55 protein-coding genes and 4 tRNA genes (2 of these 59 running past the window's edge) are annotated in these 56,146 nt (G+C 60.8%); 29 read left to right on the top strand and 30 right to left on the bottom strand.

From position 1 onward, the window contains the following. Positions 1-661: the 3' portion of a PQQ-like beta-propeller repeat protein gene (locus PQU92_RS01950; protein WP_272746527.1), read on the top strand. It extends 737 nt beyond the left edge of the window; 661 of the gene's 1,398 nt are visible here — the last part of the coding sequence; its start codon lies off the left edge, out of view; its stop codon occupies positions 659-661. 94 nt (positions 662-755) lie between these two features. Then, complete coding sequence (gene der / locus PQU92_RS01945; RefSeq protein WP_272746526.1) at positions 756-2,348, top strand: ribosome biogenesis GTPase Der; 1,593 nt, start codon at positions 756-758, stop codon at positions 2,346-2,348. 32 nt (positions 2,349-2,380) lie between these two features. Here der and PQU92_RS01940 read toward each other — a convergent pair whose 3' ends face one another. From PQU92_RS01940 to alr, 7 genes are all read right to left on the bottom strand, one after another. Next, entirely contained in the window at positions 2,381-3,214 is an 834-nt protein-coding gene (locus PQU92_RS01940; protein WP_272746525.1) for a PhzF family phenazine biosynthesis protein, read from the bottom strand. Continuing rightward, positions 3,214-4,542: an aminotransferase class III-fold pyridoxal phosphate-dependent enzyme gene (locus PQU92_RS01935; protein WP_272746524.1), complete on the bottom strand. Its 1,329-nt coding sequence runs from the start codon at positions 4,540-4,542 to the stop codon at positions 3,214-3,216. Before PQU92_RS01935 ends, PQU92_RS01940 begins: the two co-directional genes overlap by 1 nt. Positions 4,543-4,604: 62 nt before the next feature. Beyond that, positions 4,605-5,342 carry an SDR family NAD(P)-dependent oxidoreductase gene (locus tag PQU92_RS01930; RefSeq protein WP_272746523.1) on the bottom strand — a complete coding sequence of 246 codons (738 nt, stop codon included), beginning with the start codon at positions 5,340-5,342 and terminating at the stop codon, positions 4,605-4,607. A gap of 3 nt (positions 5,343-5,345) precedes the next feature. Then, a complete protein-coding gene (gene purF / locus PQU92_RS01925) occupies positions 5,346-6,836 on the bottom strand; it encodes an amidophosphoribosyltransferase (RefSeq protein ID WP_272746522.1) in 1,491 nt (496 codons plus the stop codon). Between the two features lie 126 nt (positions 6,837-6,962). Then, positions 6,963-7,457: a CvpA family protein gene (locus PQU92_RS01920; protein ID WP_023461007.1), complete on the bottom strand. Its 495-nt coding sequence runs from the start codon at positions 7,455-7,457 to the stop codon at positions 6,963-6,965. A 90-nt stretch (positions 7,458-7,547) separates the two neighbouring features. Next, positions 7,548-8,915 carry a DNA repair protein RadA gene (radA, locus tag PQU92_RS01915; protein WP_272746521.1) on the bottom strand — a complete coding sequence of 456 codons (1,368 nt, stop codon included), beginning with the start codon at positions 8,913-8,915 and terminating at the stop codon, positions 7,548-7,550. Between the two features lie 76 nt (positions 8,916-8,991). After that, complete coding sequence (alr, locus tag PQU92_RS01910) at positions 8,992-10,062, bottom strand: alanine racemase (RefSeq protein ID WP_272746520.1); 1,071 nt, start codon at positions 10,060-10,062, stop codon at positions 8,992-8,994. A 160-nt stretch (positions 10,063-10,222) separates the two neighbouring features. On the opposite strand from alr, the gene PQU92_RS01905 reads away from it, so the two are divergent. Next, on the top strand, positions 10,223-10,615 hold the full coding sequence (locus tag PQU92_RS01905; protein WP_272746519.1) for a PEGA domain-containing protein: 393 nt from the start codon (positions 10,223-10,225) through the stop codon (positions 10,613-10,615). A gap of 51 nt (positions 10,616-10,666) precedes the next feature. On the opposite strand, the gene PQU92_RS01900 is transcribed toward PQU92_RS01905, so the two are convergent. The 12 genes from PQU92_RS01900 to PQU92_RS01845 form a co-directional block, all read right to left on the bottom strand. Beyond that, the gene (locus tag PQU92_RS01900; protein ID WP_272746518.1) at positions 10,667-12,133 is read right to left on the bottom strand and encodes a replicative DNA helicase; all 1,467 of its coding nucleotides are present in this window, start codon (positions 12,131-12,133) and stop codon (positions 10,667-10,669) included. Between the two features lie 101 nt (positions 12,134-12,234). Beyond that, the gene (locus PQU92_RS01895) at positions 12,235-12,573 is read right to left on the bottom strand and encodes a hypothetical protein (protein ID WP_272746517.1); all 339 of its coding nucleotides are present in this window, start codon (positions 12,571-12,573) and stop codon (positions 12,235-12,237) included. Then, positions 12,573-14,195 (bottom strand): S41 family peptidase, encoded by a 1,623-nt coding sequence (locus PQU92_RS01890; RefSeq protein WP_272746516.1) that lies wholly within the window; start codon positions 14,193-14,195, stop codon positions 12,573-12,575. Before PQU92_RS01890 ends, PQU92_RS01895 begins: the two co-directional genes overlap by 1 nt. Positions 14,196-14,319: 124 nt before the next feature. Beyond that, complete coding sequence (locus PQU92_RS01885; protein WP_272746515.1) at positions 14,320-16,698, bottom strand: TonB-dependent receptor plug domain-containing protein; 2,379 nt, start codon at positions 16,696-16,698, stop codon at positions 14,320-14,322. 337 nt (positions 16,699-17,035) lie between these two features. After that, positions 17,036-19,477 (bottom strand): TonB-dependent receptor plug domain-containing protein, encoded by a 2,442-nt coding sequence (locus tag PQU92_RS01880; RefSeq protein WP_272746514.1) that lies wholly within the window; start codon positions 19,475-19,477, stop codon positions 17,036-17,038. 337 nt (positions 19,478-19,814) lie between these two features. After that, positions 19,815-20,468, bottom strand: a complete 654-nt coding sequence (locus PQU92_RS01875; protein ID WP_272746513.1) for a TIGR02466 family protein — start codon at positions 20,466-20,468, stop codon at positions 19,815-19,817. Positions 20,469-20,722: 254 nt separating this feature from the next. Further along, entirely contained in the window at positions 20,723-21,307 is a 585-nt protein-coding gene (gene rplI / locus PQU92_RS01870; RefSeq protein WP_272746512.1) for a 50S ribosomal protein L9, read from the bottom strand. 12 nt (positions 21,308-21,319) lie between these two features. Next, positions 21,320-21,595 carry a 30S ribosomal protein S18 gene (gene rpsR / locus PQU92_RS01865; RefSeq protein WP_023460996.1) on the bottom strand — a complete coding sequence of 92 codons (276 nt, stop codon included), beginning with the start codon at positions 21,593-21,595 and terminating at the stop codon, positions 21,320-21,322. 12 nt (positions 21,596-21,607) lie between these two features. Beyond that, the gene (gene rpsF / locus PQU92_RS01860; RefSeq protein ID WP_272746511.1) at positions 21,608-21,982 is read right to left on the bottom strand and encodes a 30S ribosomal protein S6; all 375 of its coding nucleotides are present in this window, start codon (positions 21,980-21,982) and stop codon (positions 21,608-21,610) included. A 150-nt stretch (positions 21,983-22,132) separates the two neighbouring features. Next, entirely contained in the window at positions 22,133-22,651 is a 519-nt protein-coding gene (locus tag PQU92_RS01855) for a peroxiredoxin (RefSeq protein WP_272746510.1), read from the bottom strand. Between the two features lie 61 nt (positions 22,652-22,712). Continuing rightward, positions 22,713-24,689 carry an alpha/beta hydrolase family protein gene (locus tag PQU92_RS01850; protein WP_272746509.1) on the bottom strand — a complete coding sequence of 659 codons (1,977 nt, stop codon included), beginning with the start codon at positions 24,687-24,689 and terminating at the stop codon, positions 22,713-22,715. 138 nt (positions 24,690-24,827) lie between these two features. After that, positions 24,828-26,774 carry an alpha/beta hydrolase family protein gene (locus PQU92_RS01845; protein ID WP_272746508.1) on the bottom strand — a complete coding sequence of 649 codons (1,947 nt, stop codon included), beginning with the start codon at positions 26,772-26,774 and terminating at the stop codon, positions 24,828-24,830. Positions 26,775-27,028: 254 nt separating this feature from the next. Between PQU92_RS01845 and fabD the strand changes: the two genes are divergently transcribed. The 7 genes from fabD to gmk all read left to right on the top strand — a co-directional run bounded on the left by fabD (position 27,029) and on the right by gmk (position 33,141). Further along, a complete protein-coding gene (gene fabD / locus PQU92_RS01840) occupies positions 27,029-27,973 on the top strand; it encodes an ACP S-malonyltransferase (RefSeq protein ID WP_272746507.1) in 945 nt (314 codons plus the stop codon). A gap of 13 nt (positions 27,974-27,986) precedes the next feature. After that, positions 27,987-28,727 carry a 3-oxoacyl-[acyl-carrier-protein] reductase gene (gene fabG, locus PQU92_RS01835; RefSeq protein ID WP_272746506.1) on the top strand — a complete coding sequence of 247 codons (741 nt, stop codon included), beginning with the start codon at positions 27,987-27,989 and terminating at the stop codon, positions 28,725-28,727. Between the two features lie 171 nt (positions 28,728-28,898). Next, positions 28,899-29,138 (top strand): acyl carrier protein, encoded by a 240-nt coding sequence (locus PQU92_RS01830; protein WP_023460990.1) that lies wholly within the window; start codon positions 28,899-28,901, stop codon positions 29,136-29,138. 127 nt (positions 29,139-29,265) lie between these two features. Then, entirely contained in the window at positions 29,266-30,549 is a 1,284-nt protein-coding gene (gene fabF, locus PQU92_RS01825; protein WP_272746505.1) for a beta-ketoacyl-ACP synthase II, read from the top strand. Positions 30,550-30,551: 2 nt separating this feature from the next. Continuing rightward, positions 30,552-31,619, top strand: a complete 1,068-nt coding sequence (gene mltG / locus PQU92_RS01820; RefSeq protein ID WP_272746504.1) for an endolytic transglycosylase MltG — start codon at positions 30,552-30,554, stop codon at positions 31,617-31,619. Then, positions 31,616-32,497, top strand: coding sequence for a YicC/YloC family endoribonuclease (locus PQU92_RS01815; RefSeq protein WP_272746503.1), 882 nt, complete (start codon positions 31,616-31,618; stop codon positions 32,495-32,497). Before mltG ends, PQU92_RS01815 begins: the two co-directional genes overlap by 4 nt. 2 nt (positions 32,498-32,499) lie before the next feature. Then, the gene (gene gmk / locus PQU92_RS01810; RefSeq protein ID WP_272746502.1) at positions 32,500-33,141 is read left to right on the top strand and encodes a guanylate kinase; all 642 of its coding nucleotides are present in this window, start codon (positions 32,500-32,502) and stop codon (positions 33,139-33,141) included. Between the two features lie 192 nt (positions 33,142-33,333). Here the strand turns inward: gmk and PQU92_RS01805 are convergent, their stop codons facing one another. From PQU92_RS01805 to PQU92_RS01795, 3 genes are read right to left on the bottom strand one after another with little or no spacing between them, the layout of a single operon-like run. Continuing rightward, positions 33,334-33,819, bottom strand: coding sequence for a c-type cytochrome (locus PQU92_RS01805; protein ID WP_272746501.1), 486 nt, complete (start codon positions 33,817-33,819; stop codon positions 33,334-33,336). A 36-nt stretch (positions 33,820-33,855) separates the two neighbouring features. After that, positions 33,856-34,890 (bottom strand): hypothetical protein, encoded by a 1,035-nt coding sequence (locus tag PQU92_RS01800; RefSeq protein ID WP_272746500.1) that lies wholly within the window; start codon positions 34,888-34,890, stop codon positions 33,856-33,858. A gap of 9 nt (positions 34,891-34,899) precedes the next feature. Continuing rightward, on the bottom strand, positions 34,900-35,574 hold the full coding sequence (locus PQU92_RS01795) for a hypothetical protein (RefSeq protein WP_272746499.1): 675 nt from the start codon (positions 35,572-35,574) through the stop codon (positions 34,900-34,902). A 109-nt stretch (positions 35,575-35,683) separates the two neighbouring features. On the opposite strand from PQU92_RS01795, the gene PQU92_RS01790 reads away from it, so the two are divergent. Together PQU92_RS01790 and PQU92_RS01785 are read left to right on the top strand one after the other, a co-directional pair. After that, a complete protein-coding gene (locus tag PQU92_RS01790; RefSeq protein WP_272746498.1) occupies positions 35,684-36,247 on the top strand; it encodes a hypothetical protein in 564 nt (187 codons plus the stop codon). A 119-nt stretch (positions 36,248-36,366) separates the two neighbouring features. Then, the gene (locus PQU92_RS01785) at positions 36,367-37,467 is read left to right on the top strand and encodes a VOC family protein (protein WP_272746497.1); all 1,101 of its coding nucleotides are present in this window, start codon (positions 36,367-36,369) and stop codon (positions 37,465-37,467) included. Between the two features lie 4 nt (positions 37,468-37,471). Here the strand turns inward: PQU92_RS01785 and PQU92_RS01780 are convergent, their stop codons facing one another. Further along, positions 37,472-37,741: a hypothetical protein gene (locus PQU92_RS01780; RefSeq protein ID WP_272746496.1), complete on the bottom strand. Its 270-nt coding sequence runs from the start codon at positions 37,739-37,741 to the stop codon at positions 37,472-37,474. Positions 37,742-37,817: 76 nt separating this feature from the next. Then, positions 37,818-37,893, bottom strand: a tRNA-Thr gene (locus PQU92_RS01775). A gap of 160 nt (positions 37,894-38,053) precedes the next feature. Here PQU92_RS01775 and metG point away from each other — a divergent pair. Together metG and PQU92_RS01765 are read left to right on the top strand one after the other, a co-directional pair. Then, positions 38,054-39,769 carry a methionine--tRNA ligase gene (gene metG, locus PQU92_RS01770; RefSeq protein ID WP_272746495.1) on the top strand — a complete coding sequence of 572 codons (1,716 nt, stop codon included), beginning with the start codon at positions 38,054-38,056 and terminating at the stop codon, positions 39,767-39,769. Between the two features lie 20 nt (positions 39,770-39,789). Then, positions 39,790-40,299: a DUF805 domain-containing protein gene (locus PQU92_RS01765; protein ID WP_272746494.1), complete on the top strand. Its 510-nt coding sequence runs from the start codon at positions 39,790-39,792 to the stop codon at positions 40,297-40,299. On the opposite strand, the gene PQU92_RS01760 is transcribed toward PQU92_RS01765, so the two are convergent. After that, positions 40,296-41,423 carry a GNAT family N-acetyltransferase gene (locus PQU92_RS01760; protein WP_272746493.1) on the bottom strand — a complete coding sequence of 376 codons (1,128 nt, stop codon included), beginning with the start codon at positions 41,421-41,423 and terminating at the stop codon, positions 40,296-40,298. The genes PQU92_RS01765 and PQU92_RS01760 overlap by 4 nt on opposite strands. A 217-nt stretch (positions 41,424-41,640) precedes the next feature. On the opposite strand from PQU92_RS01760, the gene PQU92_RS01755 reads away from it, so the two are divergent. After that, a complete protein-coding gene (locus PQU92_RS01755; RefSeq protein WP_272746492.1) occupies positions 41,641-42,570 on the top strand; it encodes a CAP domain-containing protein in 930 nt (309 codons plus the stop codon). 182 nt (positions 42,571-42,752) lie between these two features. Here the strand turns inward: PQU92_RS01755 and tuf are convergent, their stop codons facing one another. The 3 genes from tuf to PQU92_RS01740 form a co-directional block, all read right to left on the bottom strand. Then, positions 42,753-43,943 carry an elongation factor Tu gene (tuf, locus tag PQU92_RS01750; RefSeq protein WP_272746491.1) on the bottom strand — a complete coding sequence of 397 codons (1,191 nt, stop codon included), beginning with the start codon at positions 43,941-43,943 and terminating at the stop codon, positions 42,753-42,755. 50 nt (positions 43,944-43,993) lie between these two features. Then, a tRNA-Gly gene (locus PQU92_RS01745) sits at positions 43,994-44,067 on the bottom strand. Between the two features lie 79 nt (positions 44,068-44,146). Then, a tRNA-Tyr gene (locus tag PQU92_RS01740) sits at positions 44,147-44,230 on the bottom strand. A gap of 163 nt (positions 44,231-44,393) precedes the next feature. Here PQU92_RS01740 and rlmB point away from each other — a divergent pair. Next, positions 44,394-45,329, top strand: a complete 936-nt coding sequence (gene rlmB, locus PQU92_RS01735) for a 23S rRNA (guanosine(2251)-2'-O)-methyltransferase RlmB (protein ID WP_272746490.1) — start codon at positions 44,394-44,396, stop codon at positions 45,327-45,329. Between the two features lie 131 nt (positions 45,330-45,460). Beyond that, the gene (locus tag PQU92_RS01730) at positions 45,461-46,228 is read left to right on the top strand and encodes a YjbE family putative metal transport protein (protein WP_272746489.1); all 768 of its coding nucleotides are present in this window, start codon (positions 45,461-45,463) and stop codon (positions 46,226-46,228) included. A 35-nt stretch (positions 46,229-46,263) separates the two neighbouring features. Here PQU92_RS01730 and PQU92_RS01725 read toward each other — a convergent pair whose 3' ends face one another. Then, positions 46,264-46,692, bottom strand: a complete 429-nt coding sequence (locus PQU92_RS01725; RefSeq protein ID WP_272746488.1) for a DUF805 domain-containing protein — start codon at positions 46,690-46,692, stop codon at positions 46,264-46,266. 160 nt (positions 46,693-46,852) lie between these two features. Between PQU92_RS01725 and PQU92_RS01720 the strand changes: the two genes are divergently transcribed. From PQU92_RS01720 to PQU92_RS01665, 12 genes are all read left to right on the top strand, one after another. Beyond that, positions 46,853-47,203, top strand: a complete 351-nt coding sequence (locus tag PQU92_RS01720; protein ID WP_272746487.1) for a YbaN family protein — start codon at positions 46,853-46,855, stop codon at positions 47,201-47,203. Positions 47,204-47,327: 124 nt separating this feature from the next. Further along, positions 47,328-49,559: a S9 family peptidase gene (locus PQU92_RS01715; protein ID WP_272746486.1), complete on the top strand. Its 2,232-nt coding sequence runs from the start codon at positions 47,328-47,330 to the stop codon at positions 49,557-49,559. 112 nt (positions 49,560-49,671) lie between these two features. Next, positions 49,672-50,496 (top strand): GIN domain-containing protein, encoded by an 825-nt coding sequence (locus PQU92_RS01710; protein WP_272746485.1) that lies wholly within the window; start codon positions 49,672-49,674, stop codon positions 50,494-50,496. Between the two features lie 294 nt (positions 50,497-50,790). Continuing rightward, a tRNA-Trp gene (locus PQU92_RS01705) sits at positions 50,791-50,866 on the top strand. Positions 50,867-50,984: 118 nt separating this feature from the next. Beyond that, positions 50,985-51,287, top strand: a complete 303-nt coding sequence (gene secE, locus PQU92_RS01700) for a preprotein translocase subunit SecE (RefSeq protein ID WP_272746484.1) — start codon at positions 50,985-50,987, stop codon at positions 51,285-51,287. Between the two features lie 4 nt (positions 51,288-51,291). Then, positions 51,292-51,864, top strand: coding sequence for a transcription termination/antitermination protein NusG (nusG, locus tag PQU92_RS01695; RefSeq protein WP_272746483.1), 573 nt, complete (start codon positions 51,292-51,294; stop codon positions 51,862-51,864). Positions 51,865-51,963: 99 nt separating this feature from the next. Next, the gene (locus PQU92_RS01690) at positions 51,964-52,320 is read left to right on the top strand and encodes a DUF6559 family protein (RefSeq protein ID WP_272746482.1); all 357 of its coding nucleotides are present in this window, start codon (positions 51,964-51,966) and stop codon (positions 52,318-52,320) included. Between the two features lie 79 nt (positions 52,321-52,399). After that, positions 52,400-53,380, top strand: a complete 981-nt coding sequence (locus PQU92_RS01685) for an NAD-dependent epimerase/dehydratase family protein (RefSeq protein WP_272746481.1) — start codon at positions 52,400-52,402, stop codon at positions 53,378-53,380. A 355-nt stretch (positions 53,381-53,735) separates the two neighbouring features. Beyond that, positions 53,736-54,164: a 50S ribosomal protein L11 gene (rplK, locus tag PQU92_RS01680; protein ID WP_023463393.1), complete on the top strand. Its 429-nt coding sequence runs from the start codon at positions 53,736-53,738 to the stop codon at positions 54,162-54,164. Between the two features lie 11 nt (positions 54,165-54,175). Beyond that, positions 54,176-54,862 carry a 50S ribosomal protein L1 gene (gene rplA / locus PQU92_RS01675; protein WP_272746480.1) on the top strand — a complete coding sequence of 229 codons (687 nt, stop codon included), beginning with the start codon at positions 54,176-54,178 and terminating at the stop codon, positions 54,860-54,862. A 99-nt stretch (positions 54,863-54,961) separates the two neighbouring features. Next, on the top strand, positions 54,962-55,210 hold the full coding sequence (locus PQU92_RS01670) for a type II toxin-antitoxin system ParD family antitoxin (protein WP_272746479.1): 249 nt from the start codon (positions 54,962-54,964) through the stop codon (positions 55,208-55,210). Beyond that, on the top strand, positions 55,207-55,506 hold the full coding sequence (locus PQU92_RS01665; RefSeq protein WP_272746478.1) for a type II toxin-antitoxin system RelE/ParE family toxin: 300 nt from the start codon (positions 55,207-55,209) through the stop codon (positions 55,504-55,506). Before PQU92_RS01670 ends, PQU92_RS01665 begins: the two co-directional genes overlap by 4 nt. On the opposite strand, the gene PQU92_RS01660 is transcribed toward PQU92_RS01665, so the two are convergent. Next, positions 55,507-56,146, bottom strand: partial view of a ThuA domain-containing protein gene (locus PQU92_RS01660; RefSeq protein WP_272746477.1) — the 3' portion only. It continues 167 nt past the right edge of the window; only the last 640 of its 807 coding nucleotides appear in the window; the start codon falls outside the window, past its right edge; its stop codon occupies positions 55,507-55,509. It abuts the gene before it with no gap.

Below are 56,146 nucleotides of genomic sequence, written 5' to 3'. Positions count from 1 at the left end.
CGCGCGTATCCTGCGTACCGCCGCGCCGGTGCCGTATGAAAACCTGATCATTGCGCCGTTTTCGTCCGGCGAGCTGATCGGGCTCGATGCCGCCTCGGGGCAGCCGGTATGGACTCAGGTGCTGGCGCAATCGACGCGCACCAACGCCCTGTCGGAAATCCGCGACATTTCGGGTCGTCCGCTGATTGCCAACAACATGGTTTTCGCCGCCAGCCATTCGGGCGTCTTCGCCGCGATGGATGCCAAGTCGGGTCAGCGCCGCTGGAGCGTCCCGGCCGATTCGACCAATGCGCCGTGGGTCGCGGGCGACGTCATCTATCTTTCGACGGTGCAAAGCGAACTGATGGCCGCCAACGCCACGTCGGGTCAGGTCTATTGGATCGCCGACCTGAACAAGGGTCGCAAGAAGACCACCTCCAGCTTCTTCGCCATGGGCGAGGGCAAGAAACCCGCCAAGCTGCCGACCTGGACCGGTCCGGTTCTGGCCTCGGGCCGCCTGATCATGGTCAATTCCGAAGGCGACATGGTGGCCTTCGATCCGAAGACCGGCGAGCGCAAGGAAAGCCTCAAGCTGGGCGATCCGGCCTATGTCGCGCCGATCGTGGTGGGCGACCAACTGTTCGTGGTGACTGACAAAGGTCGTCTGGTCGCCATTCAGTAAGTCGTGCTGCCGCTCTGAAGTTTTGGGGTGCAGGGGACAAGGTCCCCTGCATCTTTTCTTTTTTTTATCCCCTTTCTCCTGTACACACCCGTTCATGACCTTGAAAATAGCCATTGTCGGACGTCCGAACGTCGGCAAATCCACCCTGTTCAACCGCCTGGCGGGCAAGAAACTGGCCATCGTCGATGACCAGCCGGGCGTCACGCGCGACCGCCGCTACGCCACGGGCAATATCGGCGACATCGATCTCGACCTGATCGACACCGCCGGTTTCGAAGACGTCGCCGACACCTCGCTGGAATCGCGGATGCGTATCCAGACCGAAAAGGCCATCGAAGAAGCCGATGTCGCCCTGTTCGTTGTCGATGCCCGCGAAGGCGTCGTGCCGCTGGACCGCATCTTCGCCGATATCCTGCGCCATAAGGAAAAGCCGGTCCTGCTGATTGCCAACAAGGCTGAGGGCCATGCCGGTTTTGCCGGGGCCGAAGAAGCCCACGTGCTGGGTTTCGGCGCGCCGCTGCACCTGTCGGCGGAACATGGCGAGGGCATTTCCGACCTTTACGAAGCGCTGGAAAAGTACCGTCAACTGTTCGAAGGCGACTATATCGTCGACGAGGAAGAAGATGAGGACGAGGACACCAAGCCGATCCGTATTGCGATCATCGGTCGCCCGAACGCCGGTAAATCGACCCTGATCAACCGTCTGCTGGGCGAAGACCGCCTGCTGACCGGGCCGGAAGCCGGTATTACCCGTGACTCGATCTCGGTCGACTGGGAATATGAAGGCCGCAAGATCCGTCTGGTGGATACCGCCGGTCTGCGGCGCAAGGCGCGCGTTCAGGAAAAGCTGGAGAAGCTGTCGACCGCCGACACCATCCGCGCCATCACCTTCGCCGAGGTGGTGGTGCTGGTCATGGATCAGGAAAACGCCTTCGAAACGCAGGATCTGCAAATCGCCGATCTGGTCGAACGCGAAGGTCGCGCCCTGATCTACGTCATCTCGAAGTGGGATACGACCGATGAGCCGCAATCGCGCCTGTCGGAACTGTCCGAGGTCGCCGAGCGCATGTTGCCGCAATTGCGCGGCGCGCCGTTCGTCGCCCTGTCGGCGCTGAACGGGCGGGGGCTGGACCGGTTGATGCCGGCGATCCTCAAGGCCTACCGCAACTGGTCGGCCAAGGTGAAGACGCGCGACCTCAATGACTGGCTGAAACTGGCCATCCAGAGACACCCGCCGCCCGCCGTCGACGGCAAGCGCATCAAGCCGAAATACATGGCCCAGACCAAGGGGCGTCCGCCGACGTTTGTGCTGTTCGCCAGCCGCGCCTATGCCATGCCCGCGCACTATCAACGCTATATGATCAATAGCTTGCGTGAATCTTTTGACATGCCGGGCGTACCGATCCGCCTGACGGTCAAGGCCAATGCCGGGATCAATCCGTTTGACGAAAATGCGGGCGGCAAGGACACCTCCGGCCCGCCGCGCGTGCGGTCCAAGCCCAAGGTCAAGCCGGGTGAGAAGCCCGCGCACCCCAACCGCGTCAAGCAGAAGCCCAAGGGGACACCCACCGCGCCCAAGGTCACCGTCAAGGCGCGCACCACGCGCAGCAAGGCCGTGCCGTCGACCAAGCCCGGTGCCGCAGGTCCCGGTGGCCGCGCCAAACCGGCGGGCAAGGGCAAGCGATAGGCAACAACCTCCCCGATGCGCCGGGGAGGTTGTTAAAATTCGCCCGTGCCGCTGAACAGAGTCCGGGTTTCGCCGCCGATCCAAATGTCACCATCGGCTTGCGTGACGTAAACCCGACCGGCGCGACCCAGCTTCGTGCCCTGCCCGGCGACGTAAGGCGCGGTGGCGCGACCGTCGGCCAACAGGCATTGCGCGACGGCGGCGTTGAGCGAGCCTGTCACCGGGTCTTCCATAATCCCGCCGAACGCGTCGCTGAACAGGGCGCGCACTTCAAAGGCGGTCTCATGGCCTACGGGATGGGCCCCGACAAGACCGATTTCGATGCGGTTGTCCCAGTATTTCACGGCATCGACGGCCAGAACGGCGTCGGCCGACGCGAGTTGCACCAGCACCCAGCCGGGGCCGTTATCGGCCCATTCGATCTTGATGATGTCCTCACGGGCGATGCGCAGAACCGATACGATTTCGGCGATTTTCGCCTCATCGACCGGGCCGGATTTTAGCAAAGGCGGGGCGGCAAAGGCCGGACGATCACCGTCGAACGCCACGGGTACCAGACCGACGGCGCATTGCTGCACGATATCGGTTTTGTCCGAGCCGGTCGCCAGTTTCCACGCGTGCGCCGAGCCGAGCGTCGGGTGCCCAGCGAAGGGCAATTCGCGATCCAGCGTGAAGATACGGACGCGGTAATCGGCTTCGGGCGTCTCCGGTGGCAGCAGGAAGGTCGTTTCCGACAGGTTGAACCACCGCGTGATGCACTGCATGTCCTCGGTCGTCAGGCCTTGTGAGTCCAGCACGACGGCGACCGGATTGCCGGTAAAATTACCGCTATGGAACACATCCACCATCTGAAAACGACGTTGCATCAGAGCTTTCCCAGTAAACGCGCCAGCTTGCGCAGAAGTTCATCGATATCGGCTTCGCTGACGTCGAGCGGTGGACGGAAGCGGATCGAATCTGTGCCCGCCCCCAGCAGAAGCAGGTTTTCCTCTTCCAGCGCCATGTCGATCAGGCGGCTTTTATTGGCCGCATAGAGCAGGCTGAACCCAAGATAGAGCCCCAGACCCCGCACATTGCCGATCTTGTCCGGGAACTTTTCAACCAGTGCATTCAACCCGCCGAACAGGCGGTTGCCCTTGGCTTCGACCTTGCTCAACAAGTCTTCGTCCTCGACGATTTTCCATTCTTCGCAGAAGCGGACCATGTCGGCCAGCGACCCGCCCCAGGTCGAATCGAGCACTCCGATATCGTCCATCGAATGCAGCATATAGACGACGCCGTTACCGAATTTCTTGGCGGTGGCGACGGCCTGCGGCGGGTGTGGCACATCGAACAGGTCGATGGAAAAGACCTCGCCGGTCTGACCGCCGGAGGTCTGCACCTCGTCCAGCCCCCACGCGACGCCGTGATGGTGGCACAGCCGCGACAGTTCCTGATAGAAGCGCGGCAGGGCCAGCCGATGGCCGCCCGCACCCTGCAACGGCTCAAGGATCACACCGGCGATTTCGTCGCGATAGGTCGACATCAGATAGTCGAGCGTCGCCAGACATTTGTCGACTTCGCGCTGGTTGTCGGCCTCACGGCGGCGGCTGTCATATTCGGGGAAGGGCACCTGAAGATTGCCCTGTATCAGGCCCTGATAGTCGCGCGTGGCGATCGGGTCGTTCGACAGGCGTGTGATGTTGAGTGCGAAGACCGTGCGACCGTGGAAGGCCTGCTCGAAATAGATGAAGCGCGGATTAGCGACGGGTTTGCCCGCGGCCTGCATGCGGCGGCTGTGGAGATTGATGAGATATTTCATCATATTCTCAACGGCTTCGGCGCCGGAGTTCACAGCGTACACCTCGACGCGTTCGCCGCGCATACATTTGGGGCGAAGTGCGTGCAACAGGCGGTAGTACTCAAGACAGTCGCGCGTCAGGAAGTCCGGATTGGCCATCTTGGTATTAGCCGCGGTCACCAGCCGGCGCATATAGTCGGGCTCATACAGGCGCGGGTGGTTGTAGCCGATCAGGCGCGATCCGTAGAGCCCACACCAGTCGGTGATCCGGTCGCCATCTACCGTCGCCAGCTCCATGCCGCTGGAATTTTCCAGATCGACGACGAAGGGATAAGGCTCGGCGATGACATATTGGCCCAGCTCATCGAGCAGGGCGGCACTATGGCTTTTGGGGAAAACGGGCGTCTGAGTCATGCCGCTAGATAGAACGTTTCGAGCGCGAAAGTGAACTCAAAACCCTCGATATCCAGCAAAAACTATGCGTTCTGCGCGGCGCTCCACGCCCGGCGGTCGATGACGTCGAGCGGTGGTACCTTGTCGGCGCGGGCCAGATCGACGATCAGCGGAATGATCTCTTCGGGGAGGGGCAGGGTCTCCGGATCTTCGCCGGGGAAGGCCTCATAACGCATCCGGGTGCGCATGGCGCCGGGATTGACCAGCGCGGTGCGGATGGGGGTGACTTCCATCTCGTCGGCCCAGGTCTTGACCAGCGCTTCCATCCCGGCCTTCGAGGCGGCATAGGCCCCCCAGAAGGCGCGCGGATGATTGGCCACGCCCGACGAAATGAAGATGGCACGGGCGGCGTCGGAGAATTTCAGCAGGGGTTCAAGCTGACGGATCAGGCGATAGGTCGCGTTGAGGTTCAGCGTGATGACGCGGTTGAAATCCTTGGGCTCGTAATGCGACACCGGCGTCAGCGACCCAAGCGTGGCGGCGGCGTGGACGAAGATGTCGAGCTTCTGAAAACGGTCGAACACCGCCTGACCGATGCGTTCCAGCGCCGCGCCGTCGGCGAGGTCGAACGGCATGAGCGTGGCGTGACGGCCCGTCTCGGCGAAAATCTGGTCGTCCAGTTCTTCGAGCGCGCCCTGCGTCCGGGCACAGGCGATGACGTGCGCCCCGGCACGGGCCAGACCGAGCGCCGAGGCGCGACCGATACCGCGCGACGCGCCGGTGACGAGGGCGATGCGGCCCGTGAGAAGCGGCTCGCTCATCAGCTATTGCGCCAGCAGGGACAGTTGCTGCCCGGCGCTCTCAGCCTCGGCGGCCATTTCCTTGTCGGTCAGGCGCGTCGGGTAATCGCCGGTGAAGTAGTGGTCGGTATATTGCGGCTGATCGTTGTTGCGGCCGTCGTGGCCCATGGCCTTGTACAGGCCATCGACCGACAGGAAGCCCAGACTGTCGCATTCCAGCATCTGACGCATCTCTTCGATCGAATGCTGGGCGGCCAGCAGCTTGGCGCGGTCCGGCATGTCGATGCCGTAATAGTCGGGCCACAGGATCGGCGGCGAGGCCGAGCGCAGATGGACCTCCTTGGCCCCGGCGGCGCGGACCATGCGCACGATCTTGACCGAGGTGGTGCCGCGCACGATTGAATCGTCGATCAGGATGACGCGCTTGCCTTCCAGCACGACGCGATTGGGCGAGTGCTTCTTACGCACACCGAGGTCGCGAATGTTCTGGGTCGGCTGGATAAAGGTGCGGCCGACATAGTGGTTGCGGATGATGCCCAGCTCGAACGGCAGGCCCGATTGTTCGGAAAAACCGAGCGAGGCGGGGACGCCGGAATCGGGGACGGGTACGACGATGTCGGCGTCGGCGGGGTGTTCCAGCGCCAGCTGACGGCCCATGGCCTTGCGCACTTCGTAGATCGACTTGCCGTTGACCACCGAATCCGGGCGCGAAAAATAGACGTATTCGAACAGGCAGGGGCGGGCGGCCTTGCGCTCGAACGGCTTGATCGATTTGAGGCCGTCCTCGTCGATCTGAACGACTTCGCCGTGTTCGACGTCGCGCACAAACACCGCGCCGATCATGTCGAGCGCGCAGGTTTCAGACGCCAGCACATAGGCATCGCCCAGCTTGCCGATGACCAGCGGACGGATGCCGAGCGGGTCGCGCGCGCCGATGAGCGCTTTACGGGTCTGCGCCACCAGAGCGAAGCCGCCTTCGATGTCGCGCAGGGCATCGACGAAGCGATCCATGATCTTCATTCCGCGCGAACGGGCGATCAGATGCAAAATGACCTCCGAATCGGAGGTCGACTGGAAGATGGCGCCTTCGGCGACCAGCTTGGTGCGAAGGTACATGAAATTGGTCAGGTTGCCGTTGTGGGCGATGGCGATGCCGCCGGTATCGAGGTCGGCGAACATCGGCTGCACGTTGCGCAGATGCGAGCCGCCGGCGGTGGCGTAGCGCGTGTGGCCGATGGCCGAATGCCCGGGCAGGCGCTTTATCAGGTCGGAACCGGTGAAGACATCGCTGACCAGGCCGTGCGAGCGTTCGGTGTAGAAGCGGCGGCCGTCGCACGAGGCGATGCCGCAGGCTTCCTGACCGCGATGCTGGAGGGCGTGCAGCCCCAGAACGGTGACGGCGGCGGCGTCATCCATGCCATAGATGCCGAAGACCCCGCATTCCAGACGCAGGGTGTCGTCGTCGGGATCGCGCGAAACGAAGTTTTCCGACAATTCCGTGGGCGAATTCAGCATGGAGAATACCTTTCGGCCTCACGGCCGGACGCAAAACGCAGGAGCAGAGCAGGTTCGCGCCTCATATAGTCGGTATAAGGAAAAAGGAAAGCCCTAAGCTTTCCTTTTTGGTCCGGCTAATGGGTTCTAGGTCTTGGGGGCCACATTGTCGGCGTAGCGCGCCCACGACGGGGCGACCGAAACTATGGCTTTGGCGCATTGCACGCTGAGTGGATAGACCTTGGCCTGAGTGAACCAGTCCGGTTTGCTTTTCGGCAGGATAACCGAGAAGAGCAGGTGAATAAAACCAAGGATGGCCAGCGCCCGCAAAACCCCGAAGGCGACGCCCAGCGTCCGGTCGGCATAGCCCATCATCTGCTGCTTGTTGACCTTCTCGGACAGGTTGTTGCCCAGCGCCCGAATACCGAAATAGGCACCGATGAAGACGCAGACGACCACGGCGATGGTCAGGAGGTCATCGAGATTGAAGGTGGTTTGCAGCCACGGTGCCAGCCAGATGGCGATCAGAACCGCCAGAATGAAGGATGCTGTGCCGACGATTTCGCGGGTCGCGCCGCGTGTAAAACCCGAAAGGCAGGAAAACAGGAAGATCGCCAGAAAAATAAGGTCGTAGGCCTGCATGTGTGTCCCCGTGCGCGGCTGATTGACGTACCGCCGTTACGGCGTTCATTAACCATTGTGGCCTTTCGTATAAAAAAACGATAGGCCGCTTCACCCGTTCATGTCGAACGCCCCCATGGCGTTAACCAAGTGCGAATAGGCTTTTACCTCAAACGGGGCGTTTTCCAAAGCGGTCGATGGGGCAATGGCGTTGGAAAAGCCGAGCTTGAGCGCCTCCTTCATTCTGGCTTCCATGCGCGACACGCCGCGCACCTCGCCCGACAGGCTGATTTCGCCAAAGATAACAGAGGCTTTGGGCAGAGGCTGATCGAGGAGCGCCGAGACCAGCGCCATGGCGGCGGCAAGGTCCGCCGCGGGTTCATTGATTTTCAGTCCGCCCGCGACATTGAGATAGACGTCCTTGCCGCCGAAGCCCAGCCCGCAACGCGATTCCAGCACCGCCAGAATCATGGCCAGCCGCCCGGAATCCCAACCGACCACGGCGCGGCGCGGGGTGCCGAGCGCCGACGGTGCGACCAGCGCCTGAATTTCGACCAGCACGGGGCGCGAGCCCTCGATCCCGGCAAATACCGCCGATCCGGATGAGCGCTCATCATTGTCCCCCAAAAACAGGGCCGAGGGGTTCGGCACTTCGCGCAGGCCGCCATCGCCCATTTCAAACACGCCGATTTCGTCCGTTGCCCCGAAGCGGTTTTTCGAGCCGCGCAGGATACGGAACGGATAGCCGCGCTCGCCTTCGAAAGAGAGGACTGCATCGACCATGTGTTCGACGACGCGCGGCCCGGCGATCTGACCTTCCTTGGTGACGTGACCGACCAGAATCATCGCCGTGCGCGTTTTCTTGGCCAGTCGCACCAGTTCCCCGGCGCAGGCCCGGACCTGAGACACCGAGCCTTGCGCGGCGTCGATGGCGTCGGACCATAAGGTCTGGATCGAATCGACGACGACGAGGTCGTATTTATCGCGTTTCAAGGCATCGAGGATCGTACGTAAGCTCGTTTCCGCCGCGAGATCGACCGGGGCCTTGGTGACCCCCATGCGCAGGGCGCGGCCACGGATCTGCTCGACGGCCTCTTCGCCGGAAATATAGGCGACGCGCAGCCCGTTCATCGCCGCTCGCGCCGTTACTTGCAGCAAGAGGGTAGATTTGCCGACACCGGGATCGCCGGCCAGCAGGATGGCCGAGCCCGGCACCACGCCGCCGCCGCAGACACGGTCGAACTCCTCGATCCCGGTGACCATGCGGGCAGGCGCTTCGTCCTGCGTGTCCAGCGTCTCGAAGTTCAACTTGGTCAGGCGCGAAATCTTCGAGGTTTCGGGCTTCAACCCGCCCGGTGGCGTCGAAAAGGTCTCCTGCACCAGCGTGTTCCACGTCAGGCAGCCTGAACATTGACCCGCCCATTTGGTGTGGGTCATGCCGCAGGACTGACAGACGAAGACGGCTTGGGCTTTGGACATGCGATTCGCGCTCTCGATATTCAGATCGCGTTTTTGATATCCGGTTCTGGGCACAAAATCCAGAACAAAATGGGAACTAAATTCGTCTGTAGGTCCGTTCGAACCGCGATCCCAACCGCGACAGAAGTTCATAGGATATGGTCTGAGCGGCCGTCGCCTGTTCGTCGAGCGTGGGCGTATCGCCGAAAACCGAGGCGGTATCCCCTGCCTGAACGGCCAGCCCGGTGACGTCGATGCTGGTCACGTCCATCGAGATGCGCCCAAGGATAGGGCAGCGTCGCCCCTTGACGACGACGTGCCCCCGCCCGCCAAGCGCGCGTAAAAACCCATCGGCATAGCCTAGTCCGATCGTGGCGATGGTCATGTCGCGGGGGGCGACGAAGTGCGCGCCGTAGCCGACGCTTTCGCCCGCCCTGAGGTCGCGGACCTGAAGCAGCCGCGCCGACAGGTGAGCCACGGGCCTGAGGTCGGGATGGGGCTCACCGAACGGGCCGCCGCCGTACAGGCTGATTCCGGGGCGCACGAGGTCGAAATGATAGTCGCGCCCCATGAAAGTCCCGGCGCTGTTGGCCAGACTTTTCGGGGTGCCGATGAAGCCGTCGGCATGATGGCGAAACAACCGCAACTGATCGGCGTTCATCGGGTGATCGGGCTGATCGCCGCAGGCCAGATGGCTCATGATCAGGCTGAGCCTGTGCGTATTGGGTTTTGATTTTATTTGGGAAACCTCATCGGGTCTCAGGCCCAGACGATTCATGCCGGTATCGAACTGCACCGCCGCCACAACGTCGGACGGGCCGTTGATCCAGCGCGCATAGTCGTCGAGGCTGTTGAGGACGGGCCGCAGATCGTGCGCGGCGAACAGCGCATTCTGGCCTTTACGCAAACCGTCGAAGACATAGATATCGGCGGGCGCGTCACGGAGCACGCGGCGCAGGCTGATCCCTTCGTCCAGTCGCGCCACAAAGAAGGTGCGCGCGCCGTGACTGTGCAGAAACGGCGCGATGTCGGCCATGCCGAGACCATAGGCGTCGGCCTTGACCACCGGGGCGACCTCGGCGCGTCCGGCAATGCCCTTGAGCACACGGAAATTGTGCAGCAGGGCGGCAAGGTCGATTTCCAGCGTGGCGGTCGAGAGGTCGGACATGCGGCGGGGTTAAATCGCGTCTCGTCAAAAGGCAAGCCTTTCTCTGCTTTACGGGTTCTGTGTTGCCGGGCTGAAAGAATTGGCTTTGACAAACGACTGAAATCAATGTTGTTTATGCGCGGCGGCTGTTCGCCTGTGACATTTCCTTTGGGGGGAAATCATGAAAATCGTACTCAAGGCCGCGGCACTTGCCGCGCTGGCCCTTCCGCTCGTCTCGTGCGCAACGATCACGCGCGGCACCAACGACGTGTTCGTCGTGGAAACCGACCCGATCGGCGCCAAGGTGGTCACCACCAACGGCTTCACCTGCGACGCCACGCCGTGTTCGTTCAAGATGCCGCGCAAGTCGGAATTTCAGGTCACCATCACCAAGGCGGGCTACAAGACCTGGACCGGCAATGTGACCAACAAGGTCTCGGGCGGCGGCGGTGCGGCCATGGCGGGCAATGTGCTGGTCGGCGGCATCATCGGTGCGGCGGTCGACGGCTCCAACGGGGCGATGCTCGATCTGGTGCCTAATCCGCTGGTCGTGAAGCTGGAAAAAGAAGAATAGGCATTTGGGCCATTCATCAAAGGAAAGGCGGCTCGTTTGAGCCGCCTTTTTTTATTCATTGCTGTAGCTTGAGTAACGGTCCGAATGGGCGAGGTTGCCGAAGCGGGTGACGTTTTCGTCGAACGACAGGCGGACCGTGCCGATAGGACCGTGACGCTGCTTGCCGATAATGACCTCGGCGGTACCGCGCAGCTTGTCCATATCTTCCTGCCATTGCAGGTGTTCGGGCGTGCCTTCCTTGGGCTCGGCGCGGCCGAGATAGTAGCTTTCGCGATACACGAACATCACGATATCGGCGTCCTGCTCGATCGAGCCGGATTCGCGCAGGTCGGACAGCTGCGGGCGCTTGTCGTCGCGCGACTCGACCTGACGCGAGAGCTGCGACAGGGCGATGACCGGCACCTGAAGCTCCTTGGCCAGCGATTTCAGGCCCATGGTGATGGTCGAAACCTCCTGCACGCGGTTCATGTTGGAATCGCCCAGCGTCACCAGCTGAAGGTAGTCGACCACGATACAGTCGAGCCCGGCGGTGCGTTTGAGGCGGCGGGCGCGGGCGGTCAGCTTGGCGAGGCTCAGGCCGCCGGTGTCGTCGATATAGAGCGGGTAGGACGCGATCTCCATCGCCGCGTCTTTCAGCCGTCCGAACTCCACGGCGTCGATTTCACCCTTACGCAGCCGGTCGGACGAGACGCCCGAGGCATCGGCCAGCAGACGCGTGGCCAGCTGATCGGCAGACATTTCGAGCGAGTAGAAGGCGACGACGCCGCCGTCGGCGGTCTTGCGCGAGCCGTCGGGCTGAATTTCGAAGCGGTACTTTTTCGCTACGTTCATGGCGATGTTGGTCGCCAGCGCGGTCTTACCCATCGAGGGGCGTCCGGCAAGGATAATCAGGTCGGACTTGTGCAGACCGCCGATTTGCCGGTCGAGGTCGTCCAGTCGCGTGGCAAGGCCCGACAGGCCGCCGTCCCTGTGGAAAGCTTCTTCGGCGTGGCTGATCGCGCCGGTCACGGCCTCGGAAAAGGTCTTGAAGCCGGTCGAGGAGGTGCCCTTTTCGGCCATCTCGTAAAGCTGGGCTTCGGCGCGCTCGATCTGGTCGCGGCCATTGCCTTCCTGCGTCGCCGAACGGGCAATCTCGCCGCCCAGACGGATCAGATCGCGGCGCAGCGCCAGATCGTAGATGACGCGGGCATAGTCTGAGGCATTGGCCGCCGGGGGCGCGCGGTCGACCAGATCGGCCAGATAGCGGATGCCGCCGAGGTCGTTAAACGCCTGATCGTGTTTGAATTTGTCCAGCAGAACAATGGGCTCCGCCAGATGCCCGATACGGATCTGTTCTTCGATCGTGCCGAACAGCTTCTGATGGAACGGCTCATAGAAATGGCGCGCGGTCAGGCCGTCATACATGCGCTCATAGGCGCCGTTGTCGAACATCAGGCAGCCGAGCAGCGCCTGTTCGGCTTCGAGATTGTGCGGCAGGGCCGAGGGGGCGTCGGTCTGGGGGAGAGGGGTGTCAAGCATGGCGATAGTCATAGAGAACGCGGAAGGCCGTGTCGCGCCGCGTTTGGCCTTATGCACGACTGTCCACTTAACTCCGATTCACAGCCTGTGGATAGCGGGGATTAATTGGCCGTACAGGTCACCTTCGGGAGGCTGACCCGCGTTTTGGTATCCTGACGCACGGCGTAGCAGGTGCCGCCTTCGCGGACGATATCGAAGCGGATTGGCACGGCCGTCGCATGGGTTTCCAACGGCCCCGGCGGGGGCGGCAGGACGGTGATCACACGACCGTCCGGATCGACGGGACCGAGTTCGATGCGGGCGCGTCCGACCGCCTTGGCCAGAGCCGTCGTGACGCTGATCTGGGTTGCCGGATCGCTCAGGTCTATACGGGCGGGCACGGCGGCGGCCGTCTGACAACCTGACAGAAGACAGGCGGCAAGGATCCATAAACCGCGCATCACATTCGCCCCGGCAGGGTCATGTCGCGATTGACGTCCATGATGTGGTTGAGCGGCGCCAGCTCGATACCCGACGCCCCGGTGGCGGACGCGCTGGACGACTGCACGGCCAGGGTGACTTTCTGGATTTCCGACGTCGCCACGACCGGACACGACAGGGTGTCGCGATAGGACAGGGCCGTGCTCAGCAGGCGTTCGCTGGAATTGCCGAGGTCGCGGCTCAGATCGTCGGCGGCCTGACAGCCGGGCAACTTGACGCCGGTCGTCTCGGTCGTATTGAGCGGCACGAAGCCGTCGGCATAGTCACCGAAGCCGACATCGTTCACGCCCTGAAACTGGATGGTGTAGAAGGTCTCGCCGCAATTGTCCTGCGGATAGAAGCCGTAGGGCTTACCGCAGGTCTTGCTGCCGATGAGGACGACCTCGACGCCGACACCGCGCAGCCCGTTGATGACGGCCTCTGAGGCGCTGCACGTGCTGTCGGTCGCAAGGATATAGACGCGGCTGAGGTTGAGCGTCGGCAGGGTCGTCCCGGCGGTCAGGCTGAACCCCAGCGCGGTCGTGTAGAACGGCACGGGGTTGTTGGCCTCACCCGTGACCGGGTTGCGGGTCCCGGCGGCGGCGTTGAATTGCAGCTTCTCGAAGGTGCGACCCGTGGTGCGTGTATTGCCTGCGATCATGTAGCTCAGTTCCGACGCAACGGCGAGGAGCCCGCCGCCATTATAGCGCAGATCGAGGACCAGGTCGCTGACGCCCGCGGTCTGCATGTCGCGCATCGCCGTGACGATCTCGGTCTCGCTGGCATAGGGGCTGAAGGTGTTGAACAGGATGTAGCCGACCTTGCTGCTGCCGCGGGTAATGACCGAGGTCGTGTTGACCGCCTTGGGGCTGACATTGGCCGAGGTCAGGTTGACCGTTTTCGTGGTGCCGTCGACCAGCAGGAACTCGAATTTCGTCACCGTCCCGGCGCTGGCCGGAAACAGACCCGCGTTCAGCACATTGACCCCGGCCTGAGTGCCGTCGCTGACCAGACTGACGTCGTTGACCTTCATGATGCGGGCCCCGCGCGGCACGATGCCGGCCGAGGGCGAGCCCGGCTCGGTATAGACGATGCGGTAATCGCGCGGCACGGTCGTCGAATAGGCGACCAGTTTCAGGCCGTAGCTGGCGCTGGCGGTCGAGTTGCGCGCCTTGAGGTATTCCTCGGTCGACTGGCTGAAATGGAAATTGTCCTTGTCCTTGCCCGATGAGGTTTTGGCCGTGGTCCGCAGTGTCGCGAAATAGGCCGTGCGCGTACCGCCCAGCGCCGGGTCGGTGTCGGCGACCTCGGTGTTCCACAGATAGGTTTCGCGGGTCCACGACCGCAGCCAGTTCTTTTCGTCGGTGGCGGTGCCCGCCGTATCGGTGAAGCGGTTGCCTTCGATATCGACACCGGTGCGCACGGTTTCGCACTTGCTCTTGAAGCTGCTGGCGGCCTGAAACACGCCCGACACCCAGCCGGTGACCGTGGTGCCGCCGCCCGTAGAGGGTGTGCTGGTCGTTCCGCCGCCGCCGCCACCCCCGCAGGACGCCAGAAGCAGGTGGGCCCCGATCAGGGACACGGCGATGAGAAGTTTACGCATAACGATACCCATATGATTTCATGAGATATCATCACGAAAAACGAGGTTCGGCAAGACGGCATCATGGACGCAAAAAAGCCCCGCAGGTGGTCCTGCGGGGCTTTCGATTTTGGCGCGGTCCGGCTTACCAGTTATGCGTCAGGCGCGCATAGACGAAGCGGCCGTTGAAGCCGAACGGCGAGAAGCGCGTAAAGGACAGCGCCCCTTGCGAGCCTTGCAGCGAGGCCAGAGTCTGGTCTGGATAGACGTCGAAGACGTTATCCGCCCCCAGGCTTACCGAGGTCTTAGGGGTCAGCTTGTAGCTGGCCGACAGGTCCACCAGCGTCTTTTCGCCGGTGTGGATGTCGGTGACATAGGTCGAGGCCGCATCGATTACATCGCCGTAATAGGTGGCGCGGGCATTGGCCGACCACTTGCCGCCGGTCCAGTCCACCGTCGCCGAACCCTTGTTCTCAGGCGTCGAGTTGGTGATGATGTACTGACGGACACGCGCGAACAGCACCGGCGGATTCTTCAGGCTCGATACCGTATTGGCGCCGGGCAGGCGGGTGATCTCGGTATTGCCCGAATTCCAGGCGACATTGAAGTTGAAGCGGCCATAGCTATCCGTCGGCAGACGGTAGTTGGCAACCAGATCGATGCCGGTCGTTTCCGTATCGACGCCATTGGTGAAGAAGCGTGCCGCCGTGACGCCATAGGGCTGGAGCAGGGTCGTGATCTCCGTCGTGCCGGACAGGTTTTCCGTCAGGACGATGCGATTATCAATGTTGATTTTATACGCGTCGAGCGTCAGGTCGAACGGTCCCTTGCGGAAGACGAAGCCCGCCGCATAGTTGGTCGATTCCTCGGCTTCGAGCGCCGGAGCCCCCAGAGCCTTTGCCACGGCGGACGAGGCCGGGAAGGTGCCGGTTTCGACGATATTGCCACCGCTGACGACGGAAGCCGTCGAGGTGAAATACTGCTGCGCCAGCGACGGGGCGCGGAAGCCCGACGACACCGAGGCGCGGAACGCCAGCGAGTCGGTCAAACGATAACGGCCCGACACCTTGCCGGACAGATTGTCGCCGAAGTCCGAATAGTTTTCGACGCGCGCCGCACCGTTGAGCGTCAGGCGCTCGGTGACGTCGGCTTCAAGTTCGATATAGGCGCCGATATTGTCGCGGTTGACGTCGATGGCGTTCGACGGCTGGAAGCCGGGGAAGCCCTGCGCACCGGCGGTTTTGCCGGAGATGCCGCCGAAGACGTAGGATTGAAGCTCGCCCGCTTCGATCTGATAGGTCTCGTGGCGGGCTTCGAGGCCGAGCGCCAGCGTCAGCGGGCCGTGCAGGCCGATGTCGTACTGGCGGCTGATGTCGCCATTGAAGACCAGTTGGTCATAGGTGACGTCGCCCGCATAGAAGTTGGTCTTCGAGGTCGCGCCGATCGAGGCGTTGATCGAGTTCAGAACATTGAACTCCAGTTCATTGCGGCCCCAGGTCAGGGAGTAGTCCGAGGTCCATTCGCCCCATTCGCCGCGCGTGCCGATCGTCGTCGAATAGTCCTTCGACTTGATATTGATCAGCGGCAGGAAGCCGTTCGGATAGACGGAGGCCACATTGCCCGAATTGGCTGGGTCGCGGAAGAAGGCGGCGCTTTCGGACTCCAGCGTCTGGAACCCGGCGAAACCATAGACTTCCCAGCCATTGGCCAGCGGCTTGCCCGCATTGGCGAACAGGGCAAGGCTTTCCTGCTCCGGATCGCCGTAACGGCTGGTGACGCGGTTCGGCGTGACGCGCGGATCGGTATCGGCGCGGTTGGTCGCTTCGCGGTTACGGTATTCGCCCGACACGGTCAGGAAACCGTCGGTGCCGAGCGGCAGACCGACCCAGCCGCCGAGATTATAGGTGCGGCCATCATTTTCCTTACGCGACGAACGGGCGGCATCGACTTCGGTATTATACTGCCCGTAGGTGGCCGTCAGGCCGCCGCCGGAACGGGCTTCGCGCAGTTTCAGGTTCACGACCCCGGCGATGGCGTCCGAACCGTACTGGGCCGAAGCGCCGTCGCGCAGGATTTCGACATTGCTCAGGCTAGCGGTCGGGATGGCGTTCAGATCGACCGCCGACGAACCGCGGCCGGTCGAGCCGTTGGTGTTGACATTGGCCGAGGTGTGGCGACGCTTGCCATTGACCAGCACCAGCGTCTGATCCGGCGACAGGCCGCGCAAGCTTGCCGGACGGATCGAGTCGGTGCCGTCGACGGCGGACGGGCGCGGGAAGGTCAGGGACGGGGCGACGCGCGACAGGGCTTGCGCCAGTTCGGTCGAACCCTGCGCATCGAGGGCGTCCTTGCGGATGACATCGACGGGGGCGAGCGTATCGAGACGCGAGCGCGGCTGGGCGCGCGACCCGGTGACGACGACTTCGGTGACCTCATCACCGGCGCTGTCCTGTGCGTATGCGGGGACAAAGGTGAGGGCGGTGGAGGCCGTCAGAGCGGCGACGAAAAGGGAAGTTCTGGACATTTGGAAGGCTCCAAGGAAAACGTTTATGGCTGAAACTGGGCCATATCTCGCCCTCGCTTAGAGCGTTTTAAAGGGGCGCGCGAAGGCAAATGTTTTGCTATTGCGCGTTAGAAAATCTAATCATGGCCGTGGCTTGAAAAATTGAAATGACATTTAGTTGAGTAAAATCATTTACTTGAATTATAATTGCTTATTGCAATTAAAACGAATGAAGTCCTTGCGTTCATTAATATAAAACTATTTAGATAGGAAATAGTGGCAATTCGGCGACACGATAAGCTCATAAAAAACCCCGCAGGCGGACCTGCGGGGCGAAACCATTTTTATGGGTAAATAATTACCAGCTCTTGGTGATGCGCGTATAGATGAAGCGCCCGTTGAAGCCGAACGGCGAACGGGGGCTGAAGCCCGCGCCTCCGTTATAGGCGGTGGTCGAGGTCGGCGTCAGCGTACCGGACAGGGTCGTGATGGGCGTAGGTTCCGGATAGACGTCGCCGATATTGTCGATGCCGACGGACCAGACGACCTTGCTGGCGAAACGGTAGTTGGCCGAGATATTGACCACCGTCTTGTCGCCCGTTTCGAAGTCGAAGGCCGCGTTGGTTTGCGCCGAGAGGATCGACGCATAGTACACGGCGTTGATCGACGCGCCCCAGCCACCGGCTTTCCAGTCCACCGAGGCGTTGAACTTGTCTTCGGGGGTCGAGGTCGACAGCAGGTTCTGATTGACGCGCGCGAACAGGGCCGGCGGCACCGGAAGCGACGACAGCGTATTGTTGGCGGGGAAGCGGTCGATTTCGGTTTCGCCATGATTGGCGGCGAGGCTGAAGAGGTAATCGCCAAAGCTGTCGGTGCTCAGACGGTAATTGGCGACGACGTCGATGCCCTTGGTGGTCGTATCGACGCCGTTCATGAAGAAGCGCGCGGCATCGACGCCGAAGGGGGCCAGAAGGTTGTAGATGCCCTGATTGGTGATGGTCGGGCCACTTTTGCCGATCAGGTTTTCGGTCAGGACGATGCGGTCTTCGATCTTGATCGTATAGGCATCGACCGTGACGTCGAACGGCCCCTTATGGAAGACGAAGCCGAGCGCCAGGTTTTCCGAGGTTTCCGCTTCGAGCGGGGCAGCCCCCAGCGCCTTGGCGACATTGCTGGTCGCCGGGAAGGTGGTGATCAGCAGAGGCACGCCGCTGACGAAGTTGGTCGCCGTCGATGAGAAGTACTGCTGTTGCAGCGACGGCGCGCGGAAGCCGTTCGAGGCCGAACCGCGGATGGCGAACGCGTCGGTAAAGTCGTAACGCGCCGACAGCTTGGCCGAGACATTGTCGCCGAAGTCGGAATAGTCCTCGTAGCGGATGGCGACACCGGCGCTCAGTTTTTCGGTCAGCTTGCTTTCGAAGTCGAGATAGGCACCGAAATTGTTGCGATCGACATCGGCCTCGTTCTGCGGGAACAGGCCGGGGAAACCCTGCGCGCCTTGCTGGGCGGCGATGGGGCCCAGAGCCCAGGACTGCAACTCACCCTGACCGATCTTGTAGGTCTCTTTGCGGGCTTCGAAGCCGAAGGCGACATCCAGCGGCGCGGCCAGCCAGCTGACATCGTAGGGTTTGCTGAAGCTGGCATTGAGCAGGGTCTGGCCGTATTGCAGATAGCCGGAATAGAACCAGGTCTTCGACGCCGTGCCGTAGGAGGCGTTGACGCTGTTGGCGGTGGCGTAGCTGAGCTTGTTATTGCCGTAGGACAGGCTGAAATCCGACGTCCAGCCTAAGATGTCGCCGGTCACGCCGCCGGTCAGCGAATAGTCCTCGGTATGGGCCTGAATGATCGGCAGGAAGCCATTGGGATAGATGGCCAACACATTGCCGGCATTGGCCGGTTGGCGGTAGTTGGCGGCGCTGTCGTCGCGGCGATTCTGGTAGCTGGCCCAGCCATAGGCCGACCAGACGTCGTTGATCGGTGTGCCGGCATTGGCAAACAGCGTCACGGCGCGTTCCTGCGGATCGCCGTAACGCGATTTGACTGCCGCCGGGGTGATGCGGGTGTCGAGACCGCCGCGCGAGGTCGGCTTGCGGTCCTTGATTTCGCCGGACAGGGTCAGGAAACCGTCCGAAAGCAGCGGCAGGCCGACCCAGCCGCTGAGCGTCAGGGTTTCGCCGTCCATGATATCGTACATGGTGTTAGCCGTCTTGACCCGGGTATCGTAGTAACCGAGCGTCAGGCCGAGGCTGCCGCCCTGACGGGCTTCGCGCAGACGCAGGTTCATCACCCCGGCGATGGCATCGGAACCGTATTGGGCCGAAGCCCCGTCGCGCAGGACTTCGACCGAACCGAGCGCCGGTTCGGGGATGGTGTTGAGATCGACCGCCGCCGAACCGCGGCCGACCGAGCCGTTGATATTGACCAGCGACGAGGCGTGGCGGCGCTTGCCGTTGAGCAGCACCAGAGTCTGGTCCGGCGACAGGCCGCGCAAGGACGCCGGACGCACGCTGTCGGTGCCGTCGGTGACGGCCGGGCGCTGGAAGGTGATCGACGGTGCCAGTCGCGACAGGCCTTCGGCCAGTTCGGTCGAGCCCTGCGCCTGAAGCGTGTCGGCCTTGATGACATCGACGGGGGCCAGGGTTTCGAGCTTGGAACGGCGGGCCGTGCGCGTCCCGGTGACCACGACCTCGGTCAGTTCGTCTGCGGCAGCCTCCTGAGCCGATGCAAAGGTGGCGGGGAGAGACATGGACAGGGTGAGCGCGGTGCCCAGCATCAGAAGGCGGAAGTTCGAACGAGTCATAAGGGTGCACTTTCGTTGTTTTGAACCGACGAACGAAAGGTTGTCACAACTGTATCAATTTGGAAGTGGGTGCGGCGCAGCGAAAATTTACAGACGGTTGCTGTAAAACGTTTTAAAATTCACCCGGAATGCGAAGGGTTGAGCTTCAGTTTCCCTATTATTGTATGGAATCCGCAGCTTCTCATTGTCTTCTGATGTTCGGCAAGCGGATCATTGTGCGATGCAATCTGTTTTTATATTGCAATTGCGAAGCAATAACGAGGCGGTCAGGGTTTGAAAATTGAAATATGTATCAAATTTATGACATGTCTTTGCCGTAATGCCGAATTTTGGCGGCTCAGGACGTGCGCAGATCGACGTCGTAGTTGAAGCTGATCGAGATGCGCGGGGTTTTGGCGCGGTTGGTGGGGACTTCGTGACGCAACCAGCTTTCCCACAGCAGCAACGTACCGCGCGCGGGTGCCATGGGCACCATGACCTGACGGTACGGGCGGGCATTGGGCAGGCGTTGCGGCGCGTGCATCATGAAGCCCAGTCGCGGGTCTTCGAACTGCAGGGCGCTGGCCCCTTCGGGGACGCTGATGTAGATCGTGCCGGAAAAGACGCTGTGGGGGTGCGTATGGCCGCCGTGCGAGCCGTTGGGATCGAGAATATTGATCCACAGGGCCCCCAGCGTCGGTACCTTGCCGCGCAGGTCGAATTCCATCAGCCGGGCGAAGATCAGGGCCTGCACGTCCAGCAGCGCCTTCAATTCGGCGAAGTCCGGATCGATTTTGGTCGGATCGACGATGCTCTCATACGACGTATAGCCCAGATAGCCCTGAGCGGCGGACCATTCCCACCCCTTTTTGTCTTCGGCAGCGATCCGACGGCAGGCGGCTTCCAGCCGGGTGATGAGCGGATCAGCGGAGGTCCCGGCCAGATCGGTGCGGTAGACCTCGGTGACGAACAACGGCGTGAGCGAACCCGCGGCGGGAATATTGGGTTGCATGTGTCCCCCTGATGGACTTTTAGACTGTTTGGAAAGTCTTCGGGTCGCTCTCGCGGGTCTTTATTTCCGCCCGCTATGTTGGAAACTTGCCCCGATGTTACATCGAGGCTTCGTTTCCGCCTTGCGGATCGAAAAAAATCCTTCGCGAGCGCTCAACCGCTGACTTCCCAAACAGTCTCTTATCAAAAAACCCCTGAACCAGAATGGCTCAGGGGTCAATTGTCTTCGAACATCGGCGTCAGAGACGCCGGTTCTTAGTACTCGTAAGAGTCGGCGATGGCCTGACCGGCGCCGCCTTCGAGCAGGTCGGCAGCGGCGGCGTCATCGGCCAGACGGTCTTCTTCGAATTGCGAAGCGATGACGTTTTCGCCAGCGGCCTGACGCTCGGCTTCTTCGGCCGAACGGGCCACGTTCACCGTGATGGTGATCGAGACTTCGGCGTGGAGGCGGATCTTCAGGCTGTGGACGCCCAGCGTCTTGATCGGCGTGTCCAGAACGATCTGGTTGCGCTCGACCTTGGCACCGGTTTCGGCGATGGCGTCGGAGACGTCGCGGCCGGTGACCGATCCGTAGAGCTGACCGGTTTCGCCGGCCTGACGGATCATCACGTACTGCTGACCGTCAAGCTCGGCACCCTGCGTTTCGGCAGCGGCCTTGTTGGCGGCGTTACGGGCGACGATCTGTTCCTTTTGCGCTTCGAAGAACTTCAGGTTCTGGGCGTTGGCGCGCAGAGCCTTGTGGCGCGGCAGGAGGAAGTTACGGGCAAAACCGTCCTTAACCGAGACGACTTCGCCGATGTGACCGAGGTTTTCGACTCGTTCCAGGAGAACAACTTTCATGTGAGGCTCTCCTTACTTCACGACGTAGGGCAGCAGTGCCAGGAAGCGCGCGCGCTTGATGGCCTTGGCCAGTTCACGCTGCTTCTTTTGCGACACGGCGGTGATGCGCGACGGCACGATCTTGCCGCGCTCGGAAATGTAGCGCTGCAGCAGCTTCACGTCCTTGTAGTCGATCTTCGGGGCGTTGGCGCCGGAGAACGGGCACACCTTGCGGCGGCGGAAAAACGGACGGCGGGCAGGGCCGTTGCCGACGGGCGAGCCGACGGCGGCAGTGGTATCTTCAGCCATTGTCAATGCTCCTTATTGCTCGGCGAATTCAGTGCGTTCGGCACGCTCGGCGCGTTCCGGACGGTCACGACGCGACAGAACCGGCGACAGTTCCAGATCGAGTTCCTCGACGCGGACGGTCAGGAAGCGGATGACGTCTTCGTTGATCGACAACTGACGTTCCATTTCCTTCACGGCGGCGGCCGGGGCGTCGATGGCGAGGAGCGAGTAGTGACCCTTGCGGTTCTTCTTCACGCGGTAGGTGAGGTTGCGCAGGCCCCAGTATTCGATCTTGGCGACCGAGCCGCCGTTTTCTTCGATCAGGGCTTTCAGGGTGTCGTTCAGACCTTCCGCCTGTTGCGGCGAAATATCTTGTCGTGCAATCACGACGTGTTCGTAGAGTGCCATTTATATCCTCTTCCGAAAGGCGAGGTGGCGCACCCCTGAGCGGAAGTCTCAGAGGCACGATGGATCAGATTCCGTGGAATACGGAGTGACCACCTCGCGGCGAAGCGGGCGCTATAGTCGATAAACTGAGGAAACGCAAGTTGTGTAAGCTTATTTTAGCTTGGCGGAGGCTTCCAGCAGGCTGGGGACGTGGGTCGAGGCATTGCCCGAGTCGTGCACATAGGCAATCTTGCCGTTCTTGCCGATGATATAGGACACCCGGCCCGAACGATCGACGGCCGGCAGCTTGGCGTCGTATTTCGCCGCGATTTTTGCCCCTAGGTCCGAGCCCACCGGGAATTTGCCGCCACAGTCGGCGGTCGAGAACTTCGTCAGGGTCGGCACGTCGTCGGCGGACAGCCCCACCACGCTGATGCCACGGGCCTTGAAGGTGTCCATGTTTTCCGAGAACTGGCGCGCCTCAAGCGAGCATCCGCCGGTGAAAGCCTTCGGGTAGAAATAGACGACCACCGGGCCTTTTTTCAGCGCCTGTTTCAGCGAGAAATCGGAGACCACGCCGTTGGTGGCGGCGCTCACCTTGAAGTCGGGGGCCTTATCACCGACCTTGAGCGCGGCGAAGGCGGGCGACGCCGCAAGGGCGAGAGCGGTGACGATAAGGGCGGTTTTCATGGCATGATCTCCTGAGGTTTCGCCCTTATACGTCATTGCCCGCCGTTCGGCTCATTAAAAATCAGGCAGGGTTGTGCGTCTGAATGAAGGTCAGCATGGCTTCCAGAGTCTGGATACGCGTCGCCTCCGTCGTCAGCCAGTGATCCTCGCCCGCCAGCGTGATCATCTCGACTGTCTTTCCCGCTTTTTGCAAAGCCTCCCGCATCCGCGTGCTTTGCTCCAGCGGCACGACGTCATCGTCCTTACCGTGGATGAGCAGGATCGGCGCATCGGCCTTTGCCGCCTGAAGCTCGGGCGATACGGCGTCCCACAGGGCTTCGTTACCCATGAAGCGACGCCAGTACAGGATGGTCGAACTCTGGCGGCGGCCGGTTTCGGCGAATTCCCACTTGATCATGGCCTTAAGGTTCGACACGCCGGCGATCGCGACCGAACAGCGATAGATGCCCGGATCGAGCGTTACGCCCGCCAGGGCCGCATAACCGCCGTAGGAGGCTCCGGCGATGGCCACGCGTTTGGGATCGATCGTGCCTTGCGCCGCCAGATAGCGGACGCCATCCGACAGGTCGGTCTGCATCTTGCGGCCCCATTCGCCATAGCCTTTTTCCACGAAGGCCGTGCCATAACCGTCGGAGCCGCGGAAATTGGGTTGCAGCACGGCATAGCCGCGCGAGGCGAAGGCTTGCGACATCCAGTCGAAGGCAATGTTGTCATAAGATTGCGGCCCGCCGTGCGGCAGGACCACCAGCGGCAGGTTCTTCGCCGCGCGCCCATTAAGTGCAATGGCGGGCGGCAGGGTCAGGTAGCCGTGGATTTCCAGACCGTCAGCAGCCTTGTAGGTGATGCGCTGTTTGTCGGCGACCCAGTCCGACGGCAGGTTTGGACGGGTTTCCCCGACCAGTTTCTGCTCACCGGTGGCGAAATCGATATAGACGTAGCTGCCGGGATCGCCGGGGCCTTCGGTATAGACGATGACCTTTTTGGGATCGTCGGCGCGCGAGGCGACCCGTTGTGCATGGCTGCCTTCGAGGGCCTTTTCGATGGCCACGGAGATGCGTTCCATGGTTCGGTCGTAGAACTTGTATTCATTGCCGTTCGGGTGGCGGCTGATGAACCCGGCCAGTTTGCGCGTCGCCGGATGAAAGATAGGCGACACATTATCGCCGGGCAGATCCAGAGGCTCGCTGACCACGCCGGCAGCGCTGATTTCGCAGTAGCGGCCCGCGTTCGGTCCGGCGTTGAAATAGATCAGCAGCGACTCGTCGTCCCGCCCGCGTCCGACAAGGCTGGGATTGTCGATCGCCTGTACCTCGCTGTACAGCTTTTTCCAGCCGGTGGTCCGGTAAAACAGGCTCCAGGCCTTGGTGCGGGGATCGTGTTCGGCGCGCGCCATGAGCGTACCGTCGGGCCGGACGACCCAGTTGTCGATCGGATGGTCGTCTTCATCGAGCAGCTTCGGCGCGCCCTTGATCGTGTCGAAGCTGTACAGGCTGCGCAGGCCTTCGCCTTTAAAGCGGACATTGGCTGCGGTGAAGCGCGCCTGACCGTCGACGACGATGCGGTTGAAATCGCCCATGACGATGGGATAAAAACCCGGCATATCCTTGAACAGCAGGAAGGCCTTGTTGGCGCGGACGTCGAGAATCTGACCCGTCGAAAATTCGTTCTTGTCGCCTGCGAAGCCGGCCAGATCCGCTGCCTGAGACGACAGCAGGAACAGGCGATCATTATCGGCCCACATCAGGTCGCGGACCTTCATCTTGCCGACGGACATGAACTTGGTGACGCCAGTCGCCAGCTCGAAGTCGACGACGATACGCTGGCCATCCATGTTCTTGACCAGAGCCACGCGCTTGCCGTCGGGCGACAGGACAACCTCCGCCATATCAGGCAGGCGGCCATAGACGCTGAGGGCGGGCGGGGTGCTGGAAGCTGCGGCCTGTGCGGTATCTGTACCGGTCAGAGCGGTCGCGAGACCGGCGGTCAGCCCGGAAAGCAGGGTTCGCCGGTCAAGCCGCCATTGCGTATGTGTCGTCATATGGTCCCCCTTGACCTAAATGGGTAAGCTGAAAAGACGTTCGGCGCAGCCAGGCATATTAAGTGGTTTTCGGCTGCAATATTGCGCTTATGCAAAAGCTTAGGCTGGAATGATGATTAGATTTAGACTCATTCCGATCTAGTAGGCCGGATTATATTTTTCGACAAAGGCCAGAATCGTCTTGAGCATCTGTAACCGCGTTTCATCGCGCGACAGCCAGTGATCTTCGCCGGTTAAGGTGACGAATTCAACGGGTTTGCCGGCTTTTTGCAAGGCGTCGGCCATCTGTTTCGACTGGATGTATTCGACCACGGTATCGTCCTTGCCGTGCATCAGCAGAAGCGGGATGGTAACCTTATCGGCATTTTTCAATGGTGAGATCGAGTCCCAGCGGGCTTCATCGCCAAGGTAACGTTTCCAGTAACGAATAGCATCGCTGTTGGCGTCGCCGGACTGGCGGCCTTCACCTGCGATCATGCTTTTGAGATCGGATACCCCGGCATAAGAGGCCGCGCACCGATAGATGCCGTTATCAAAGGCCGCCGCCGCCATGGCCGCATACCCGCCATAGGAATAACCGACGATGGCCACACGTTTGGGGTCTATTATGCCTTTGTCGGCCAGATGTCGGACCCCGTCGGAAAGGTCGGTCTGCATCTTGCGGCCCCATTCGCCATAGCCTTTTTCGACGAAGGCGGTTCCGTAACCGCCGGAACCGCGGAAATTAGGCTGAAGCACGGCGTAACCGCGCGAGGCATAGGCATTGACATCCCAGCCAAAGCTAAGATCGTCGCGCGCCTGTGGCCCACCGTGGGGCAGGACGATCAGCGGCAGGTTCTTTTTGTCGCGCCCGGGCGGCAGGGTGAGGTAAGCCTCGATCTCAAGCCCGTCGGCGGCCTTGTAGGTAATGGCCTGTTTTTCTGCAATCCAGGCGGCGGGCAGGTCGGGATAGGCCTGACCCAGGCGCAGGTTCTGACCCGACTCGAAATCGATAAAGAAATAGGTCCCGGCGTCATCGGGTCCTTCGCTGTAGATAATGGTTTTACGCCCATCCTGCGCCAGACCGGTGATTTGCGTCCTATAGCCGGAAAATATGGCCTCGATCATCTGAGGCAGGGGCTTGAGCAGCGGATCGGTGTAGTCGTACTTGATCCATCCCGGATAGGTATAGGTGCCTGCGATCACGCCGGTCGCCGGATGACGCAAAAGGCCCTTCGTCTGTGTGGCGTCCTCGAACAGCGGCGTAAGCTTGCCGTTCATATCGACCTCGACATACTGATCGGCTAGCTTACCCTTATTGAAATAGACGACCGCCGTATCTGTGGTGCGCCCGATCCCAACCAGATTCGGCGTATCGATCTTCTCCACCTCCGTCAGAACGGTTTTCCAGCCACCCCGGTTCATTTCAAGGCTCCAGGTATAGGTGTCGCGACGGTAGTTCTGCCGTGCCACAAGTGTACCTTCGCGGGTGAAGGCCCACTCTCGTGTGTCGGGGCCGCCTTCGTCGACCTGGGAGGCCCGCCCGGTTTCGGGGTCGAATCGATTGAGGATGAACTGATACTTGACCCGCGTTATACCGACGGCCATCAGGCTGGCCTTATCGCCCTTGCGAACCACCGACGCGCCTGACCCCAGCACGGGAAAATAGTCGGCCATATTGTCATAGAGCGGTTTGGCCTTGCCGGTCTGCATGTTCAACGACAAAGCCATGAACCATTCGGCCTGGGTGTCCGATAGATTGGCCAGCGACGAGGTCGCCGAACTTTCGATCAGGATGTGGGAGTCGTCGATCCATTCCAGAGATCTGAGTTTCAGATTGCCAACAGGTTGTTTGAGTAGTTTCTGTGTAGAGAGGTCGAAGGCAATAAGGCTGCGTGCGGTGCCGCGCCCGGACACCATGGCCACCTGACGGCCATCCTTTGATAAGGTGACGTGATCCAGACCGGGCAGGTCGCCGAAGATTTCCAGCGGTGGCGGCGTGCCGAGCGCGTTCGCGGCAGAAGCAGGTTGCGGCAAGGCATTGACGGCGCCCACAGCGGTCATAGAGGCCAGCACGGTGCGGCGGTCGATGGTCGTTCTGGTCATGGATATTCCCCCGGTCCGGCGTATCTTCGCCCCAACGAAGTCCACGCCGTCATCACTATGTTCAAATGTAACCATAAGTACGTAGATCGGCCAATAGCTCATCAAAGCGACGGTGACATTTGGGCTGTGCATAAGTCCGAATGCGCAGGACCTGAGGCTTCAAAATACGGTGACACGGCGCTTGCCCCTTGCCCTTGGGGACGGTTTGGCCTAACCCATGCGCCCTCACGTTCAACAGGTTCGGACCTTAAACCATGACTTTGGCATTCGTTTTCCCGGGGCAGGGCGCGCAAAGCGTCGGTATGGGCGGAGAGCTTTATGACACCTTCGCCGCCGCCCGTGCGGTGTTCGAAGAGGTCAACGACGCGCTGGGGCAGGACCTGCTCAAGCTGATGCGCGAAGGCCCGGAGGCCGATCTGACCCTGACCGAAAACGCCCAGCCCGCCCTGATGGCGACGTCGCTGGCGGTGGTGCGGGTGCTCAAGGCCGATTTCGGTGTCGATGTATCGCAGGCCGCCTTCTGTGCTGGGCACAGCCTGGGCGAATATTCGGCGCTGGCGGCGATGGAAGTCCTGACCCTGTCGGATGCCGCGCGCCTGCTCAAGCTGCGCGGTCAGGCCATGCAGCGTGCCGTACCCGTCGGCGAAGGTGCCATGGCGGCCCTGATCGGCGCCAAGGCCGACCTCGATCTGGCCGAAGCCGCCTGCGAGGCCGGTCGCGCGGCGGGTGTGGTGGTGGTCGCCAATGACAACAATGCCGGTCAGATCGTCATTTCCGGCGAAAAGGCCGCCGTCGATCTGGCGATCGAAAAGGCCAAGGAACTGGGTGCCAAGGCCATGCTGCTCAACGTGTCCGCGCCGTTCCACAGCCCCCTGATGAAGCCGGCGGCCGAAGAAATGGCGGCGGCGCTGGGCAAGACGACGATCCACGATCCCAAGTCGGTGCTGGTCGCCAATGTCACGGCCCAACCGGTCGGCGACAAGGCGCAATACGTGCCGCTGCTGGTCGAGCAGGTCACGGGCCGCGTCCGCTGGCGCGAATCGGTGCAGTGGCTGGCCGGTGAAGGTGGCGTGACGAAATTCGCCGAACTGGGCGCAGGCAAGGTGCTGACCGGCATGATCAAGCGTCTGGCGCCCGATACGGAATCCGTCGCGCTGAACGGTGCCGCCGATTTCGAAGCTTTCGCTAAAACCCTTTAATTCAGGAGTCACCATGTTCGATCTTTCCGGCAAGACCGCGCTCGTTACGGGTGCCACCGGCGGCCTTGGGGCCAATATCGCCCGCGCTTTGCACAAGCAAGGCGCTAAGGTCGTCCTGTCCGGCACGCGCGAAGCCGTGCTTCAGGAACTGGCCGCCGAACTGGGCGACAACGCCTATGTTGCCGCCTGTAACCTGTCCGATGCCGCCGAAGTCGACGGCCTGATCGCCAAGGCCGAAGCGGCTGCAGGCTCGCCGCTCGATATCCTCGTCGCCAATGCCGGGATCACCAAGGACGGCCTGATCCTGCGCATGAAGGACGAGGACTGGGAGGCCGTGATCAAGGTCAATCTCGAATCCTATTTCCGCCTGTCGCGCGCCGCCGTGAAGGGCATGATGAAGCGCCGTTTTGGCCGTATCATCGGCATCACTTCGGTGGTCGGCGTCATGGGCAATCCGGGCCAGACCAACTATGCCGCCTCGAAGGCCGGTATGATCGGTTTCTCGAAGGCTCTGGGGCAGGAAGTGGCCAGCCGCAACATCACCGTCAACTGCATCGCGCCCGGTTTTATCGCCTCGCCGATGACCGACGTCTTGAATGATGCCCAGCGCGAGGCCATCTTGACCAAGATACCCGCCGGCAAGCTGGGCGAGGGTGCCGACATCGCGTCGGCCGCCGTCTATCTGGCCAGCAATGAGGCGGGCTACGTCACCGGTCAGACCCTGCACGTCAACGGCGGCATGGTGATGATCTAGGTTACGGATCGTTGCGTTTAGTTGTGCAAGACCACCCTGAGCCAGCGTTAAAACCGCTTGAAACCTGCACACAGTGTGCATAAAAGGCAGTTGGCTTAGATTCTTCTACCCGGCCCCAACAAAGCTTTAAGCCGCTTTGGGTCGTGTTTACAAACCTCTAGAGGGCCCGATATGTCTGAAGTTCTTGAACGTGTTCGCAAGATTGTGATCGATCACCTGGATGCCGATCCGGATAAGGTCACCGATAAGGCGAGCTTCATCGACGATCTGGAAGCCGACAGCCTCGACATCGTCGAGCTGGTCATGGCTTTCGAAGAAGAGTTCGACATCGAAATTCCCGATGACTCGGCCGAGCACATCCTGACCGTTGGCGACGCCGTCAACTACATTCAGGAAAAGCTGGCCGCTTAATCTGAATTACCGGATATAGGGCGTGGTTTACGACGGGTGTGCATACCGGTCCTAAGCCGCGCCCTCTTGCTATTCAGGGCGCGTGGGTTTTCATCACGCGTTCGTTGTTACGATAGGTAGGGTACGAATGGTTCGTCGCGTTGTCATTACGGGTCTTGGTCTCGTCTCGCCGCTGGGCGCAGGGGTCGAAATTTCCTGGAAACGTCTGCTGGAAGGTCAGTCGGGCGCCGGTCCGATCACCGCTTTCGACACCACGGACTATGCCTGTACGGTCGCCTGCGAAATCCCGATGGTGGACGGTCGCGGCGGCGGCGGCCCCGACATCGAAGGCTCGTTCGACCCGTCGAAAGTCCTGTCGAACAAGGAGCGCCGCAAGGTCGACGACTTTATCCTCTATGCCATCGCGGCGGCTGACGAAGCGCTGGACGATGCCAACTGGCACCCGGAATCCGACGACGATCAGTTCCGCACCGGCGTCATGATCGGGTCGGGTATTGGCGGTCTCGGCATCATCGCCGACACGGCGCTTGAGCTTAAGGAAAAGGGCCCGAAGCGCATTTCGCCCTTCTTCATCCCGTCGTCACTGATCAATCTGGCCTCGGGTCAGGTCTCGATCCGTCACGGCCTCAAGGGCCCGAACCACGCCGTCGTTACGGCCTGCGCCACCGGGGCTCATGCTATCGGCGACGCGGCGCGCCTGATCAAGTCCGGCGACGCCGATGTCATGGTCGCGGGTGGTGCCGAATCGGCCATCGTGCCGATCGGTATTGCGGGCTTCATCGCCTGCCGCGCCCTGTGCACGGCCTTCAACGACGAACCGACCAAGGCTTCGCGCCCCTACGACAAGGACCGTGACGGCTTCGTCATGGGCGAAGGTGCGGGCGTCGTCGTCCTCGAAGAATATGAACACGCCAAGGCGCGCGGCGCTAAGATCTACGCCGAAGTGCTGGGCTACGGCCTGTCGGGCGACGCCTACCATATCACCGCGCCTTCGGAAGACGGCGACGGCGGCTATCGCGCCATGATCGCGGCAGCCAAGAATGCGGGCATCGATCCGGCGACCATCGACTACGTCAATTCGCACGGCACCTCGACCATGGCCGACGGCATCGAGCTGAAAGCCATCGAGAAGTTCCTCGGTGAGCGCGCGGCGACCGGCACGGTTTCTTCGACCAAGTCGGCCATCGGGCACCTGCTCGGCGGCGCCGGTGCGGTCGAGGCCATCTTCTGCGCCCTGGCCATCCGCGATCAGGTTGCCCCGCCGACGATCAACCTCGACAATCCGGCCTATGAGACGACCATCGATCTGGTGCCCCATAAGGCCAAGCCGATGAAGATCGACACCGTCATGTCGAACTCGTTCGGCTTCGGCGGCACCAATGCGGCCCTGATCCTCGGTAAAGTCGACTAGTCATGGCGAAAAAGAAGGCCCGTCCTGCCCCGCGGCGAAAATCCAGACGCCTGATGGCGCCTGTGGCGGGCCTTTTGTCCGGTATCGTCCTGCTGCTTCTGGCGGCAGGACTCTTTGTTTATGCCAATACCTACGGCCCTGGCCCATCGGCGAAATCGGGTCAGGTGACCGCGGTCGTCGTCGAACGCGGGCAGGGCCTCAACGCCATCGCCAAGAAGCTCAAGGCCGCGGGCGTCATACGCTCGGTTGCGGCCTTCCGGCTGGCGGCCAAGTTCGACGGCCGCGATACGTCGCTGCGTGCAGGCACCTATGAATTCGCCTCGCGCCTGTCGATGATGGGCGTGCTGGATCAGATCCTCGAAGGCCGCGTCGTCCAGCACTTCGTCACCATCCCCGAAGGCCGCACCTCGGCCATGGCGGTACGCATCCTGATGGCCACCGACGGCCTAAAAGGCGATGTCGAGGTGCCGCCCGAAGGCTCGATTTTACCTGAAACCTATCAGTACGAGATCGGCGAGACGCGTCAGGCGGTGCTCGATCGTATGCTGGCGGCGGGGCGTGAAACGCTCGACGACCTGTGGGCCAAACGCGCGCCGAATCTGCCGATCAAGAGCAAGGAAGAGGCCCTGATCCTCGCCTCGGTCGTCGAAAAGGAAACCGGCATCGCGTCTGAGCGCCCAAAAGTCGCCGCCGTTTTCGTCAATCGCCTGCGCACGGGGATGCGGCTGCAGTCGGACCCGACCGTAGTCTATGGTGTTTCGAAGGGCGAACCGCTGGGGCGCGGTCTGAAGCGCTCGGAACTCGATACGCCGACGCCGTGGAACACCTATCTGATCGACGGGTTGCCGGTAACGCCGATCGCCAATCCGGGTAAGGCGGCGCTTGAGGCCGTGCTCAATCCCCCGGAAACCAAGGACGTCTATTTCGTCGCCGACGGCACGGGCGGCCATGTCTTTGCTGAAACCTACGATCAGCACCTGATCAACGTCGCCAAATGGCGCGTGATCGAGGCCGATGGCGGCAAGATTCAAACCGACGCGGCACAGACGGTTGCCAAGGAGGGCCAATGACCCTGTCGAGCATGACCGGTTTTGCCCGCGTCGAGGGCAGCCACGGCGATATCGGCTGGGTCTATGAGGCGCGCTCGGTCAATGGCCGCTCGCTCGATATCAAGGTGCGCACCCCCGCCGGGTACGACGCGGTTGAGCGTGCCGCCAAGGACCTCGGCAAGGCGCGGTTTCAGCGCGGTCAGGTGTCGCTGACGCTCTCGGTGCGGACGGCGGAAGCAAAATCCGACTTCACCATCAATCACAGGCTGCTCGACTACTATCTGGAGGTCGGACAAACCCTGATGGCGCAGGGGCAGGCGACCATGCCCAGCCTTGACGGGCTGTTGTCGCTGCGCGGTGTGATCGAAGCCGCTGGAAATGAAGACACGCCGGACGGGTTCGCGGTTATCGAAGCGCCGCTGCTGGCCGATCTGGGCGCGGTGCTGGAGCAACTGAAAGAGGCGCGTCTGCATGAAGGCCGCGCCCTGCACGACATTCTCAGCCAGCATCTGGCGACCATTACTGACGGCGTTGATCGTGCCGAGGCCTTGACGGTACAACAGGCCGATACGATCCGCGAGCGTTTTGCGCGCCGTGTGAACGAGCTTTTACCCGATAGCGATCTTCAGGAACGCATTCTTCAGGAAGCCGCCGTCATGGCCGTCAAGGCCGATGTGCGCGAAGAACTGGATCGTTTGCGCGCCCATATCGCGGCGGCGCACGAATTGCTGAATGATGCGGCGTCGCAGGGCCGCAAGCTCGACTTCCTGTCGCAGGAATTCATGCGCGAAGCCAATACCCTCTGTTCGAAATCGGCCTTCAACGACCTGACGAAAATCGGTCTGGACCTCAAGGCCGTCATCGATCAGTTCCGTGAACAGGTTCAAAACGTAGAGTAGAAATGCCCAATTCCCAGCGCCTCCGTCGTGGTCTTATGCTGATCGTGTCTTCGCCGTCCGGTGCGGGCAAGACGTCTCTGTGCCGTCGTCTGATGGCCGATCATCCGGACCTCGACCTGTCGATCTCGGTGACGACGCGTTCGGCGCGGCCGGGCGAAAAGGACGGTCGCGAGTACCACTTCATCAGCGAGGACGCGATGAACGGGCTGGTGAAGGACGACGCCCTGCTCGAATGGGCGGCGGTCCACGATCATCGCTACGGCAGCCCGCGCGAACCAGTCGAAAACGCGCTCTCAAAAGGCCAAAACGTGCTGTTCGACATCGACTGGCAAGGCGCGCAGCGTATCTCGGCCAAGGCCCCGTCGGACGTGGTGCGGGTCTTTATCCTGCCCCCGTCGATGGAAGAACTGAAACGCCGTCTCTATGCCCGCGCGCAGGACGCCGACGACGTCATCCAGCGCCGTCTGAGCCGCGCCAAGGGCGAGATCGCGCACTGGGCGGAATACGACTATGTGATCTTGAATGATGACTTCGACCGGTCCTATGCGGAACTGGTCCATATCTATCATTCGGAAACCGCGCGCCGTTCGCGTGGTCTGTGGATCGCGCCCTTCGTCGACGAACTGATGGGCGAAGAGATTTAAGCCCACTTATACCTCCCCAACTTGTTGGGGAGGGGGACCGCGCCTGAAAGGCGTGGTGGTGGGGTATCTTACTTAATCCACTGTCCGCGCGCTTAAAAAGCAAGAACCCCCACCACCACATCTCACCGCTGCGCGTCTCGTGCGGTCCCCCTCCCCAGCAAAGCTAGGGAGGTATAGATATGCAGAAGACGTTTACTTCTTCCCCGTCGTTTCGACCTTGAGCCAGGCGATCAGGTTGTGCCGTTCCGTCTCGTCCTTGAGGCCCATAAAGCCCATTTTAGTGCCAGGGACGGTCGATTGCGGGTGTGTCAGATAGTCGTCCATCGACGCGTAGTCCCACGTCACCTTATCCTTAGTGCCGTGCGCCTTCATGGCGTCGGAAAACTGATAATCGGCCTTGCTGCCCGCCACACGACCAAAGACGCCGAACAGATTCGGGCCCACCATATTGATCCCGCCCTCGACCAGGGTGTGGCACGAGCGGCACTTGTTCCACGCCTTTTCGCCTGCCGTCAGATCGGCGGTGTTATAGGGAGCGGGCAGGGTGGCCAACAAGGCGGCTTTTTCGGCCTCGGTCGGGCCCGCCGGTGGTGCGGCTTTCGGCGCACTGGCTGGCTTTTCCCCGCACGCTGTCAGCAATAACCCCGCCGTCAGAACCGTCATCGCAACACGCATCATCTGCCTCCCATAGTCCCGAGACGATGTAGCGCAGACCTAAAGGTCTGGCGAGATCACAATCGGCTCTATACGGCAAAATTGCAGCGTCGAAACGCCGCAGGGTTCGGCGTCATTGTCCTTATGCCCGTCCAACGGGATCAGGCGTACGGGGGTAAAGCCTTTGGCGGGGTCGACGCGGTAGGCGTATTGTTCCTTACCGATATCCTGCTGACGCCATTTCGTGCCGTTGGCGGCCTTGATCGATACGAACAGTACCGTCCGGCAATCGAGATACCCGCACGGGTCTTCGGCGCGTTTCGCCGCAAAATCCTCGCTGTCCGGAAACGCGCAATAGGACCAGCCGTTGTCGAAGCTCCAGTCGCCAATGCCGTCGCCGTTGAGGTCGGGGGCGCGGTTAGCGAGCGCCTGCTCGCTGGCCAGTTCGCCGCCACGTGATTTGCATGCTTCGGTCGCGGTGGCGATCAGGGCAGCCAACGGCGCAGGCGGATCGGGGGCATCGCTCAGATAATTGTCCATGGCTTGCGGCAAGGCGGCGACGTGGATCAGCGAGGCCTTGGCGTAGCGTGCCGATGCCATCAGATAGCCTTCGCGCGACCATTCGAAGGCGAACGGGCATTCGTCGGCGCCGAAGCTGCCGCAGGCGGTGCCGTGCAGGTCGACCCACAGCCACTGACGCTTTTCGTTCTGAACCGCGTGCAGTTTCCATTCACGAACCTGTTTGTCCATGACCAGCCGATAGTCGTCGCCGTCTTTGACCCAGATTTGCAGCGGACAACCGCCGGTGCCGCACAGCGCGCCTTGCGGATCGGCCTCGACGTCGATCATCCAGTCCGGCTCGGCATTTCCGCTCAGATAGACCGGCCGCAGAACCTTCTTTTTCAGGAAGATCGCGGTCTGGTTTGCTTTCGGTCGCGGGGCCCAGGCATTGTCCGGATCGGCGTAGTCGTAGTCGAAATACATTCTGATCGCGGCATCGGCGACGATTTTCGGCGGCTGAGGCGGGGCTGCCGATGCCATGAGCGGAATGACGAAAAACAACGCCGACAGAAGGGTTTGCCGCAACGGGTTCATCTGCGTGGCTTACCGGGCATAGGTGCCGGCGGGCGACCAGACGGCGGCGGGACCGCCCGACAGACCGACCGGCGGGACGACGATGGCGATGTCCTTGCCATCGACCTTAAGGCTGGCTTTCGTGGCCGCTGCCTCGACCCCCTGCTGCGAAAAAGGCAGGGCACCGGCAGGGCGATTGACGGTTTGGAGCGGCAACAGACCATTGAGTGTTACCTCGAACACATGACCAGCAACCCTAACCTTGGCTGACACGGTGTGCGGGGCTTTGCTGTCGTCGATGACGATCTCGGCGGGCAGGGCGGGGGCGGCTTCGAACGGCGTGCCTTTGAAGATATGCGGACCGAAATAGGCTCCGACTTCGGGCGTGCCGGACACAAAGCCCATGACCAGCGGAGGCTTGGTTGCGTCGGGCTGATACAGAATCATGCCGCTGGCGGCGCTTCCCTTAGGGGTGGTCACCAGACGAGCCACATGGACGATGACATTGGGCTGTTTCAGCGTCGAGTCGGTCACGGCGGCCAGATCGACCCCGCCTTCCCACGTCATCCATTGCGTGACATTGGCAGGTGCCGAAGCCGGTGCGGAAGCTGAGACCTCGTCGGTCGCTTCGGGTTTCGCACAGGCCGCCAGCGGCAGGAGGGCGAGGGTGCCGAGCACGGCGCGGCGGGCAAGCAGGTCGGACATGGTCGTTTCCCTATTGTGATGATGTCCGTACGCTAGGCCTGAATCGCCGCACCGCCCACTTACAAAGATTGTCATGTGAACCGCCGCCGCATTTCGGGTACGAAACGACATGATCGAAGCCCGCTTTACCCGTCTTTATAATCTGATCGTCATGGTGGGTATCGCCGCGTTGCTGGCGTTCGAGGCGTGGTTGCTGATCGGCGTCGGCGCGGGGTGGGAGATCGCGCGCACGGCGGAGGGCACGCACTTCGAGGTCAGCGAAGGCGCGGTATTCATCGCCCTCATGTGTCTGGTTTTCGTGCCCCTGTGGCTGACCCACGCGATCGACCTGATGCGGCCCGGCCTGATCCTGCGCATCGACCACACAGGCCTGTACGACCGTCGCCTGACACGCGGTCCGGTGCGCTGGGACGATATCGAAACGCTGCATCTTTATCGCAAGGGCTGGCAATGGATGCTGCAAATGGACCTCAAGCCCGCCACGGCGGACGGGCCGGATGACTATCGTCCGTCACAGGCCTATCCGATATTTGCACTCAACCGATTGGCGGCGCGCTGGCAGAAGCGGCCCGAGTTGCATATCGGGCTAGGCGGCCTGACGGTTGCCGACGCCGTCCTGATCGAGGCCATCCATAGCCAGCGTCCCGGTCTGATCGCACACGTACTTCCTTAACTGACGCCTTTCTTGAATCATGGCCTTAAATCACGGTCTTTTGACTCCGGCCACCGATAAGGTTTGTTAAGATAATCAGCGTAGGGTTGTGTCAAAAGCTTGGCGTGCGGGAGAAGATCATGGCGGCATATCGGACGGCATTGCCGGACCTCCCGTTCCTGCCTCAGAGCGAAAAGGCCTATTCGGCCCTGTATGCCGCGGCCATGGAGCGCCTGATCGAGGTCGTTCAGGCCCTGTCGCGCGCCCGCGACCTGAACCACGTCATCCGCATCGTGCGCGACGCTGCCCGTGAACTGACCGGGGCCGATGGCGCGACCTTCGTGCTGCGAGACGGCGAGCAATGCTACTATGTCGATGAGAACGCCATCGCGCCGCTATGGAAGGGCAAGCGCTTTCCCCTGAGCCTGTGCATCAGCGGTTGGGCCATGCTCAATCGCGAAACGGCCGTCATCGAGGATATTTACAGCGATCCGCGCATCCCGCACGAGGCCTATCGCCCGACCTTCGTCAAAAGTCTGGTCATGGTGCCGATCCGCTCTGAGCAACCCGTGGGATCGATCGGCAATTACTGGGCCCATAAACATCAGCCGACCGCTGAGGAGATCACCATTCTTCAGGCGCTGGCCGACTCGGCCTCGGTGGCGATGGAAAATGTGCGCCTGATTGCCGATCTGGCGCACAATGCCGAGGTTTTGCGCGGGCTGCAAACCCAACTGGACGCACAGGCCGATGTGCAAACCTTGCTGCGTGACGCCGTGGCGCGCGACGCAGATTTTCCTGATCTGGTGCAGCCCGAAGGCGCAGCGGCAAACACGAACGACGCCGTGCCGATGATTGCGACCACCCTGATGTTCAGCGGTCAGGCCGAAGAGGCCATGCGCTTTTACGTGTCGCTGTTTCCGGATTCGCGCATCGTCTCCCTCGACACCTACGGACTGAAAGAAGGCGGTAAGCCGGGCAGCGTCCGTCAGGCGCGCTTTACGCTCAACGGCAGCCCGTTTATCTGCCTCGACAGCCCTATCAAGCACGAGTTTGGGTTTACGCCCGCGACGTCGGTTACGATCAGCTGCGCCACCGAAGCCGAGGTCGACCGGCTGTTTACGGCCCTGTCCGATGACGGGCAGGTGCTGATGCCGCTGGCCGCCTACGATTTCAGCCCGCGCTTCGGCTGGGTCAATGACCGCTTCGGCGTGTCGTGGCAGATTAACTTATTCCGCTAAGGGCTTAAGATCGCCGGTAATTCTGCTCGATGTCCTGCGAATTGAGGCGTTCTTCCGAGCCATCGATATAGATGCGATATTCGATCGAACCGGCCTTGTTGACCTCACCCTGTTCAATGCGGTTGATGATCGCCGGACCGCCGTAGCGCGTCATGAGGTCGGGGTCCTTGATGCGGTGATTGACCGTCGGCGCGTCGGCGAAATCGAAATCGTCCGAAGCGAAAACCTCTTCACCGGTATTGTTGTCGAAGAAGCGATAGGCCAGACCGGGCATGGGGCGTCTCCCTTATGATTTAGCCTTTCAGCCTAACGCCGGGACGCGTAAAAAACCAATGCCGGGAGGGGAAATCTGGTGCCGGTTACAAGATTCGAACTCGTGACCTGATGTTTACAAAACAACTGCTCTACCAACTGAGCTAAACCGGCACACAGGTGGGCCGTTATGCCTATGCGATGTCACAAAGGCAACGGCAAAGACGAGCGCGCGACGACAATTTTGTGATTAATTCCCGACAAGGCGGTGTTTTCAGCGGGCGACATAGGCTAAGAACGGCGCACTGATTTCAATCGCTCCTTTGCTGGTCTCATGTCCCGTATCCTGATCACGTCCGCGCTCCCCTATATCAACGGCATCAAGCACCTCGGCAATCTGGCAGGGTCCATGCTGCCGGCCGATGTCTATGCGCGGTTCATGCGGGCGCGCGGACATGAGGTGCTCTATATCTGCGCCACCGACGAACATGGGACGCCCGCGGAACTGGCCGCCGCCAAGGCGGGGCAGGACGTGCGCACCTATTGCGACGAACAGCACGAGGTGCAGAAAAATGCCGGTGACACCTTCGGTCTGAGCTACGACTGGTTCGGGCGCTCGTCGTCGCCGGAAAACCGCGCCCTGACCCAGATGTTCTGTGAGGCTCTGGACAAGAACGGCTTGATCGAAGAACGCACCGACAAGATGGTCTATTCCATCGACGATGGACGTTTCCTGCCGGACCGCTACGTCGAAGGGACGTGCCCGCATTGTAAGTTCGAAAAGGCGCGCGGCGATCAGTGCGACAATTGCGGACGGCTGCTCGATCCGACGGAACTGATCGATCCCTATTCGGCGGTGTCGGGTTCGCGCAATCTTGAGGTACGCGACACCAAGCACCTCTATCTGCTGCAAACCAAGGTCGAGCCGCAACTACGCGCGTGGATCGAGTCGAAGACCGAGTGGCCGCAACTGGCGAAATCCATCGCCATGAAGCACCTCGAAGAGGGGCTGATTGATCGCGGCATAACACGCGACCTGAAATGGGGCGTGCCGGTGACCAAGGACGGCCAACCGCGCGAAGGCTTTGAAAACAAGGTCTTCTACGTGTGGTTCGATGCGCCGATCGAATATATCGGTGCTACGCAGGAATATTTCAATGCTCAGGGCGACGCCGACGGCTGGAAAAGCTGGTGGCGTCTCGATCAGGGCGCCGACGACGTGACCTATGTCGAATTCATGGGCAAGGACAATGTCGCCTTCCACACCGTCAGTTTCCCGGCGACGATCATCGGGTCAAATGAGCCGTGGAAGATGGTCGATACGCTGAAAGCGTTCAACTGGCTCAATTGGTACGGTGGCAAGTTCTCGACCTCGATGAACCGCGGCGTCTTCATGGATCAGGCGCTGGAGCTTCTGCCCGCCGATTACTGGCGCTGGTATCTGATCTCGCAGTCGCCGGAAGGCTCGGATTCGTCGTTCACCTGGGAGCAGTTTCAGGGCGCGGTGAACAAGGACCTCGCTGACGTGCTGGGCAACTTCGTCAACCGCATCACCAAGTTCACCGAAACCAAGATGGGCGGCGTGGTACCGGATGGCGGCGAGGCCGGCGAACTGGAAGAGAAACTCTATGCCGACCTGTCGGTGCTTCTGCGTGAGGCCACCGAAGCCTTCGAGGCGATGGAGATGCGCAAGGCCGCGCAGGCCGTCCGCGCCATCTGGGTGCTGGGCAATGTCTATTTGCAGGAAGCCGCGCCGTGGACCGCGCTCAAGACCGACGCCGTGCGCGCCGGGGTCGTGGTGCGTCACGGTCTGAATTTGGTGCGCCTGTTCGCGGTGCTGGCCCAGCCGCTGATCCCCTTCACGGCGGAAAAGATCGCCGCGACGGTAGGGGCGAGCTTGCCGCTTGACTGGCCGACCACGGACGCCCGGGCGGAACTGTCGAAGCTGGCAAGCGGTACGTCGGTCGCGTCCGGCGAAGTGCTGTTCAAAAAGATCGACGAGGACATGCTGGCCGACTGGGCCGCGCGCTTCGGCGGCGGCGAGGGCTAAACGGATTTAAAGGGGGGATTATGTCGTTTGTCGATGTGCTGTTCAGCGCCAAGGGGCGCATGCGTCGTCGTGACTATTGGATATATTCGCTCTCAGTAACGGCAGCCTTCTTTATAGCGGGCTATGCCGTGCATGCTTTTATTGGAACTGACGACTTCATCAGTGAAATAACCAGTGCGGGAACTATGTCCCCAACGCCCTTTCACTATTTCATGTTTGTCGTTCAGACCTTAGGGCAGTGGCCAGCGATCTGTATCATGGCTAAACGCTGGCATGATCGGAATAAAAGCGGATGGCTAGCATTGATAACGACGACAGTCTTACTCGTATTAGATTATGCGCCCCGTGTTCTGTGGAACCTCGGCCTCCCAGTGCCGGTCGATGGCTGGTTTGCTAATATGTGCAGTCTTTTTGATACGGCGATCGTGATCTGGATTTTCGTCGAATGCGGCTGTCTCGACGGCACAAAGGGGCCGAATAAATACGGCCCGTCGCCCAAGGGCATCGGCGTGGCCGAGGACGTCTTTTAAAACATCTCGACGGCGATCATCGTGCCGCCGATCAGGCCCAGCAGGCTGACGAAGGCCAGCACCGACTTGCGCGTCTTCATGACCACACGACGCGACAACTGCCAGCCCGCCATAACCTGACCCGACAGGCGCGTCTCGCAGGCCCGGATGATCGACACCCGCGTTTTCAGGTGCAGGTCGATCAGCGGCGCGGTCGTCTGGACATAGCCTTCGCGGCAGGGTTGACGATGCGTGGTCATGGTCGCCTTATAAATCTCATCGCCGCAGCCGAAATCGACGCGAGTGATGCCATCCTGCGCCGCCGCCTTGAGGATATCGAGCGACAGCAGAATGCCCGGGCCGTAACGGCTGTAGTCGGAGTCATAGGCCGGGAACCACAGGTGCAGGTCGGGGCCACTGCGCAGGACGATTTCGGCGGCGATGACCTGACCTTTATGGCGATAGACCCCGGCCATCAGACCGAAGCCGACATCGGTGTGTACGCTCAGGGCATTCAGCATGTCCTGCGTCCAGCCGCAGGCGAAGACGTCGTGCAGACCGGTGCGTTTATATTGACGGCGCTTGTGCGCCACGACCCAGTCGATCAGATCGGGCGAGGCGGTTTCCCATGTGAAAGCTAAGTCCGGCACGTCCTTGTGCAGGTTGCGGCGGCAGCGTTCGGTATTACGGTAAAACTTTTTGTGGGCGTCGTAGCAGGTCCGGTACTGAGCGTCGAAACCGTTGCTCAGATCGGCATAAAGGCGAAAACGCTCGGTGCCCTGTGCCAGCGGACTGACCCAGCCATTGAACTCGATACGGCGGCTTTTGAGGTGCGAGAGTACGTCGCCGATGTCGATGCGCGTGGTGGAGGCGGCAATCACGCCATGAAAATCGGTCAGCGGCGCGCCCAGCGGTTGAATGACACCTCCGCGCTTCTGAAACGGCAGGAAACCCATCAGGTAGCCGTCGGCATATAGTTTGGCGATGCGGGCGTGCGGGACCGTTTCGCCCAGGGCCACGACATAGCGGACATCGAAATAAGGCCCTGACAGATCGGGGTTTTCCGCCACCCATTGCGACCACAACGCCCTATCTGTATCGCTCAGTTCAGCCGGTCTGATCACGTCCACCCGCGTGATAGTCATATAAAATATTCCCCTGAAGGCTGAATTTTTTGTTTTGTCGCGCATTTGCTTCCGAAAACCGTTGCACACTTTTCGGAATGCGCTCTGGTCGCGCTCCACATTACATGCCTGAAACAAACGACACGTAAACACGGTCTCTTTTTATGCGCTAACCCCTGAACGTGGGTTTTGGCATCGGTGGCCGTGTGCCAAAGTCCCCGGTATGAAGGGGATTTCCATGAAAAAGCGCGTTTCCGCCTTAGCCATAATGTCTGCACTGATCGCCGGTCAGGCGGCCGCGCAGGACCCCGCCTATGCGTCGAAAGCGGCGGCGCTTTATCGCGTCGCGCCGGATATCGGCGGCTGCAAGGCGGGTGAACTGACGGCGGCGGAGAAACAAAAGGCGCTCGATACGGTCAACGATATCCGCCGTCTGCACGCCTTGCCGCCGGTGGTTTATGACCCGGCGGGCGATGAAGAGGTCATGCAGATTTCGCTGATGACGGCGGCCAATGGGCAGTTGAGCCACCTGCCACCGCAAAGCTGGCGTTGCTACAGCGAGGCGGGCGTGAAGGGGGCGCAGAGTGGTAATCTGCATGGCGGGCTGATCTCGCCTTATCTGGGCTTCGATACGACCGAGGATATTGTCATCGGCTGGGTGACCGAGGCCCGGAACGCCGTGCCGGATAGTGTGGGACACCGACGCTGGCTGCTCGATCCATTCCTGAAGAAAATCGCCTTCGGTCGGGTGAGCGGTCCTACGGCGGGCGGCATGACCGACGGTTCGGCGATCAAGGTCATCTATCCGTCCAATGGCGCGACGATGGCAAAGGTCGAGTTTGTCGCCTATCCACAGGGCGACTATCCGGCCAGATATTTCGATCCCAAGGCGCTGCTGTCATTCGCGGCGATCATCGACACGAGCTCAAGCTGGAACAATCAGGCGGTCGATTATTCGGCCGCCAAGGTGACCATTACGCGTCGTGGCGGGGGTGCGATCGGGCTTGGGAAAATCGCCTATGACACTTACGGTTTCGGGATGCCGAACAATTTGCAGGTCCAGACCCCGGTGCTGCAATACGGCGTCTATTATGACGTCAGCATCACCAATGTGAAGGTGAGGGGCGTCGCTCGGGATTACAGCTACTGGTTCAGGATTGTTCAGTAGCGCTTCGCGCCCCCTCCGTCTTTTTGCCTGCGGCAAAAACCACCTCCCCATCATCGCTATGCTCGATAGGGAGGAGGGAGAACAACAAAAAAAGCCCGCTGAGGTAACTCAACGGGCTTTCATTTGGTTTCGTTTGTCATGGGGTCAAGGGGCCTGAGGCCCCTTGCCTTAGATCATCGCAATTAGGCGAGGATCTTGGCCACGACGCCGGCGCCGACGGTACGGCCGCCTTCACGGATAGCGAAGCGCAGCTTCTCTTCCATGGCGATCGGCGTGATCAGCTCGACGTCCAGCTCGGCGTTGTCGCCCGGCATGATCATCTCGACGCCTTCCTTCAGCTTCACGATACCCGTCACGTCGGTCGTGCGGAAGTAGAACTGCGGACGGTAGTTGGTGAAGAACGGCGTGTGACGACCGCCTTCTTCCTTCGTCAGGATGTAGGCTTCGGCGATGAACTTGGTGTGCGGGGTGATCGAACCCGGCTTGCACAGCACTTGGCCGCGCTCGACGTCTTCGCGCTTGGTGCCGCGCAGCAGAACGCCGACGTTGTCGCCAGCTTCACCCTGATCGAGCAGCTTGCGGAACATTTCGACGCCCGTGCAGGTCGTCTTCTGAACCGGACGGATGCCGACGATTTCGACTTCTTCACCGACCTTAACGATACCGCGCTCGACGCGGCCGGTCACAACCGTACCACGGCCCGAGATCGAGAACACGTCTTCAACCGGCATCAGGAACGGCTGGTCGATCGGACGCGCCGGCTGCGGGATGTACTCGTCAACCGTCTTCATCAGTTCCAGAACGCGCTGTTCGCCGATTTCCGGGTTTACACCGTCGGTCGCGGCCTTGGCCGAGCCCTTGGTGATGGGGATATCGTCGCCCGGGAACTGGTACGACGACAGAAGTTCACGAACTTCCATTTCGACGAGTTCCAGCAGCTCTTCGTCGTCGACCAGATCGACCTTGTTCATGAACACGACCAGGGCCGGCACGCCGACCTGACGGGCCAGCAGGATGTGCTCGCGCGTTTGCGGCATCGGGCCGTCAGCGGCCGAAACGACCAGGATCGCGCCGTCCATCTGAGCCGCGCCGGTGATCATGTTCTTCACGTAGTCGGCGTGACCCGGGCAGTCGACGTGCGCATAGTGACGGTTTTCCGTCTCATATTCCACGTGCGCCGTGTTGATCGTGATGCCGCGGGCCTTTTCTTCCGGCGCCGCGTCGATGTCTTCGTACTTTTTCGCCGTCGCGCCGCCCGACTTCGCCAGCGTCATCGTGATCGCCGCCGTCAGGGTCGTCTTGCCGTGGTCAACGTGACCAATCGTGCCGATGTTGCAGTGCGGCTTGCTGCGGTTGAATTTTTCCTTGGCCATAGGTCCAGGCTCCAATTTGCCCAAAGCGGGCTAAGGGTTTCAAAAATTTCTGGAGCGGGTAGACGGGATCGAACCGACATCCTCAGCTTGGAAGGCTGCTGCACTACCATTGTGCTATACCCGCCCGTTTCGAACGCATGGTGCCATGCGGTTCGTACAGGGATGATCCGAAGCTGTAGGGAAAGGGTTTTGAGACTGTGCGATGGTGGGGGAAGCAGGACTCGAACCTGCGAAGCTTACGCAGGGGATTTACAGTCCCCCCCCTTTGCCGCTCGGGACATTCCCCCAAACGCACGGTGTCTCAAAACCGGTCGTCCTTAAACTCAATCTTTCGCAAAAGAACAAGCCCAAAAACGAAAAAACTTTTTGGTTTCTGTGGATGCCCGCAGTAAAGAGGGCGCCCAATCGACCCAAAAGCCTTCCCGGCCTCAAATCGGAGCGCGTCTTATAGTGTCATCAAATCGCGAACGCAACGACCCTAAGGCGCGCAAGGGGCAAAACTTCGACAAAAAATCGGGTTTTCAGGGGAAAAGTCGCGATAAGGGGCCTGCGCGCCCCGTGATGCAGGACGGTGGGCGTCCTTCGAAATCTCAGTCTTTTCAAAAGCCTAAGGCCAGCGAAGATGGGTGGGTGTGGGGCCTGCACGCGGTCGACGCGGCGCTTAAAAATTTGTCGCGTAAGGGGCCGATCCGGCTTTATCTGACGGCGGAGCGGCAGAAAACCCTGTTTGCGGGGGCTTTGAAACGCGGTGATGTGCATCAGCGCCTGACCGAAATGGCGGAGTTCTCCAGCTTTCTGCCGCAGGGCGCGGTCCATCAGGGCATCGCGCTCAATGCCCCGCCGCTGGACGGCGAAGATATCGATTCGCTGATGGAGCTGGCCCTCAATCGTCCGACCCCGGTCATTATCATGCTCGATCAGGTCACCGATCCGCAGAATATCGGCGCGATCTTCCGCACCTGCGCGGCGTTCGGGGCGGCGGGCCTGATCATGCAGGATCGCCATTCGCCGGTCATGCAGGGCGTGCTGGCCAAGACGGCCGCGGGCGCGATGGATATGGTGCCGTTTGCGCGCGTGACCAACCTGTCGCGGGCGCTTGAGGCGCTGTCGGAAAATGGTTTCGTCACGCTGGGCATGGCAGGTGAGGCCGAACACAGCCTGCAAGCCGTCCTTGAGCAGCAGGTCTGGCGCGGTCAGGGCAGCCCGCGCGGTCTGGTCATCGTCATGGGCTCGGAAGGCGAGGGCATCCGCCGCCTTGTGGCCGAACACTGCGATTTTCTGGTCAAGATCCCCATGCCCGGCGGATTCGAGAGCCTCAATGTCAGCCACGCGACATCGATTGCGCTGTATGAAAGCCTCGGTCGCGAGATTATCCCTGCAGAATAGTCTTTTTCGCGCATTTGATTCCGAAAACCGCTGCACACTTTTCGGAATGCGCTCTTAACCCTCTGGACAAGGGCGCGGCGCAAATCTAGGACAGGAGCCATCCTCCTTTCATTCGTAACGAGCGCGACCGCATGGACATCCTCAGCAGCCCCGATTTCCTGTCTCAGGTTTCGGCCTTTTTTTCGGTCGTGTTTATCGATCTGGTCATGGCGGGCGATAATGCCGTGGCCGTCGGTCTGGCGGCAGCGGGTCTGGCGGCGCACGATCGCAAGAAGGCCATTCTTTACGGCCTGATCGCCGCCGTCATCATGCGCATCGGCTTCGTGCTTATCACGGCGCAGTTGCTGAGCGTCGTCGGGCTTCTGTTCGCGGGCGGTCTGCTGCTGTTGTGGGTCGCATGGAAGATGTGGCGCGAACTGCACGAGCAGGAAGCCGAAGCCCGCGCCAAGGCCAACCTCGAAGACGCGACCGGTGCCGACATCAATGGCGAAAGCATGGGCGGCGCCGCAGCCACCCCCGCCAAGACCAAGAGCTTCAAGACTGCCGTCATTCAAATCCTGATTGCCGACCTCTCGATGTCGCTCGACAACGTGCTGGCGGTGGCCGGGGCGTCGCGTCAGCATCCGGAAATCATGGTCTTCGGCCTGATCCTTGCCATCGCCCTGATGGGGGTCGCTTCGCACTTTATCGCCAAGGTCCTGCACAAATTCCGCTGGATCGGCTTCGTCGGTCTGGCCGTCATCCTCTATGTGGCGTGCAACATGATCTGGGAAGGTCACCGTGACGTCGTCGTCGATCTGAAAAAGGTCGATGAATATAATCAGGTGGTGCCGGACTTCATGGACATCACGCAAAAGGATATCGACCACTTCACGCACGGCGGTAAAGCGGCACATTAAACCAGAAGCGCCTGAATTCAGGCGCTTCTGTCGTTTCAGGGCATGTCTTCGGGCATGTCCTCCAGCCGGTAGGACGACAGCCGGGCGCGATAGCCGTCGGGTGACGGCCCGAAACGATTCGTGCCCCGCTGCCCGGCCAGAAAGCCGCATTCGATCAGCGCCCAGAGCTGCCCCACAACCGGTATCAGGGCGAACAGACTCCACCAGCCGGACTTGCCGCGGTCGTGCCAGCGCTTGGCCAGCAGGCAGAAACCGATCCAGGTCAGCGGCACGGCCAGCACCAGCCACGGCCCCAAAGGCTGGGCTTGCAGGCTTTCAACAGAGGTCGGCAGGCTGTTGGACAGCAAGGACGTATTCAGAAACGCCACGACGCTTATCAGCAGGAAGAGCGTGATCGTCCACGCCCAGAAGCCGAGTCGGGACAGGCGTCCATTGGGGTTCAGCAAAGTGTCTATGATATTCATGGTTCCTCCCGTTCGGCCTCTCACGCTGCGGGCCGACTCTTGTATCGGACGAATTTACCATAACGCCGTTCATTCAAAAGGCCGCCGCCGGTAAACTTGTCGGGAGGGCTGCGACAAGATTGCAGATGCGTATGATGAAAATTGAGGCTATGCTCTGCAAATGCGAATAGTTCTGAACATTCTCGGTCTGTTGTTCGTGGCGCTCGGTATCATCGGCATGTTCCTGCCGGTCATGCCGACGACGGTGTTCTGGATTATCGCGGCGGTGATTTTCGCGCGCTCCAACCCCGAATGGGAGCGCAGGATCATGGCGCATCCGAAATTCGGCCCGCCGATCAAGGCCTTTCGCGAGCGCGGCGTCATCGGCCGCACGGCCAAGATCGCGGCGGTCGGCGGCATGACGGTGTCGTCGCTGATCGGGTTTTTCACCCTGCGCGGTGTATGGATGTGGGTGCCGGCGGGGGTATGCGCCCTGTGCGCCCTCTATGTGTTGTCTCGGCCTTCGGAATAGTAACCGACGTAACCGCTTGACCGTTGCGGCGTGATAGGTCTAGCCTCCCGCATCGAGCGCATCCCGAAAAGTGGCCACCGGTTTTCGGAGGAGATGCGCGTCAAAAAAGTTCCGGGATATTTCCATGTTCAAAACCGCCACCGCTGCCGCCGCGCTGCTCGGAGTCACGCTGATGTTTTCGCCGATGAGCGCCGCCGCGCAAGCCACCCTGACGCCGGAGCGCGTGTTCGCCGATCCGGACCTGTCGGGGCCGAAGGCGGTGGGGGCCAAGCTGTCGCCGGACGGCACATTGCTGACCTTTCTCAAGCCGAAACTGAGCAATGCTACGGTGCAGGATCTGTGGGCGGTCGATGTCAAGGGCGGGGAGCCTTACGTGCTGGTCGATGCCGACAGCCTGTCGTCGGCGGGCAAGGAACTGTCCGAAGCCGAAAAGGCGCGGCGCGAACGGATGCGCGTTTCGGCGCGCGGTGTGGTGGCCTATGACTGGGACTCGTCGTCGAAGTCGATTCTGGTGCCGCTCGATGGCGATATCTACATCGTCGATCGTGCCACGAAGAAAATTACCCGCGCCACGCAAACCGAAGGCGACGAGGTCGATGCCAAGCTGAATCCGAAAGGGGGCCAGGTCGCCTATGTCCGCGATCAGACGCTTTATGTGCAGGATCTGGCTACCGGCAAGGAAATTGCCGTCTCGCCGAAGGGCGAGGGGGTGATCTCCTATGGTGTGGCCGAGTTCATTTCGCAGGAAGAACTGGGGCGTTATACGGGTTACTGGTGGTCGCCGGACGGTAGCAAGATCGTTTATGCCAAGGTCGATGAAACCCCCGTCGATATCGTAGAGCGCTTTGAGATCAGCGGTACGGGCGCGAAAATCATCGATCAGCGCTACCCCAAGGCCGGACGCCCCAACGCCATCGTCAGCCTGTTCGTGCACGATATGAAGACCGGCACCGATACGCCGCTCGATCTGGGGGCCAATACGGACATCTATCTGGCGCGCGTCAACTGGGCGGCGGACGGGCAGTCGATCTATGTTCAGCGCCTGAGCCGAAATCAACAAACCCTTGATCTGCTGAAATATTCGGCGACTGGCGGCGCGGCGCAAACCGTGCTCAGCGAGACTTCGGACACCTGGGTCGAGTTGCACAACGACCTGCGTCTGCTGAAAGACGGCGGCTTCATCTGGTCGTCGGAACGCGACGGCAACAACCACCTCTATCTGTATGACAAGGCGGGCAAGCTGGTCCGGCAGGTGACGCACGGCGACTTCCCGGTCGCCAAGGTCGCGGCTCTGGACGAGGCCAAGGGCGAGGTATGGTTCGAGGCGTCGTACAAAACGCCGATCGAAATGGGCCTGTACAAGGTCGCCTATACGAAGGCCGCCGAACCGGTCGCCCTGACCAAGGACGGCGGCTGGTGGGCGACCGATGTCGCGGGTAATGGCAAGGCCTTTATCGGCACCTATTCCGACCCGGCGACGCCGTCGCAGACTGCGCTCTATGACTCGACCGGCAAGCGCGTGCGCTGGATCGAGGAAAACGCCTACACCGACAAGCATCCGTACTTCGCCTATAAGGACAGCTACAGCGCGCCGGAATTCGGTACGATGAAAGCCGCCGATGGTGAAACCCTGCACTGGCTGATGCTGAAACCCAAGGGCTTCGATCCGGCGAAGAAATATCCGGTCATCGTCTCGATCTACGGCGGTCCGGCGCGTCAGGACGTCAAGCGCGCCTGGGTCTCACCGGCCAATCGCCTGTTTCAGGAGGCCGGTTACATCGTCTTCGTCCTCGATAACCGTGGGACGCCCAATCGCTCGGTCAAGTTCCAGCGCGCCATCTATAAGTCGTTCGGCGGGGCGGACATCGACGACCAGATCGCGGGCGGCAAGTGGCTGCAAACCCTGCCTTACGTGAAGGCGGACAAGATCGGCATGATGGGCTGGTCGCAGGGCGGCTTCGTCACCCTGATGGCCTTGACGGCCAAGGATACGCCGTTCGTCGCCGGGGCCGCCGGCGCGCCGCCGACCGAGTGGGGGTTGTATGATACCGCCTATACCGAGCGCTATATGTCGATGCCGCAGGCCAATGCCGAGAATTACGCGAAGTATGATGTGGTCAACCGTCTTGATAATCTCAAGCCGAACAGCCTGCTGCTGATGCACGGCATGGCCGATGACAATGTGATCCTGCAGAACACGACGCGGGTCATCGACGGCCTGCAAAAGAAGTCGATCCCGTTCGAACTGATGCTGTTCCCCGGCGAGCGTCACGGCGTGCGCGGCAATGCTAAGAACCTGTTCCGCTACCGGCTCTATCTCGACTTCTTCGCCCGCAAGCTTAAGGATTCGGAGTAGGTCCCGAGACACTTCGTTACATTACAAGTGCTTCATGACAGCTAATTAAGTTGTCTCAGGCGCCCGCCGTGCGGCAAAATCGTTTCATCAGATCCATTTAGGGGCTAACGAAATGATCAAATCCGTACTGGCGGGCGTTGCCGTCTCCACGCTGGCGCTGGCGGCCGCACAGGCCCATGCCGCCACCGAGGTCGAACTCAAGAATGTGGCCGCCCGCGTCATCGTCACGCCGGAAGACCGTAGCGACGTCAAACTGACCGTGGCCTATGGCAAGGCGCAACTGCCGAAAATCCTGATCGCGACGCGCGGCGACCGCCTGATCGCCAACGGGCAACTGGGCAAGAGCGTCCATTGCGCCGGTGGCAATGCCCGCATCAACGGCAAGGGCACCTTCGCCCAGAACGACCTGCCGGTGATCCATATCCGCGTACCGCGTGACGCCAAGGTGGCCGCGGGCGGCGCGGTCTATGGCCGCATCGGTGCCACGCGGTCGCTGGAGTTTGCGCTGGGCGGCTGCGGCGACTGGAGCGTGGACGATGTCGAGAAAAAGGCCGAACTGAGCATCGGTGGGTCCGGCACGGTACGGGCGCGCAATGTCGGCGAGGCGGAAATCGCCGTCGGCGGCTCGGGCGATGTCTATGCCGGACGCGTTGGCAAGCTGGAAGGGGCCATCGGCGGTTCGGGCTCGATCAATGTGAACGAAATCAATGGCCCGGTCGAAATCGCTATCGGTGGGTCGGGCGATGTGAAGATCGATAAGGGCATCTCGCCCAAGGTCGAGGTCAGCATCGCCGGTTCGGGCAATGTGCGCTTCAACGGCGAGGCGCGGGACGTCGAGCTTTCGGTTGTCGGCGCCGGTGACGTGACGATTCGCAAGGTGACGGGCCGGGTGTCGAAAAGCGTCATGGGTTCGGGCAACGTGCACATCGGTAACTGACAGAATTTGTCGCGGTAAATCCCTATAAGGATTGCGACGCCAATATCTCCGCCGGTTCATCACGTCCCGGCGGCGATCCAGGAAAAGGCCTGATCCCTTGTGATCCTGCATTTCTCTGGTTCTCCAAACCTGAAAAGCGCAGTCACCGTCGTGTGGCTGCGCTCTTTTTTGTTGCCATGCCGCTTTTTCGGTGGATTTTGCACCGCCGTGGCTTGCCCTTGAGATAAACCACTGATAAACGGCTGCCCTCTCAGAGATTTGCGCGCGGCCTCAGGCCTTACGCCGATGACCTGAAGGGGTATAGCTCAGCTGGTAGAGCGCCGGTCTCCAAAACCGGAAGTCGTGGGTTCGAGTCCCTCTGCCCCTGCCATTTATTCAGGTTTCCGTTTTTTTCTGTAAAGCCGGGACCTTCACTTTCGAAGTGAGGCTTGAAATTCGCGTTTCCGGCCTCATTTCTGTTGTTCAAAAAACTTTTGGAACTGCAGCTCATGGCCAAAAAGCCGACTTCGACGACCACGGCAGACAGCGCGCGCAAGGTCAGCGTCGCCCCCGTGACCACGGCACGTACCGCCGGCACGGACACTGTCACCCCGAAGAAGCGCACCAGCCCGGCCAAGTTCATTCAGGAAGTGCGCCAGGAAGCGCGCAAGATCACCTGGACCTCGCGCAAGGAAACCTGGATCACGACCGTCATGGTCTTCATCATGGTGTTGGTGGCCTGCGTGTTCTTCTATATAGTCGATGGTGGCCTCGGATTCGTGGTCAACTTCCTTATCAATATCGGACGCTAATCTTATGGCCGAAACGCTCGAAGCCACTCTGGCTCCCAATCCCCGCCACAAGTGGTATATCGTCCACGCCTATTCCAACTTCGAGAAGAAGGTGGCTGAATCCCTGCGCGAGCAGGCGAAGTCGCAGGGCCTTGAGGACAAGTTCTCCGAAATCCTCGTCCCCACAGAAGACGTCGTCGAAATCCGCCGCGGCCGCAAGTTCAACTCGGAACGCAAATTCTTCCCCGGCTATGTGCTGGTGAAGATGGAAATGACCGACGAAGCCTACCACCTCGTCAAGAATACGCCGAAGGTCACGGGTTTTCTCGGTTCGGGCCTGAAGCCTGTGCCGGTCAGCGAAAAAGAAGTCCAGCGCATCGTCGGTAATGTCGAAGTCGCCGCCGAAAAGCCCAAGGTCGTCCTGTCGTTCGACATCGGCGAAAAGATCAAGGTCACCGACGGCCCGTTCGCCTCGTTCGACGGCGTGGTCGAAAGCGTCGACCAGGAACACGCCCGCCTCAAGGTGTCGGTGTCGATCTTCGGTCGCGCCACCCCGGTCGATCTGGAATTCGGTCAGGTCGAAAAGACGGCTGGCTAAGGCCTTCGACTTTTGAAGATTTTGAACCCTGCGCAGAGCCTCTGCGCAGGGTTTTCTGTTTCAGATCAGGGTGTGTTATGATCGACGTGGAGGATGATCATGGGATGGTTTGAGCGCTTCAGATTGCGTCGGGCCGCGCGGCGATACGCCCGATATGTGCCTGCCGCCCTGCGCAAGGGGTGGGGCAAGTCCGAGTTCTACACAGTCGGACAGGTGGAGGCAGTCCTCACCTCATTGGATGTTTCGGGCTCATTTAAAGACATAGCCCGTGCGGCATTTCTTACTCAAGAAGATTACCACTTGTCTCAGGATAGCCGGGCCGGTTTGTCCTATGCTGACGCCAGAAGCCTATTCCATGAAATGCAGGCTAAACTCCCTTACGCCTATGGACGTTATGAATTTGAAGCTATGGAGAACGTACAGGCTGCGCGTCAGTATGGCGTCGGCGATAGGTGATTTTAGCGCATATCTTATGCGTTGACGAAACCCACCTGGCGCGGCCAGCGTGGGTTTTGTTTTGTCTGGAAAGCGTACGATGAAAATACTGGTGACCGGCAGTTCAGGGCATCTGGGCGAGGCCCTGATGCGGATGCTTCGGGAACGTGGCGCGGATGTCGTCGGTGTCGATATCCTGCCGTCGGTGTTTACCGATCACGTGGGCTCGATTGCCGATCGGGCGTTTTTGGCGCGCTGCATGGCGGACGTCGAGGCCGTGCTGCACACCGCGACCCTGCACAAGCCGCACGTGGCGACCCACAGCCGTCAGGACTTCATCGACACCAATATCACCGGCACGCTGAACCTGCTGGAGGAAGGGGCGGCGCGGCAGGTGAGGGCGTTCGTCTTCACCTCGACCACCAGCGTATTCGGCGACGCGCTGATCCCACCGCCGGGGCAGCCTGCCGCGTGGATCACGGAAGACGTTGTGCCGGCACCCAAGAATATCTACGGCGTCACCAAGGCCGCCGCCGAAGACCTGTGCCAGTTGTTCCATCGCAATCACGGCCTGCCGTGCATTGTCCTGCGCACCTCGCGTTTCTTTCCGGAGCCGGATGACTCGAAGGCGGCGCGTGAGGCTTTTGACGATACGAACCTCAAGGTCGTCGAATATCTCTATCGCCGCGTCGATATAGAGGACGCGGTCAGCGCGCATCTCTTGGCTATCGAGCGGGTCGGCGACATCGGTTTCGGCAAATATATCATCAGCGCCACGACGCCATTTCAGTCCTCGGACCTCGTAGCCTTGCGCGATCATGTGCCGGACGTCGTGCGCCGCTATGTCGATTATGCAGAGGTGTTTGCGTCGCGTGTCTGGCGGATGCCGGAGCGGCTGGATCGCGTCTATGTCAACGCCCGTGCCCGCCGCGATCTGGGCTGGCAGCCCAAACACGACTTTGCGTCATTGATCGAGCGTTTGAGACGCGGCGACGATCCGGTTAGCTCTCTGGCGCGTCAGATCGGCATCAAGGGCTATCACGGCAAAGCCTATGCCGATGGCCTGTTCCCGGTAGAATGAACGTCTGCGGAGTGTGTGGGCGAGTTTAAGTCTTTGACTACGAAAATCACGAAAAAGCAGATTGAAACGCCTTTGCCCGAAGGGCCTTTTACCTTTTTGCGGCTCAAATCTCAGGCGCTTCGCGCAAGAGAAAACGCATCTTTTTCGTGCTTTTCGTGTTTTTCGTGGTCAAAACTTAATACCCGTTCCTTCTGCTGCGAATGTAGCGGTGAAGGCGCGATAATCCCTTGCGCTCCTTGCTCTTATCGTCTATAGCGCCCGCTCTTCACTCAGCGTGAAGTCAAATCCGTGGAAGAAGCGATTCATACCACGGCTCACAACGTCCCAAAACATCGGGACTTTATGGAGATATCCAATGGCTAAGAAAATCCTGGGCTACATCAAGCTCCAGGTGAAGGCCGGCTCTGCCACGCCTTCGCCCCCCATCGGCCCGGCTCTGGGTCAGCGCGGCGTCAACATCATGGGTTTCTGTAAGGAATTCAACGCCCGCACTGAAAACGTCGAAAAAGGCACGCCGCTCCCGACCATCATCACGGTCTATCAGGACAAGTCGTTCACCTTCGTCACCAAGACGCCGCCGGCGACCTTCTTCATCAAGCAGGCCCTGAACCTGAAGTCCGGCTCGAAGCTGCCGGGCCGCGATTCGGCCGGTTCGATCACGCAGGCTCAACTGCGCGACATCGCTGAAAAGAAGATGAAGGACCTTTCGGCACACGACATCGACGCCGCCGCCAAGATCATCGAGGGCTCGGCCCGTTCGATGGGTCTGAAGATCGTCGACTAAGGGGAAATCTGATGACCAAAATTGCAAAGCGCATCAAGGCTTGGAACGTCGAAGCCGAAAAGCTGCACGGCCTGACCGAAGCCCTCAACGTCGTGAAGGCCAACGCCAAGGCCAAATTCGACGAATCCGTCGAAATCGCCGTCAATCTGGGCGTTGACCCGCGTCACGCCGACCAGCAGGTCCGTGGCGTCGTTCAACTGCCGTCGGGCACTGGCAAGGACGTCCGCGTCGCCGTGTTCGCCAAGGACAAGAAGGCCGAAGAGGCTCTGGCCGCGGGTGCCGAAGTCGTCGGCGCCGAAGACCTGGTCGAAAAGATCCAGGGCGGCTTCATGGACTTCGACCGCGTCATCGCGTCGCCGGACATGATGGCTCTGGTCGGTCGCCTCGGTAAGGTGCTGGGCCCGCGCGGCCTGATGCCGAACCCGAAGGTCGGCACCGTGACCCCGAACGTCGCTCAGGCTGTCAAGGACGCCAAGTCGGGCGCCGTCGAGTTCCGCGTCGAAAAGGCCGGTATCGTTCACGCCGGCATCGGCAAGACCTCGTTCACGGTCGAACAACTGGAAGCCAACGCCAAGGCGCTGGTCGACGCCCTCGTCAAGGCGCGTCCGTCGGGTGCCAAGGGCCTCTATGTCCGCAAGATCTCGCTGTCCTCGACCATGGGTCCGGGCGTGAAGGTTGATACGGCCACGGCTCAGTAAGTTCGCTTACATGACCAAATCAAGCCGCTCCGGTAACGGGGCGGCTTTTTTATTGCCAGAATGTGGGTTGATAATTATTATCAACGCCGGAGGTGCCTCATGCCCAGCAGCGTCAATCTCGGTCCTCATCTCGAAGACGTGGTGACCAATTTGATAACGTCCGGTCGCTACAGTTCGCGCAGTGAGGTCCTGCGCGAAGGCGTGCGGATTATCGAAGAACGCGAAAAGCGTCTGGCGGCTCTGGATGCCGCGATCGCGCGGGGCATTGCCGATGCCGATGCGGGCAGGGTGCATGATGCGGAAGATGTACGCGCCCGGTTGCTGGCGAAATACACTACCGACGCATGAAGGTTGTCTTCTCAAAATCAGCTGAGGACGAACTTGAAGCTATTGCTGACTATATTGCTTTGGACAGCAACCGGCGAGCCGCAAGCTTTATCAATGAGCTGATTGATGCTGCTCTCGCTTTAGGCAATATGCCTTTCGCTTTCAGGCTTGTGCCCAACTTTGAAAACGCAGGCATTAGACGCAAGCCGTATAAACGATATGTGATCTTCTATCGCGTCGAGGACGATAAGATTGTCGTCATCCATATTCTGAACAGCGCTCAGGATCATGAGGCGTTACTGTCGTCAGACGCCTGATCAGCATATCTTCGCCTTTTTATTCTTCGCCCATTCCAGCGCGCCTTCGATGTGGGTCAGGAACACCGGGTCGGACCAGTCCTGAATCTGGTGGCCGAGCGCGGTAAAGAAGATGCCGCCCTTGCCTGCGCACTTCGTCCAGATGATGGGATGGTCCTTGCCCATGCGCCGTTTGTCGCCGGGGTCATAGGTCGTCTCATCGACGGTTGCCAGCACATGGACGCCGGGACCGCGCGGATTGCGGTCGAAGCTGTACCATTCTTCGTTGCGCGTCCAGTTGACCGGCAGTTTTTTCATCGCCGGATGCGCCGGGTTTTCGATATGGACGACGCCGTCCTGAATTTGCGGATGACCGCCGAAGCCTGCGCCGATGACATTATCGATATACCACGGCCAGGGATGGCGGCTGGTGCCGCCTGCGCCGTGCAGGGCGACAATTCGACCACCACTTTCGAGCCATGCCTGAAAAACGACCTTCTGTTCCGGCGTGAACAGCTCACCCGTCGAATGGTTGAGCACGACCACGTTGAAGCGCTTCATGTCGTGCGCATTGAAAATGGCGGCATTGCTGGTCTCATATACCACCCAGCCGCGCCGGATTGCGATATCGGTCACCGCTTTTGCCGTGGCAGGCATACTG

This window comes from Asticcacaulis aquaticus, from assembly GCF_028550415.1.
Lineage (GTDB): Bacteria > Pseudomonadota > Alphaproteobacteria > Caulobacterales > Caulobacteraceae > Asticcacaulis > Asticcacaulis aquaticus.
Note: the sequence above shows the minus strand (reverse complement) of the source record. Positions and strands in the feature narration are given on the sequence as shown.

Excerpts from the sequence above, each read along its gene's own strand:
- PQU92_RS01855 (WP_272746510.1), bottom strand. The coding sequence starts at position 22,651 with ATGAAAACCGCCCTTATCGTCACCGCTCTCGCCCTTGCGGCGTCGCCC.
- PQU92_RS01755 (WP_272746492.1), top strand. The coding sequence starts at position 41,641 with ATGAAAAAGCGCGTTTCCGCCTTAGCCATAATGTCTGCACTGATCGCC.
- tuf (WP_272746491.1), bottom strand. The coding sequence starts at position 43,943 with ATGGCCAAGGAAAAATTCAACCGCAGCAAGCCGCACTGCAACATCGGC.
- PQU92_RS01850 (WP_272746509.1), bottom strand. The coding sequence starts at position 24,689 with ATGACGACACATACGCAATGGCGGCTTGACCGGCGAACCCTGCTTTCC.
- PQU92_RS01800 (WP_272746500.1), bottom strand. The coding sequence starts at position 34,890 with ATGAACCCGTTGCGGCAAACCCTTCTGTCGGCGTTGTTTTTCGTCATT.
- der (WP_272746526.1), top strand. The coding sequence starts at position 756 with ATGACCTTGAAAATAGCCATTGTCGGACGTCCGAACGTCGGCAAATCC.
- PQU92_RS01875 (WP_272746513.1), bottom strand. The coding sequence starts at position 20,468 with ATGCAACCCAATATTCCCGCCGCGGGTTCGCTCACGCCGTTGTTCGTC.
- nusG (WP_272746483.1), top strand. The coding sequence starts at position 51,292 with ATGGCCGAAACGCTCGAAGCCACTCTGGCTCCCAATCCCCGCCACAAG.
- PQU92_RS01935 (WP_272746524.1), bottom strand. The coding sequence starts at position 4,542 with ATGACTCAGACGCCCGTTTTCCCCAAAAGCCATAGTGCCGCCCTGCTC.
- radA (WP_272746521.1), bottom strand. The coding sequence starts at position 8,915 with ATGTCCAAAGCCCAAGCCGTCTTCGTCTGTCAGTCCTGCGGCATGACC.
- fabG (WP_272746506.1), top strand. The coding sequence starts at position 27,987 with ATGTTCGATCTTTCCGGCAAGACCGCGCTCGTTACGGGTGCCACCGGC.
- PQU92_RS01805 (WP_272746501.1), bottom strand. The coding sequence starts at position 33,819 with ATGATGCGTGTTGCGATGACGGTTCTGACGGCGGGGTTATTGCTGACA.
- PQU92_RS01900 (WP_272746518.1), bottom strand. The coding sequence starts at position 12,133 with ATGCTTGACACCCCTCTCCCCCAGACCGACGCCCCCTCGGCCCTGCCG.
- PQU92_RS01665 (WP_272746478.1), top strand. The coding sequence starts at position 55,207 with ATGAAGGTTGTCTTCTCAAAATCAGCTGAGGACGAACTTGAAGCTATT.
- alr (WP_272746520.1), bottom strand. The coding sequence starts at position 10,062 with ATGTCCGACCTCTCGACCGCCACGCTGGAAATCGACCTTGCCGCCCTG.
- PQU92_RS01920 (WP_023461007.1), bottom strand. The coding sequence starts at position 7,457 with ATGCAGGCCTACGACCTTATTTTTCTGGCGATCTTCCTGTTTTCCTGC.
- PQU92_RS01940 (WP_272746525.1), bottom strand. The coding sequence starts at position 3,214 with ATGCAACGTCGTTTTCAGATGGTGGATGTGTTCCATAGCGGTAATTTT.
- fabD (WP_272746507.1), top strand. The coding sequence starts at position 27,029 with ATGACTTTGGCATTCGTTTTCCCGGGGCAGGGCGCGCAAAGCGTCGGT.
- rpsR (WP_023460996.1), bottom strand. The coding sequence starts at position 21,595 with ATGGCTGAAGATACCACTGCCGCCGTCGGCTCGCCCGTCGGCAACGGC.
- gmk (WP_272746502.1), top strand. The coding sequence starts at position 32,500 with ATGCCCAATTCCCAGCGCCTCCGTCGTGGTCTTATGCTGATCGTGTCT.
- PQU92_RS01885 (WP_272746515.1), bottom strand. The coding sequence starts at position 16,698 with ATGTCCAGAACTTCCCTTTTCGTCGCCGCTCTGACGGCCTCCACCGCC.
- rplI (WP_272746512.1), bottom strand. The coding sequence starts at position 21,307 with ATGAAAGTTGTTCTCCTGGAACGAGTCGAAAACCTCGGTCACATCGGC.
- PQU92_RS01845 (WP_272746508.1), bottom strand. The coding sequence starts at position 26,774 with ATGACCAGAACGACCATCGACCGCCGCACCGTGCTGGCCTCTATGACC.
- PQU92_RS01930 (WP_272746523.1), bottom strand. The coding sequence starts at position 5,342 with ATGAGCGAGCCGCTTCTCACGGGCCGCATCGCCCTCGTCACCGGCGCG.
- PQU92_RS01780 (WP_272746496.1), bottom strand. The coding sequence starts at position 37,741 with ATGCCCGGTCTGGCCTATCGCTTCTTCGACAACAATACCGGTGAAGAG.
- PQU92_RS01815 (WP_272746503.1), top strand. The coding sequence starts at position 31,616 with ATGACCCTGTCGAGCATGACCGGTTTTGCCCGCGTCGAGGGCAGCCAC.
- PQU92_RS01795 (WP_272746499.1), bottom strand. The coding sequence starts at position 35,574 with ATGTCCGACCTGCTTGCCCGCCGCGCCGTGCTCGGCACCCTCGCCCTC.
- purF (WP_272746522.1), bottom strand. The coding sequence starts at position 6,836 with ATGCTGAATTCGCCCACGGAATTGTCGGAAAACTTCGTTTCGCGCGAT.
- PQU92_RS01715 (WP_272746486.1), top strand. The coding sequence starts at position 47,328 with ATGTTCAAAACCGCCACCGCTGCCGCCGCGCTGCTCGGAGTCACGCTG.
- PQU92_RS01760 (WP_272746493.1), bottom strand. The coding sequence starts at position 41,423 with ATGACTATCACGCGGGTGGACGTGATCAGACCGGCTGAACTGAGCGAT.
- PQU92_RS01790 (WP_272746498.1), top strand. The coding sequence starts at position 35,684 with ATGATCGAAGCCCGCTTTACCCGTCTTTATAATCTGATCGTCATGGTG.
- PQU92_RS01765 (WP_272746494.1), top strand. The coding sequence starts at position 39,790 with ATGTCGTTTGTCGATGTGCTGTTCAGCGCCAAGGGGCGCATGCGTCGT.
- PQU92_RS01785 (WP_272746497.1), top strand. The coding sequence starts at position 36,367 with ATGGCGGCATATCGGACGGCATTGCCGGACCTCCCGTTCCTGCCTCAG.
- rpsF (WP_272746511.1), bottom strand. The coding sequence starts at position 21,982 with ATGGCACTCTACGAACACGTCGTGATTGCACGACAAGATATTTCGCCG.
- metG (WP_272746495.1), top strand. The coding sequence starts at position 38,054 with ATGTCCCGTATCCTGATCACGTCCGCGCTCCCCTATATCAACGGCATC.
- PQU92_RS01725 (WP_272746488.1), bottom strand. The coding sequence starts at position 46,692 with ATGAATATCATAGACACTTTGCTGAACCCCAATGGACGCCTGTCCCGA.
- PQU92_RS01710 (WP_272746485.1), top strand. The coding sequence starts at position 49,672 with ATGATCAAATCCGTACTGGCGGGCGTTGCCGTCTCCACGCTGGCGCTG.
- PQU92_RS01720 (WP_272746487.1), top strand. The coding sequence starts at position 46,853 with ATGCGAATAGTTCTGAACATTCTCGGTCTGTTGTTCGTGGCGCTCGGT.
- rplA (WP_272746480.1), top strand. The coding sequence starts at position 54,176 with ATGACCAAAATTGCAAAGCGCATCAAGGCTTGGAACGTCGAAGCCGAA.
- secE (WP_272746484.1), top strand. The coding sequence starts at position 50,985 with ATGGCCAAAAAGCCGACTTCGACGACCACGGCAGACAGCGCGCGCAAG.
- PQU92_RS01880 (WP_272746514.1), bottom strand. The coding sequence starts at position 19,477 with ATGACTCGTTCGAACTTCCGCCTTCTGATGCTGGGCACCGCGCTCACC.
- fabF (WP_272746505.1), top strand. The coding sequence starts at position 29,266 with ATGGTTCGTCGCGTTGTCATTACGGGTCTTGGTCTCGTCTCGCCGCTG.
- PQU92_RS01670 (WP_272746479.1), top strand. The coding sequence starts at position 54,962 with ATGCCCAGCAGCGTCAATCTCGGTCCTCATCTCGAAGACGTGGTGACC.
- mltG (WP_272746504.1), top strand. The coding sequence starts at position 30,552 with ATGGCGAAAAAGAAGGCCCGTCCTGCCCCGCGGCGAAAATCCAGACGC.
- PQU92_RS01730 (WP_272746489.1), top strand. The coding sequence starts at position 45,461 with ATGGACATCCTCAGCAGCCCCGATTTCCTGTCTCAGGTTTCGGCCTTT.
- rplK (WP_023463393.1), top strand. The coding sequence starts at position 53,736 with ATGGCTAAGAAAATCCTGGGCTACATCAAGCTCCAGGTGAAGGCCGGC.
- PQU92_RS01830 (WP_023460990.1), top strand. The coding sequence starts at position 28,899 with ATGTCTGAAGTTCTTGAACGTGTTCGCAAGATTGTGATCGATCACCTG.
- PQU92_RS01690 (WP_272746482.1), top strand. The coding sequence starts at position 51,964 with ATGGGATGGTTTGAGCGCTTCAGATTGCGTCGGGCCGCGCGGCGATAC.
- PQU92_RS01905 (WP_272746519.1), top strand. The coding sequence starts at position 10,223 with ATGAAAATCGTACTCAAGGCCGCGGCACTTGCCGCGCTGGCCCTTCCG.
- PQU92_RS01890 (WP_272746516.1), bottom strand. The coding sequence starts at position 14,195 with ATGCGTAAACTTCTCATCGCCGTGTCCCTGATCGGGGCCCACCTGCTT.
- PQU92_RS01685 (WP_272746481.1), top strand. The coding sequence starts at position 52,400 with ATGAAAATACTGGTGACCGGCAGTTCAGGGCATCTGGGCGAGGCCCTG.
- PQU92_RS01895 (WP_272746517.1), bottom strand. The coding sequence starts at position 12,573 with ATGCGCGGTTTATGGATCCTTGCCGCCTGTCTTCTGTCAGGTTGTCAG.